At 63.1% G+C, this 55,503-nt stretch carries 58 protein-coding genes, 1 tRNA gene and 3 pseudogenes (1 of these 62 only partly in view); 36 read left to right on the plus strand and 26 right to left on the minus strand.

Annotated features, from left to right (window positions below):
• Window positions 1-57 precede the first annotated feature (57 nt).
• Window positions 58-864, minus strand: a complete 807-nt coding sequence (locus AC07FD_RS28590; protein ID WP_477227580.1) for a helix-turn-helix transcriptional regulator — start codon at window positions 862-864, stop codon at window positions 58-60.
• A 114-nt stretch (window positions 865-978) separates the two neighbouring features.
• Here AC07FD_RS28590 and AC07FD_RS28595 point away from each other — a divergent pair, with 114 nt between their 5' ends.
• From AC07FD_RS28595 to AC07FD_RS28615, 5 genes are all read left to right on the plus strand, one after another.
• On the plus strand, window positions 979-2,115 hold the full coding sequence (locus tag AC07FD_RS28595; RefSeq protein ID WP_478352569.1) for an ABC transporter ATP-binding protein: 1,137 nt from the start codon (window positions 979-981) through the stop codon (window positions 2,113-2,115).
• Complete coding sequence (locus tag AC07FD_RS28600) at window positions 2,096-3,259, plus strand: ABC transporter substrate-binding protein (RefSeq protein WP_184872526.1); 1,164 nt, start codon at window positions 2,096-2,098, stop codon at window positions 3,257-3,259. Before AC07FD_RS28595 ends, AC07FD_RS28600 begins: the two co-directional genes overlap by 20 nt.
• A gap of 64 nt (window positions 3,260-3,323) precedes the next feature.
• Window positions 3,324-4,187, plus strand: a complete 864-nt coding sequence (locus AC07FD_RS28605) for an ABC transporter permease (protein ID WP_478352570.1) — start codon at window positions 3,324-3,326, stop codon at window positions 4,185-4,187.
• Window positions 4,187-4,999, plus strand: a complete 813-nt coding sequence (locus tag AC07FD_RS28610) for an ABC transporter permease (protein WP_478352571.1) — start codon at window positions 4,187-4,189, stop codon at window positions 4,997-4,999. Before AC07FD_RS28605 ends, AC07FD_RS28610 begins: the two co-directional genes overlap by 1 nt.
• Before the next feature lie 10 nt (window positions 5,000-5,009).
• Entirely contained in the window at window positions 5,010-5,771 is a 762-nt protein-coding gene (locus AC07FD_RS28615) for an SDR family NAD(P)-dependent oxidoreductase (RefSeq protein ID WP_478352572.1), read from the plus strand.
• 38 nt (window positions 5,772-5,809) lie between these two features.
• Here the strand turns inward: AC07FD_RS28615 and AC07FD_RS28620 are convergent.
• Window positions 5,810-6,696: pseudogene (locus AC07FD_RS28620) on the minus strand (LysR family transcriptional regulator).
• Between the two features lie 104 nt (window positions 6,697-6,800).
• Here AC07FD_RS28620 and bla point away from each other — a divergent pair.
• Entirely contained in the window at window positions 6,801-7,688 is an 888-nt protein-coding gene (gene bla, locus AC07FD_RS28625) for a class A beta-lactamase (protein WP_478352573.1), read from the plus strand.
• Window positions 7,689-7,729: 41 nt separating this feature from the next.
• On the opposite strand, the gene AC07FD_RS28630 is transcribed toward bla, so the two are convergent.
• From AC07FD_RS28630 to AC07FD_RS28670, 9 genes are all read right to left on the minus strand, one after another.
• Window positions 7,730-9,238: an aldehyde dehydrogenase family protein gene (locus AC07FD_RS28630; protein WP_478352574.1), complete on the minus strand. Its 1,509-nt coding sequence runs from the start codon at window positions 9,236-9,238 to the stop codon at window positions 7,730-7,732.
• A gap of 20 nt (window positions 9,239-9,258) precedes the next feature.
• Window positions 9,259-9,603: a cupin domain-containing protein gene (locus tag AC07FD_RS28635; protein ID WP_478352575.1), complete on the minus strand. Its 345-nt coding sequence runs from the start codon at window positions 9,601-9,603 to the stop codon at window positions 9,259-9,261.
• Between the two features lie 28 nt (window positions 9,604-9,631).
• Window positions 9,632-9,973: a cupin domain-containing protein gene (locus AC07FD_RS28640; protein WP_478352576.1), complete on the minus strand. Its 342-nt coding sequence runs from the start codon at window positions 9,971-9,973 to the stop codon at window positions 9,632-9,634.
• A gap of 18 nt (window positions 9,974-9,991) precedes the next feature.
• Window positions 9,992-10,342, minus strand: a complete 351-nt coding sequence (locus AC07FD_RS28645; RefSeq protein ID WP_478352577.1) for a cupin domain-containing protein — start codon at window positions 10,340-10,342, stop codon at window positions 9,992-9,994.
• Window positions 10,339-11,613 (minus strand): glycosyltransferase, encoded by a 1,275-nt coding sequence (locus AC07FD_RS28650; protein ID WP_478352578.1) that lies wholly within the window; start codon window positions 11,611-11,613, stop codon window positions 10,339-10,341. The genes AC07FD_RS28645 and AC07FD_RS28650 overlap by 4 nt, the downstream gene beginning before the upstream one ends.
• Window positions 11,614-11,625: 12 nt before the next feature.
• Window positions 11,626-12,699: an ABC transporter ATP-binding protein gene (locus AC07FD_RS28655; protein WP_478352579.1), complete on the minus strand. Its 1,074-nt coding sequence runs from the start codon at window positions 12,697-12,699 to the stop codon at window positions 11,626-11,628.
• On the minus strand, window positions 12,696-13,490 hold the full coding sequence (locus AC07FD_RS28660) for an ABC transporter permease (RefSeq protein WP_478352580.1): 795 nt from the start codon (window positions 13,488-13,490) through the stop codon (window positions 12,696-12,698). Before AC07FD_RS28660 ends, AC07FD_RS28655 begins: the two co-directional genes overlap by 4 nt.
• Window positions 13,483-14,325, minus strand: coding sequence for an ABC transporter permease (locus AC07FD_RS28665; RefSeq protein WP_478352636.1), 843 nt, complete (start codon window positions 14,323-14,325; stop codon window positions 13,483-13,485). Before AC07FD_RS28665 ends, AC07FD_RS28660 begins: the two co-directional genes overlap by 8 nt.
• A gap of 246 nt (window positions 14,326-14,571) precedes the next feature.
• Entirely contained in the window at window positions 14,572-15,639 is a 1,068-nt protein-coding gene (locus AC07FD_RS28670; protein ID WP_478352581.1) for a polyamine ABC transporter substrate-binding protein, read from the minus strand.
• 230 nt (window positions 15,640-15,869) lie between these two features.
• On the opposite strand from AC07FD_RS28670, the gene AC07FD_RS28675 reads away from it, so the two are divergent.
• From AC07FD_RS28675 to AC07FD_RS28690, 4 genes are read left to right on the plus strand one after another with little or no spacing between them, the layout of a single operon-like run.
• Window positions 15,870-16,808, plus strand: coding sequence for a GntR family transcriptional regulator (locus AC07FD_RS28675; RefSeq protein ID WP_478352582.1), 939 nt, complete (start codon window positions 15,870-15,872; stop codon window positions 16,806-16,808).
• Window positions 16,809-16,818: 10 nt separating this feature from the next.
• The gene (locus AC07FD_RS28680; RefSeq protein ID WP_478352583.1) at window positions 16,819-18,102 is read left to right on the plus strand and encodes a nucleotide disphospho-sugar-binding domain-containing protein; all 1,284 of its coding nucleotides are present in this window, start codon (window positions 16,819-16,821) and stop codon (window positions 18,100-18,102) included.
• 5 nt (window positions 18,103-18,107) lie between these two features.
• A complete protein-coding gene (locus AC07FD_RS28685; RefSeq protein WP_478352637.1) occupies window positions 18,108-19,487 on the plus strand; it encodes a glutamine synthetase family protein in 1,380 nt (459 codons plus the stop codon).
• Window positions 19,487-20,776, plus strand: coding sequence for an NAD(P)/FAD-dependent oxidoreductase (locus AC07FD_RS28690; protein ID WP_478352584.1), 1,290 nt, complete (start codon window positions 19,487-19,489; stop codon window positions 20,774-20,776). The genes AC07FD_RS28685 and AC07FD_RS28690 overlap by 1 nt, the downstream gene beginning before the upstream one ends.
• A 66-nt stretch (window positions 20,777-20,842) precedes the next feature.
• On the opposite strand, the gene AC07FD_RS28695 is transcribed toward AC07FD_RS28690, so the two are convergent.
• Window positions 20,843-21,613: an IclR family transcriptional regulator domain-containing protein gene (locus AC07FD_RS28695; protein WP_478352585.1), complete on the minus strand. Its 771-nt coding sequence runs from the start codon at window positions 21,611-21,613 to the stop codon at window positions 20,843-20,845.
• Between the two features lie 121 nt (window positions 21,614-21,734).
• Between AC07FD_RS28695 and AC07FD_RS28700 the strand changes: the two genes are divergently transcribed.
• From AC07FD_RS28700 to AC07FD_RS28730, 7 genes are all read left to right on the plus strand, one after another.
• Window positions 21,735-22,592: a CoA transferase subunit A gene (locus tag AC07FD_RS28700; protein ID WP_478352586.1), complete on the plus strand. Its 858-nt coding sequence runs from the start codon at window positions 21,735-21,737 to the stop codon at window positions 22,590-22,592.
• Window positions 22,589-23,386, plus strand: coding sequence for a CoA-transferase subunit beta (locus AC07FD_RS28705; RefSeq protein ID WP_478352587.1), 798 nt, complete (start codon window positions 22,589-22,591; stop codon window positions 23,384-23,386). Before AC07FD_RS28700 ends, AC07FD_RS28705 begins: the two co-directional genes overlap by 4 nt.
• 1 nt (window position 23,387) lies before the next feature.
• Window positions 23,388-24,593 carry a 3-oxoadipyl-CoA thiolase gene (gene pcaF / locus AC07FD_RS28710; protein WP_478352588.1) on the plus strand — a complete coding sequence of 402 codons (1,206 nt, stop codon included), beginning with the start codon at window positions 23,388-23,390 and terminating at the stop codon, window positions 24,591-24,593.
• 155 nt (window positions 24,594-24,748) lie between these two features.
• Complete coding sequence (locus AC07FD_RS28715) at window positions 24,749-25,780, plus strand: BMP family protein (protein WP_478352589.1); 1,032 nt, start codon at window positions 24,749-24,751, stop codon at window positions 25,778-25,780.
• A gap of 174 nt (window positions 25,781-25,954) precedes the next feature.
• Entirely contained in the window at window positions 25,955-27,466 is a 1,512-nt protein-coding gene (locus AC07FD_RS28720) for an ABC transporter ATP-binding protein (RefSeq protein ID WP_478352590.1), read from the plus strand.
• Window positions 27,466-28,521: an ABC transporter permease gene (locus AC07FD_RS28725; protein ID WP_478352591.1), complete on the plus strand. Its 1,056-nt coding sequence runs from the start codon at window positions 27,466-27,468 to the stop codon at window positions 28,519-28,521. Before AC07FD_RS28720 ends, AC07FD_RS28725 begins: the two co-directional genes overlap by 1 nt.
• Window positions 28,518-29,462, plus strand: a complete 945-nt coding sequence (locus AC07FD_RS28730) for an ABC transporter permease (protein WP_478352592.1) — start codon at window positions 28,518-28,520, stop codon at window positions 29,460-29,462. Before AC07FD_RS28725 ends, AC07FD_RS28730 begins: the two co-directional genes overlap by 4 nt.
• 28 nt (window positions 29,463-29,490) lie before the next feature.
• Here the strand turns inward: AC07FD_RS28730 and AC07FD_RS28735 are convergent, their stop codons facing one another.
• Window positions 29,491-30,258: an SDR family NAD(P)-dependent oxidoreductase gene (locus AC07FD_RS28735; protein WP_478352593.1), complete on the minus strand. Its 768-nt coding sequence runs from the start codon at window positions 30,256-30,258 to the stop codon at window positions 29,491-29,493.
• A gap of 291 nt (window positions 30,259-30,549) precedes the next feature.
• On the opposite strand from AC07FD_RS28735, the gene AC07FD_RS28740 reads away from it, so the two are divergent.
• Together AC07FD_RS28740 and AC07FD_RS28745 are read left to right on the plus strand one after the other, a co-directional pair.
• Window positions 30,550-30,705 carry a hypothetical protein gene (locus AC07FD_RS28740; RefSeq protein ID WP_095084108.1) on the plus strand — a complete coding sequence of 52 codons (156 nt, stop codon included), beginning with the start codon at window positions 30,550-30,552 and terminating at the stop codon, window positions 30,703-30,705.
• A 137-nt stretch (window positions 30,706-30,842) separates the two neighbouring features.
• Entirely contained in the window at window positions 30,843-31,790 is a 948-nt protein-coding gene (locus tag AC07FD_RS28745) for an LLM class flavin-dependent oxidoreductase (protein WP_478352638.1), read from the plus strand.
• A 16-nt stretch (window positions 31,791-31,806) separates the two neighbouring features.
• Here AC07FD_RS28745 and AC07FD_RS28750 read toward each other — a convergent pair whose 3' ends face one another.
• Entirely contained in the window at window positions 31,807-32,481 is a 675-nt protein-coding gene (locus AC07FD_RS28750; RefSeq protein WP_478352594.1) for a cysteine hydrolase family protein, read from the minus strand.
• Complete coding sequence (locus AC07FD_RS28755) at window positions 32,447-32,638, minus strand: hypothetical protein (RefSeq protein WP_478352595.1); 192 nt, start codon at window positions 32,636-32,638, stop codon at window positions 32,447-32,449. Before AC07FD_RS28755 ends, AC07FD_RS28750 begins: the two co-directional genes overlap by 35 nt.
• A gap of 75 nt (window positions 32,639-32,713) precedes the next feature.
• Here AC07FD_RS28755 and AC07FD_RS28760 point away from each other — a divergent pair, with 75 nt between their 5' ends.
• The 4 genes from AC07FD_RS28760 to AC07FD_RS28775 are packed head-to-tail and all read left to right on the plus strand — an operon-like array spanning window position 32,714 to window position 34,936.
• Window positions 32,714-32,842, plus strand: coding sequence for a hypothetical protein (locus tag AC07FD_RS28760; RefSeq protein ID WP_478352596.1), 129 nt, complete (start codon window positions 32,714-32,716; stop codon window positions 32,840-32,842).
• The gene (exbB, locus tag AC07FD_RS28765; RefSeq protein WP_478352597.1) at window positions 32,833-33,549 is read left to right on the plus strand and encodes a tonB-system energizer ExbB; all 717 of its coding nucleotides are present in this window, start codon (window positions 32,833-32,835) and stop codon (window positions 33,547-33,549) included. Before AC07FD_RS28760 ends, exbB begins: the two co-directional genes overlap by 10 nt.
• 26 nt (window positions 33,550-33,575) lie before the next feature.
• A complete protein-coding gene (exbD, locus tag AC07FD_RS28770; protein ID WP_478352598.1) occupies window positions 33,576-34,043 on the plus strand; it encodes a TonB system transport protein ExbD in 468 nt (155 codons plus the stop codon).
• Window positions 34,040-34,936 (plus strand): energy transducer TonB family protein, encoded by an 897-nt coding sequence (locus AC07FD_RS28775; RefSeq protein WP_478352599.1) that lies wholly within the window; start codon window positions 34,040-34,042, stop codon window positions 34,934-34,936. The genes exbD and AC07FD_RS28775 overlap by 4 nt, the downstream gene beginning before the upstream one ends.
• Window positions 34,937-34,976: 40 nt before the next feature.
• On the opposite strand, the gene AC07FD_RS28780 is transcribed toward AC07FD_RS28775, so the two are convergent.
• The 4 genes and pseudogenes from AC07FD_RS28780 to AC07FD_RS28795 form a co-directional block, all read right to left on the minus strand.
• Complete coding sequence (locus tag AC07FD_RS28780) at window positions 34,977-35,126, minus strand: hypothetical protein (protein WP_478352600.1); 150 nt, start codon at window positions 35,124-35,126, stop codon at window positions 34,977-34,979.
• Window positions 35,127-35,194: 68 nt separating this feature from the next.
• A complete protein-coding gene (locus AC07FD_RS28785; RefSeq protein ID WP_477284617.1) occupies window positions 35,195-35,446 on the minus strand; it encodes a hypothetical protein in 252 nt (83 codons plus the stop codon).
• Window positions 35,447-36,001: 555 nt separating this feature from the next.
• Window positions 36,002-36,726, minus strand: a pseudogene (locus AC07FD_RS28790) (XRE family transcriptional regulator).
• Window positions 36,680-36,868, minus strand: a pseudogene (locus tag AC07FD_RS28795) (adenylate/guanylate cyclase domain-containing protein); the annotation flags it as partial. The pseudogenes AC07FD_RS28795 and AC07FD_RS28790, both read right to left, overlap by 47 nt.
• Window positions 36,869-37,146: 278 nt before the next feature.
• Here AC07FD_RS28795 and AC07FD_RS28800 point away from each other — a divergent pair.
• Window positions 37,147-37,611, plus strand: a complete 465-nt coding sequence (locus tag AC07FD_RS28800) for a histidine kinase (protein ID WP_478352601.1) — start codon at window positions 37,147-37,149, stop codon at window positions 37,609-37,611.
• A gap of 29 nt (window positions 37,612-37,640) precedes the next feature.
• Here the strand turns inward: AC07FD_RS28800 and ppk2 are convergent, their stop codons facing one another.
• Both ppk2 and AC07FD_RS28810 read right to left on the minus strand, forming a co-directional pair.
• On the minus strand, window positions 37,641-38,465 hold the full coding sequence (gene ppk2, locus AC07FD_RS28805) for a polyphosphate kinase 2 (RefSeq protein WP_478352602.1): 825 nt from the start codon (window positions 38,463-38,465) through the stop codon (window positions 37,641-37,643).
• A gap of 48 nt (window positions 38,466-38,513) precedes the next feature.
• Entirely contained in the window at window positions 38,514-40,175 is a 1,662-nt protein-coding gene (locus AC07FD_RS28810) for a SulP family inorganic anion transporter (RefSeq protein ID WP_478352639.1), read from the minus strand.
• Window positions 40,176-40,278: 103 nt separating this feature from the next.
• Between AC07FD_RS28810 and AC07FD_RS28815 the strand changes: the two genes are divergently transcribed.
• Complete coding sequence (locus AC07FD_RS28815; protein ID WP_478352603.1) at window positions 40,279-41,829, plus strand: CYTH and CHAD domain-containing protein; 1,551 nt, start codon at window positions 40,279-40,281, stop codon at window positions 41,827-41,829.
• 49 nt (window positions 41,830-41,878) lie between these two features.
• Here AC07FD_RS28815 and AC07FD_RS28820 read toward each other — a convergent pair whose 3' ends face one another.
• A complete protein-coding gene (locus tag AC07FD_RS28820) occupies window positions 41,879-43,522 on the minus strand; it encodes a SulP family inorganic anion transporter (protein WP_478352604.1) in 1,644 nt (547 codons plus the stop codon).
• 295 nt (window positions 43,523-43,817) lie between these two features.
• Here AC07FD_RS28820 and ccoN point away from each other — a divergent pair, with 295 nt between their 5' ends.
• Genes ccoN through ccoS form a run of 8 tightly spaced genes read left to right on the plus strand, consistent with a single transcriptional unit; the run spans window position 43,818 to window position 50,779 of the window.
• On the plus strand, window positions 43,818-45,461 hold the full coding sequence (gene ccoN / locus AC07FD_RS28825; protein ID WP_478352605.1) for a cytochrome-c oxidase, cbb3-type subunit I: 1,644 nt from the start codon (window positions 43,818-43,820) through the stop codon (window positions 45,459-45,461).
• 3 nt (window positions 45,462-45,464) lie between these two features.
• Window positions 45,465-46,202, plus strand: coding sequence for a cytochrome-c oxidase, cbb3-type subunit II (ccoO, locus tag AC07FD_RS28830; RefSeq protein ID WP_478352606.1), 738 nt, complete (start codon window positions 45,465-45,467; stop codon window positions 46,200-46,202).
• Window positions 46,199-46,366: a cbb3-type cytochrome c oxidase subunit 3 gene (locus AC07FD_RS28835; RefSeq protein WP_478352607.1), complete on the plus strand. Its 168-nt coding sequence runs from the start codon at window positions 46,199-46,201 to the stop codon at window positions 46,364-46,366. Before ccoO ends, AC07FD_RS28835 begins: the two co-directional genes overlap by 4 nt.
• Window positions 46,357-47,238 carry a cytochrome-c oxidase, cbb3-type subunit III gene (gene ccoP / locus AC07FD_RS28840; RefSeq protein ID WP_478352608.1) on the plus strand — a complete coding sequence of 294 codons (882 nt, stop codon included), beginning with the start codon at window positions 46,357-46,359 and terminating at the stop codon, window positions 47,236-47,238. The genes AC07FD_RS28835 and ccoP overlap by 10 nt, the downstream gene beginning before the upstream one ends.
• Window positions 47,235-47,465, plus strand: coding sequence for a hypothetical protein (locus AC07FD_RS28845; protein WP_478352609.1), 231 nt, complete (start codon window positions 47,235-47,237; stop codon window positions 47,463-47,465). Before ccoP ends, AC07FD_RS28845 begins: the two co-directional genes overlap by 4 nt.
• A 53-nt stretch (window positions 47,466-47,518) precedes the next feature.
• Complete coding sequence (locus AC07FD_RS28850; protein WP_478352610.1) at window positions 47,519-48,301, plus strand: DUF2189 domain-containing protein; 783 nt, start codon at window positions 47,519-47,521, stop codon at window positions 48,299-48,301.
• Window positions 48,302-48,338: 37 nt separating this feature from the next.
• Window positions 48,339-50,636, plus strand: a complete 2,298-nt coding sequence (locus tag AC07FD_RS28855; RefSeq protein ID WP_478352611.1) for a cation-translocating P-type ATPase — start codon at window positions 48,339-48,341, stop codon at window positions 50,634-50,636.
• On the plus strand, window positions 50,633-50,779 hold the full coding sequence (gene ccoS / locus AC07FD_RS28860; RefSeq protein ID WP_095084125.1) for a cbb3-type cytochrome oxidase assembly protein CcoS: 147 nt from the start codon (window positions 50,633-50,635) through the stop codon (window positions 50,777-50,779). Before AC07FD_RS28855 ends, ccoS begins: the two co-directional genes overlap by 4 nt.
• A 309-nt stretch (window positions 50,780-51,088) precedes the next feature.
• Here the strand turns inward: ccoS and AC07FD_RS28865 are convergent.
• Window positions 51,089-51,164: transfer RNA gene (locus AC07FD_RS28865), tRNA-Ala, on the minus strand.
• 160 nt (window positions 51,165-51,324) lie between these two features.
• Between AC07FD_RS28865 and AC07FD_RS28870 the strand changes: the two genes are divergently transcribed.
• Both AC07FD_RS28870 and AC07FD_RS28875 read left to right on the plus strand, forming a co-directional pair.
• Window positions 51,325-51,615, plus strand: coding sequence for a YggT family protein (locus tag AC07FD_RS28870; protein WP_478352612.1), 291 nt, complete (start codon window positions 51,325-51,327; stop codon window positions 51,613-51,615).
• A 13-nt stretch (window positions 51,616-51,628) separates the two neighbouring features.
• A complete protein-coding gene (locus AC07FD_RS28875; RefSeq protein ID WP_478352613.1) occupies window positions 51,629-51,943 on the plus strand; it encodes a DUF167 family protein in 315 nt (104 codons plus the stop codon).
• A 16-nt stretch (window positions 51,944-51,959) separates the two neighbouring features.
• Here AC07FD_RS28875 and AC07FD_RS28880 read toward each other — a convergent pair whose 3' ends face one another.
• Genes AC07FD_RS28880 through AC07FD_RS28890 form a run of 3 tightly spaced genes read right to left on the minus strand, consistent with a single transcriptional unit; the run spans window position 51,960 to window position 54,728 of the window.
• Complete coding sequence (locus AC07FD_RS28880; RefSeq protein WP_477284625.1) at window positions 51,960-52,841, minus strand: MurR/RpiR family transcriptional regulator; 882 nt, start codon at window positions 52,839-52,841, stop codon at window positions 51,960-51,962.
• A 10-nt stretch (window positions 52,842-52,851) separates the two neighbouring features.
• The gene (locus tag AC07FD_RS28885; RefSeq protein WP_478352614.1) at window positions 52,852-53,919 is read right to left on the minus strand and encodes an ABC transporter ATP-binding protein; all 1,068 of its coding nucleotides are present in this window, start codon (window positions 53,917-53,919) and stop codon (window positions 52,852-52,854) included.
• Window positions 53,916-54,728 carry an SDR family NAD(P)-dependent oxidoreductase gene (locus AC07FD_RS28890; protein WP_478352615.1) on the minus strand — a complete coding sequence of 271 codons (813 nt, stop codon included), beginning with the start codon at window positions 54,726-54,728 and terminating at the stop codon, window positions 53,916-53,918. Before AC07FD_RS28890 ends, AC07FD_RS28885 begins: the two co-directional genes overlap by 4 nt.
• A gap of 181 nt (window positions 54,729-54,909) precedes the next feature.
• On the opposite strand from AC07FD_RS28890, the gene AC07FD_RS28895 reads away from it, so the two are divergent.
• Window positions 54,910-55,503, plus strand: the beginning of a protein-coding gene (locus AC07FD_RS28895; protein ID WP_478352616.1) for an ABC transporter substrate-binding protein. Its footprint extends 642 nt past the window's final position; only the first 594 of its 1,236 coding nucleotides appear in the window; its start codon is at window positions 54,910-54,912; the stop codon falls past the right edge of the window.

A 55,503-nucleotide genomic window follows, 5' to 3' on the forward strand; every position in this document is an offset into this window, starting at 1 on the left:
CTATCAGTCGCCTCGCCATAACCGGGGACAACCTGTTGAGGCTCCACACCTAGGCAACTACCGAACCCGTGCGTCGATGATCTCGACGAAGCGCGCGAACAGGCCGGCCTGCGACTTGATCTTGAGCTTGCGGTAGATGTTGCGGCGATGGACCTTCACGGTTCCCGGCACGATACGCATCGCCCTGGCGATCGATTCGGTTGAATGCCCCTGCAGCACCAGGTCGACGACATGCTTTTCGCGCGGCGTCAGCGACAGGCTCTGCCAGATATGGGCGCGATCGAACTCGTTGACCGGAGCAATCGTCTCGTCCTGCTTTGTCTCGGGAGGTTCGTCGGCCGGGAGGGCAGGCCAGCGCAATCTGGCGAAGCTGATCACCGCCGGAGCCATGTCGCGCAGAAGCCTGGCATCGGCGGTGCCGAACGGACCCGACGCACGCAGCCGCATCAGCGACAACACAAGCGCGTCCTTTCCCGGCAATGGCACGAAGAAGCCGACCTCCTCGGCCAGCCTGGTCTGGCTGTAGTAGGAGCGAAAATATTCGCTGGCATAGAAGCGGTCCGGCGCGAGTTCGCGCATGCGCCAGAACCCTTCCTTGCGCTCCACCGCCGCATGGTGGAACGGGTCGAGCAGATACGGCCCTTCCTGGTAGAGCGCGACGAAGACATGGCTTTCGGCCGGCGAAAAGGTCTCGAACAGCAGCGGCGGGCGTGCGGCACCCCGATAGCCGAAGATCACGCAGTGGTCGAAGCTGACATGCTGGCGCAGCCAATCGACCATCGCCTTGCCGAAGAGGTCACCGCTCGTCTCCCGCGTCGCGGTGACAAGCGTTGCAAGCTGGCCGTATTCGTCGCTGCGGGACAATCCATACCCCCTTAAACGAGAAAATAGATCAGATATACCACCTGCGAGGTATATACTAGCCGCCATTGGCTCTGGTAGCGTCCTGAAATTGCCCTGTTGCTGGAGCCCGCAGCCTTGACCGCAGTGCCCGACATCGAGTTTCGCGGCGTCACCAAACGCTATGGCGCGGTGACCGCGGTCAGCGGCATCGATCTTGCCGTCCCGCCTTCCGCCTTTGTCGCCCTGCTCGGACCGTCCGGCTGCGGCAAGACGACCTGCCTGCGCATGATAGGCGGCTTCGAGCAGCCGAGCGAAGGCCAGGTGTTCATTCGCGGCCAGGACATGGCCGGCACGCCGCCCTACCGGCGGCCTGTCAACATGGTGTTCCAGCAATACGCGCTGTTTCCGCATCTCGATGTCGAGGACAACGTCGCCTACGGGCTGCGCCAGGCACGGCCGCGGCTGTCGTCGCGCGAGATCACCTCAAGGGCAGGCGAGGCGCTGGCCATGGTGCGGCTCGCCGGCTATGGCCGTCGCAAGATCCACGAACTGTCCGGCGGCCAGCAGCAGCGTGTCGCGCTGGCGCGCGCACTGGTCAACAAGCCGGCGGTGCTGCTGCTCGACGAGCCGCTGGCCGCGCTCGACAAGAAGCTGCGCACCGACATGCAGATCGAGCTGCAGAACCTGCAGCGCGAGATCGGCATCACCTTCGTATTGGTCACCCACGACCAGGAGGAGGCGCTGTCGATGAGCGATTTTGTCTGCGTCATGAATGGTGGCCGCATCGTCCAGCTCGGACAGCCGAGCGAGATCTATGACGAGCCGGCCGATCTGTTCGTCGCCGACTTCGTCGGCAAGACCAATTTGCTGAGCGGCAAGGTCGCCGGGCAGTCGGGCGAGCTGGTAGATATCGCGCTTGCCGACGGCACCGTCATTGCGGCGCGCAAGCGGACGGCCTTGCAGCAGGGCGAGACCGTCTCGGTCAGCCTGCGTCCTGAATCGCTCAGTCTCGGCGCGCCCGAAAGCGGCCGGTTCAAGGGCATTGTCCGGAACCGGATTTTCCTCGGCTCGACCGCCGAATACGCGATCGAGGTCCAGGGCATCGGAACGCTGCTCGCCAAGGCTGATCACCTGATCGGCCACGGCAATCTCTTCAAGCCGGGTGAACCCGTCGCCATCGGCTTTGCCGCCGGAACGCCGCTGGCGTTTCCGGACCCCAAGAACAACGGGACCAACCAGAGGGTAACCAAAAATGTCGAAATCATATCGTGATGGACTGCCGATAAGCCCTGAAAACTTCGTCGACCAGCTGATGCGCCTCAAGCGCGGCTCGATCGGTCGCCGCGATTTCCTCGGCCTCACCGGCCTCGGCATTGCGACGGCGGTGATGGCGCGCGAGATCGGCATCATGCCGACGCCGGCCTTTGCCGCCGAGAGCCTCGGCGACCGTATGTCGATCGCGACCTGGCCGAACTATCATGACCCGGCGACGTTCGAGAATTTCAAGAAGGACACTGGCGTTGCCGTGGAGGTCAACGTGTTCGGCTCCAACGAGGAGATGCTGGCCAAGCTGCAGGCCGGCGCGTCGGGCTGGAGCCTGTTCGTGCCGACCAACTATACGATCTCGACCTACAAGAAGCTCGGCATCATCGAGGCGCTCGATATGGCGAAACTGCCGAATTTCGACGGCACGCAGGAGGATCCGCGCTTCACCTCGGAAGGCACGATCGACGGGACGACCTACGCTGTGCCGAAGAACTGGGGCACCACCGGCTTTGCCGTCAACACCAAGAAGCTGACCAAGCCGATGACCAGCTGGAAGGAGTTCTGGGACACAGCGATGGCGGAGGGCGACGGCCGCACCATGGTGCACGACTACCAGCTGACCACGATCGGCAATGCGCTGAAATATTACGGCTATTCGTTCAACTCGCTGAAACAGGACGAACTCGCCAAGGCGGAGGAATTGCTGCTGAAGGTCAAGCCGCATCTGTTCGCGGTCTCATCCGACTACCAGCCGGGAATGCGCGCGGGTGATGCCTGGATGACCATGTGCTGGACCAATGACGGTGCGCAGCTGCATCGCGACATTCCCGAGATCGCCTATGTGCTTGGCAAGGAAGGCGGCGAGATCTGGACCGATTTCTATGCCATTCCAAAGGACGCTCCGAACAAGCCCGCCGGCTATGCGCTGCTCAACTACCTGATGAACCCGCAGGTCGCGGTCAAGGAGCACCTGGCTAATGGTGCGCCGTCGACCGATGCGCGGGTCAACAAGCTGTTGCCCAAGGAGGTGCTCGACAATCCGATCCTCTATCCGGCTGCGGACCTGTTGACGCCGCTCGAGTTCGGCGCAGCGGCAACACTGACCGATCCCGGCCGGGCCGAATTGATGGCCCGCTTCAAGTCGGCCTGAGCTACCGGCCTGATGCAAACAATTGACCGGCGGGCACATGTCCGCCGGCACCGGGGCGGTTTCAATGCACGGCAATAAATTTCGTCATAATCTGCTGACCGCCTTGCTGCTCGGCCCGGCGGCGGCGTGGCTGGTGGTCTTCCTGGTGCTGCCGTTCATCGCCATCGCCGTGTTCAGCGTCGGCGAGCGGGCGCCGGAGGGCGGCTACCAGGCTGCCTTTACGCTGGCGCAGTATGCCAACCTTCCGGCGCGGGCGACCGCTTTCTGGAACACCATGATGCTGGCGCCGGTGGGCGCGCTTGCCTGTCTTCTCGTCGCCTATCCGGTCGCCTATTACCTCGCCCTGCAAGCGCCGCAGCGCTGGCGGCTGATCCTGCTCGCGCTCGTCGTCATTCCGTTCTGGACCAGCCTTCTGATGCGGACCTATGCCTGGATGTATGTGCTGGGCGGGCGCGGCATTCCGGCTCTGCTCGCCGCTGTCGGCTTCGAGGATATAAGGCTGATCAACACGCCGGGCGCCGTGCTGCTCGGCATCGTCTATGGCTATCTGCCGCTGATGATCCTGCCGATCTATGTCAGCCTCGCGCGGCTCGACCGCCGGCTGCTGGAAGCCTCCGCCGATCTCGGTGCGACGCCACTCTCCACGTTCATTGGCGTGACGCTGAAACTGTCGCTGCCGGGGGTGATGACCGGCTTCTCGCTGGTGATGATCCTGCTGCTCGGCGAATACCTGATCCCGACGCTGCTTGGCGGCGGCAAGGTGTTCTTCATCGGCAATGCGCTGGTCGACCTGTTCCTGCAGTCGCGCAACTGGCCGTTCGGATCGGCCATCGCGATCACGCTGGTGCTGGTCTCGGTGGTGGTGCTGATAGCCGCCAACCGCATTTCGACCCGAGTCTCGGGCGCCCGCCGGGTGGATCTGATCTGATGCGCGCCTTCGTCATTGCCGTCTTCGCCTTCCTCTATCTGCCGATCGCGCTGGTGGTGCTGTTCTCCTTCAACGCCGGGCACCATGCGAGCGAGTTCACCGGCTTTTCGGTGCAATGGTACGGCAAGGCGCTGGCGAACCCGTTCCTGGTCGAAGCGTTGAAGAACAGCCTGTTCATCGCCACCACCAGCGCCTTGCTGGCGGCGCTGTGCGGCACCGCGGCCGCGCTTGGCCTGGCGCGCGTCAGCGTCCGGACCCGCGCTGTTTTCGATGCGCTTCTGGGTGCCGCGATCGTCGTTCCCGGCGTCGTCATCGGCATCTCGACGCTAGTCGCGCTCGTCCAGCTGTTCGCCGTCGTCAACCCGTTCCTCGCCTCGATCTGGCCCGACGACCAGCCGCCGCGCCTGTCGCTCGGCTATGGCTCGATCATCGCGGCACACGGCCTGTTTTCGATGGCGCTGGTGACGATGATTGTCGGCACGCGTCTCGGCAGCCTCGACCGCAACCTGGTCGAGGCCTCGAGCGATCTCTACGCGACGCCGTTGACGACGTTCCGCAGCATCGTCCTTCCGCAGATCATGCCGGCGGTGGTTGCCGGTTTCCTGCTCGCCTTCACCTTTTCCTTCGACGATTTCATCGTCGCCTTCTTCGTCGCCGGTGCGCAGACGACGCTGCCGATCTATGTCTTCGCGTCGATCCGGCGCGGCGTGACGCCGGAAATCAATGCCATCGCGACGATCGTGCTCGTCGCCTCCGTGCTGCTTGTGGTGCTTGCCCAATGGCAGCTGCGCCAACGCAAACCATCCAACTGAAAGTCGCGCCATGATCCTCAAAGACCGCATCGCCGTGGTGACGGGTGCCGGCTCCGGCATCGGGCGCGCCGGCGCCATGATCATGGCCAGGGAAGGCGCGCTGGTCGTCATCGCCGACAGGGACCGGGCCAGCGGCGAGGCAACGGCTTCGGACATCCGCGCGGCGGGTGGCCGGGCCGAGGCGCTTCCCACAGATGTCGCGGCGGACGCGGCGGTCGAGCAGCTCATTGCCGGCACGCTCGACAGGCATGGGCGTATCGACATCCTGCACAACCATGCCGGCATCCAGGTCGGCGGTACGCTGACCGAAGTCGAGGTCGGCGGCATGGATGCCTCGTGGCGGGTCAATGTCCGGGCGCAGTTCCTCGCGGCCAGGTTGGTCATGCCGTCGATGATTGCGCAGGGCGGTGGCGTCATCCTCAACACCGCCTCGAATTCGGGCGTGTTCTACGACCGCGAGATGATCGCCTACGCCACGTCGAAACATGCGGTGGTGGCGATGACCAGGCAGATGTCGCTCGACTATGCCAGCCATAATGTCCGCGTCAATGCGCTCTGCCCAGGCTGGGTCGATACGCCGTTCAACGAGCCGTTCATCGCCCAGATGGGCGGGCGCGAGGCGATCGAAAACTATGTCCGCACCAAGATCCCGATGGGACGCTGGGCCAGCGCCGAAGAGATCGCCGAGGCAATCCTGTTCCTCGTCTCCGACCGTTCATCCTTCATGACCGGCCAGGCGCTGGTGATCGACGGTGGCGAAAGCATCGGCTGACATGCCTACTTGCTGGTGCAACTCCGGACGGAAAATCGCTACACGCTTTTCCTGGAATTGCACCCCGTCTCGGCCTTCAACCAGTCGGCAAATATCGTCATTGCCTGCGAGTTCTGGCGCCTGCGCCGCGCCGACAGCCAATACCGGCCGACATCGACCGTGCAGTCGAAAGGCTGCACCAGCTCAGCCGAACAGAGCTCGCGGCTGAACATCGAAACCGGCAGCAGCGCCACGCCGGCACCCTGGACGGCAGCGTTCGCCATTGTGACCGATGAGTCGAAGACGATGCCCTTGATCGGCGGGCAATGGCAGCCTGCCGTCTCGAACCAGCGTAGCCATTCGTCTTCCCGGTAGGAGCACAGCAGCGTTTCGCGCGCGAGGTCGGACGGGTCGCGCAGACGCGCGGCGATGTCGGGCGTGCAGGCTGGCGAGAAGCCGCCGGGCAGCAGCGGCGTGTTGTCGGTTCCCTGCCAGGAGCCCTCGCCGAAGCGGATGGCAAAGTCGAGACCGTCGGCGGCGAGATTGACCCGGTTGTTGTTGGTCGAGATGCGCAGCTCGATGTCCGGATAGGCCTGGTGAAATGCCGGCAATCTGGGGATCAGCCATCCCGAGGCGAAAGTACCGACGACACCAATGGTGACGATGTCGTTGAAGCGGCCGCCCTCGAAGCGATCGAGCGTGACGCTGATCCTGTTGAAGGCATCGCTCAGCACGGGCAGCAGGGCTTCGCCTTCCTCGCTCAAAGCGAGGCCGTGCGGCAATCGGCGAAAAAGCCTTATGCCGAGGACCTCTTCGAGGCCCTTGATCTGATGGCTGACGGCAGCCTGGGTGACGCGCAGTTCGAGACCGGCGCCGGTGAACTGAGATGCCTTGCGGAGGCCTCGAAGGCGCGCAAGCCATTCAACGGGAGGTGCGATCGCTTCATCATCCCAGCCCTAATTTTTCTTATGGCGGGGGCGATGTTTACTCGTTTGCGATGGCGCCGGATCCGGTCCAGTTCTGCTGCGCGGGGCGACAGAGAGTGTGGACATGACAAGCAGACGCAGTTTCATCAGTGGTCTCGCGGTGATTTTGACGGCCCCGGTTGGGGCCATTGCGAAGGCGGCAACGAGCCCGACAAAATTTGATGGGGTCTTGCCGAAAATAAGGCGGATCGAGGCGAAAAGCGGCGGCCGGCTCGGCGTGTCCTGCCGGATCTCCGGAACGACCGCGCAATTCGGCTATCGTGAGGACGAGCTGTTCCCCATGTGCAGCACCTTCAAGGCACTCGCGGCGGCGTTCATCCTGCAGCGGGTCGATGGCGGCATCGAGCAGCTCGACCGCAGCATCAAGATCCCGCACGACGCCGTCATCGCGAACTCTCCGACGACCAAGAAACATGCCGGCGGCGAGATGACGGTGGCGCAGCTTTGCGAGGCCGCCGTGACAGTCAGCGACAATGGGGCGGCCAATCTGTTGCTGGAGTCCTTTGGCGGGCCGGCGCAGTTGACGGCCTATCTGCGTTCGATCGGAGACAAGGTGACCAGGCTGGACCGGATCGAGCCGGAGCTGAACGAGTCGCTGCCGGGTGACGCGCGCGACACGACCTCGCCACTGGCTATGGCCGACAATTTCGAACGGCTGACGATCGGCAACAGCCTGTCGAAGAAGGGCCGGGCGCAGCTTGTCGATTGGCTGGTGGCGAACAAGACCGGCGACGAGCGCATAAGGGCGGCACTGCCGAAAGGCTGGACATGCGGCGACAAAACCGGAACCGGCGCGCGCGGCAGCACCAATGACGCGGCCGTCATCTGGCCGGCTTCCGGCAACCCGGTGCTGATGTCCATCTATCTGACGGGCACGAAACAGAGCCTGGCCAAGCGCAATACGGTCGTTGCCTCGGTCTCGCGGACATTGGTAGAAGCTATCGAGGCGTAGATCTTTGTATCGGGCGGCGCGGTGTTGCCGCGCCGCTGCCTTCATACATGTTTGCGGCCACCGGTCTCGCGGAACCAGCTGTCGGGGTAGGGATACCACCAGTCCTGGATCGTCGGTTTGTGGTCGATGATCACCATCTTCGAGCGGCGGAAGGCGTCGAGGCCCTGGCGGCCAAGTTCGCGGCCGAGGCCCGAGGCCTTCCAGCCGCCGAAGGGCAATGCGTCATTGTCGATCAGCGGGTTGTTGACCCAGACCATGCCGGCCTCGAGCCGCTCGGCGGCCTCATGCGCCTCGGCCAGATCGGTGGTGAACACCGAGGCGCCGAGCCCGAACGGGCTGTCATTGGCAAGCCGGATCGCCTCGTCGAAATCCCGGACCCGGCAGATCGCGGCGACCGGCCCGAAACACTCTTCGCGCACGATCGCCATATCAGGGGTGACACCGGTCAGGATCGTTGGCTCGTAGAACCAGCCTGTGTTGTGTGCGGGCGGGATGCGGCCGCCGGTGACGGCCGTGGCGCCGTTACGAATAGCATCGTCAACAAGGCGCATCACTTTCGCCCGCGCGCCTTCGCTGACCAGCGGGCCGATCTCGGTCTTGTCCATGCCGTTGCCGATGCGCAGCGCGCGTGTCCTTTCGGCGAACAGGTCGACAAAGCGGTCATGCACCGAGTCGACGACGAAGAAGCGCTCGGCCGAGGTGCAGACCTGGCCGGTGAGGTGGAAGGCGGCGGTGACGCTGCCGGCCGCGGCGACATCGAGCGGGGCGTGTTGGCTGATGATCAGCGGATCGCTGCCGCCAGCTTCGATGACGCACGGCTTCATGCGCTCGGCACAAGCCACCGCCACCGCCTTGCCGGCGGCGACCGAGCCGGTGAAGGCGACGGCGTGGGTGCGGTCGGAAACGATCAGCGCTTGCGCGGTGGCAGTGCCGCCGGGCAGGCAGGAGACCATCCCCTCCGGCAGCGAGCGGAACACGGTCATGTAATCGAGCGTCGACAGCGTCGTCGCCTCGGCCGGCTTGATGACGCAGGCGTTGCCGGCGGCGAGCGATGCCGCGACTGTCCAGCACATCAGCAGGATCGGGAAATTGTAAGGCATGATGTGGACGGAGACGCCATAGGGCTCGTAGCGCGCATACTGGAACGACCCGGCCTGCGTCGTGCCGGCGATCTTGCCGGCATCGTCGCGCCCCATCTCGGCATAATAGCGGAAGATCGGCGCGCAGTTGGCGATCTCGCCGATGGCTTCCGGATAGGGCTTGCCCATCTCGCGCACCATCAGCTCGGCGCAATGCGTGAAGTCGGCCGCTTCGATGGCATTGGCGACGGCATGGAGGTGCTTGGCGCGGCACTTGGCGTCGAGCCTTTTCCAGGCGGCCTGCGCCTTGGTCGCGGCGGTCAGCGCGGCGTCGATCTCGCCATCTGTCACAGCGGCGATCGCGCCGACCGTTTCCAGCGTCGCCGGGTCGATCACCGGTTTCATCGCGCTGGCCATCGGCCGGTAATCGGGATTGACGAAGAAGGTCGGCCGGTCTGGGGAGAAATGCATGGATATCCTCTCGGACCCGCTCAGCGGATCATGTAGACCTTCTTGATCGTCTCATGGACGGTGCAGACGCCTTTCCAGTCCTGCGGAAAGAACGCCGCCGTGTCCGGCTCGATCTCGATGATCTCGCCGGATTCATGGACATAGGTGCAGCGACCCTCGAGGAAGTGGCAGAACTCGTCGCGGGTGACGTGGCACTGCCATTTGCCTGGAGTGCAGACCCACAGGCCGCATTCGGAACGGCCTTCAGACCCCTTGTACAGCAGCTTGCCCGAAGTGTGGGATTCGCCCTCGATCATGGTCGGGATGACGCCCCAGTCGACGAGGTCGGTAATAGTGAGCGGGGACTTCATGATCGGTGTTGTCATATCGATTTTCCCTAGGTGGCATTGGTGCTCACCGGCACATGAAGGCCTTGGTCAGCGTTTCGGTGATGATGGAGATGCCGGTCCAGCCGGCGGGGAAGAAAACAAGCGTGCCTGCCTCGACCGGAACCTCTTCGCCGTTCTCATGGACATAGCTGCCGCGTCCCGACAGGAAATGGCAGAACTCGTCGGCAGGAAAGGTGACCTTCCGTGTGCCCGATGTGCATGACCACAGGCCGCATTCGCTCGATCCGTCCGGGTTCTGCGACAGGATCTTGCCCGAGGTACGCGGCGCGCCGGCGAGCGTGTTGCTTCCTGCGCCCCAATCCTCCAGGTCCACTGTCGAGGCGTTTTGCCAGTGCGGTGTCGGCATATCGTGAAGCTCCGAGGGTCAGGCCAGCATGTAGACGTTGCGCATGGTCTCATGCACGGTGCATTCGCCCGCCCAGCCGGCCGGGAACATGACCACGGTTCCAGCACTGACTTCTATCACTTCGCCGACATTCGACCTGTAGGTCGCGCGGCCGGCGACGAAATGGCACAATTCATCGCGCGGGATCGCCAGCCGCCATTGGCCGGGCGTGCAGACCCAGATGCCGGATTCCGGCTGGTTGTTCGGGCCCTTGTGCACCAGCCTGCCGGTGGAATGGGACGCGCCGTCCAGTGCATCCGGCTGGGCGCCCCAGTCGACGAGATCGGTGCGGGTCGAGGCCTGATGGAGGTGTGGTGCGGAGGAGGTCACAGCAGCGCCTCCAGCAACCCAGCCGCCTTTTCCGGGCCGTTCTGCGCGTGCATCTGCGCCGAGGTCTTCGCCAGCCTGGCCTTCATCGCCGGATCTGTCAGACAGGCTTCGATCTTGGCGACCAGCTCGGCATCGTTCCAGTCGTAGCGCGGCATGCCGAAGCCGTGGCCGGTTTCCTCGACGCGGGTGGCGTTGTCGTGGCCGTCCCAGACATAGGGCATGATGATGGCCGGCTTGCCGAAATAGAGGCACTCGGTAAATGAGTTGTTGCCGCCATGGTGGATCACCGCATCGACCTGCGGGATGACCGAGGGCTGCGGGAACCAGCTCTCGACGATGACGTTGCCGGGCACGTCCGTGTACTGGTCCTTGTAGCCGCCGACATTGACCAACGCCCGGTAGCGCGTCTTGCCCAGCGTCGCGATGATGCGCTTCAACAGGTCGACATCGCCGGCGCCGAGGCTGCCGAAGGAAACATAAAGCTGCGGTCCGTCATTGTTCTCGGCGAAGGTCGGCACCGTGTAGGGTTTTTCCTGTCGCACGCAGCCTTCGAGATACTGGAATTTTGCTGGATCGAGCGGATGGCGGCGCTTGAACTTTGCCGCCTCGGGATAAAGCAGCAGGTTCAGGTAGGGCGAGGCTTCGAAGAACTGGCCGATCGGATAGGGCGTCTCGTTGTTGGCGGTGAGGAAGGCGTTGAAGTCGTCATGGATCGGCCTGATCACCGCGTTGAAATGGTCGCGGTAGCGCTGGTGGCCGGCATGGTCGTTCTCGCCGCAGCCGGAAAGATGTGGCGGGATGTCCTCATCCTCGATCTCGTTTTCTGAGCAGGAGATGACGCGCACCCACGGCTTGCCGAACTGCTTGATTGCCGGGAACAGGATGACGTTGTCGACGCAGATGACGTCCGGCTTGATGTCAGCCAGAACGCGCGGCAGATCCTTCTGCGCCCATTTGGCGCTGTCGACGATCGCCGTCCAGCAATCCTTGACGTAATTGTCGACCTGGTCATAAGGCGATTTGCGGAAATTCGGGATGTGGCCATTGATGAAGTCCTCCCAGAACTTGGCCATCTGCTCCGGCGGCATCGGTTCGGACAGGTTCACCGGATGGGCTTCGAAGCCGTAGTCCTTGTAGACGTCGACGAAGCCGGGATCGGAGAGGAACACGGCCTTGTGTCCACGCGCTTCGACGGCCTGGGCGATGCCGACGGAATTGAGCGCCGGGCCATAGGCCGCTTCTGGAAAAAACGCGATCGTCTTCTGCGCCATCAAGCTTCTCCTTCACTCTGCGAAAATTCTGACATCGGCGGCATCCCAGCCGAGTTCGACCTGGTCGCCCGACGAGACCGGCCGGCGGTCCGCGGCATCGGCGGTGACGCGCACCAGGAACGGTTTTGGCGACAGGGGGGTGCGGACATGCAGTTGCAGGTCGAGCCCCTGATAGGCCAATGCCTCGACCGTGCCGGTGGTGCGGTTGGCAGTTTCCACTGACGGGAAAAGCCGGATGCGCTCGGGCCGCACCGAAGCCACCGCCGATGTGCCTGATGTGAGCGTGGCGGGAACCTTGCCGGCAATCCGTGCGCCATTGGCGGCCAGTACGCCATCGGCGACGGCTTTGCCCGGCACGAAATTCATCACGCCGATGAAGTCGGCAACAAAACGGTCAGCGGGATGTTCATAGATCGCATGCGGGGTGTCGCATTGCAGCAGCCTGCCGTCCTTGAGCACGGCCATGCGGTCGGCCATGACAAGCGATTCTTCCTGATCGTGGGTGACGATGACGAAGGTGATGCCGACCTCGTGCTGCAGGCGCTTCAATTCCAATTGCATGGCGCCGCGCAGTTTCTTGTCGAGCGCGTCGAGCGGCTCGTCGAGCAGCAGCAGCCGGGGCCGCTTGACCAGCGCCCGGGCAAGCGCGACACGCTGCTTCTGGCCGCCCGACAGTTGCTCCGGCTTGCGGTCGGCAAAGGGAACGAGCTCGGTCGTCGCCAGGATGGCATCGACGCGGGAGCGGATTTCGTTAGCCGGCAAACGTTCCATCTCCAGGCCGTAGGACACATTGGCCCTGACGCTCATATGCGGAAACAGCGCGTAGGACTGGAACATCAGATTGACCGGCCTCTTGTTGGGCGGGATCCTGGCGATGTCGCGGCCGTCGAGCAGGATGCGGCCGTTATTGGGCGTCTCGAAGCCGGCCAGCATGCGCAGCAGTGTGGTCTTGCCGCAGCCCGAAGGCCCGAGCAGGGCGAAGAACTCGTTCTCGCGGATGTCGAGCGAGATGCCGTCGACAGCGGTCACTCGGCCGAAATTCTTCGACACATGGTCGATGGCCAGCAGCGTGCGCGGTTCGCTCATTGGCCTGTCATCCCACGGTTGAGCCGCTGCGACAGGGTCAGCGCGGTGATCGAGACCGCCATGACGATGGTCGCCAGCGCGTTGATCTCCGGCGTGATGCCGAAGCGGATCATCGCGTAGATCTGCATAGGCAGCGTCGTCGAGGCGCGCCCGGCGCTGGCGGTAAAGAAAGCGATGATGAACTCGTCGACCGACAGCGTGAAGGCAAGCAGCGCCCCGGCGATCACCGCCGGCAGGATGACCGGCAATGTCACCCGCCGGAAGGTGGTGGCGGCGGAGGCGCCAAGGTCGGCGGAAGCCTCGACGATCGACCAGTCGAAACTTTTCAGCCGGGCACGCACCACCGAACAGACGAAGGCGAGGTTGAAGACGACGTGGGCAAGGATGATGGTGTGCAGCCCCATGGTCAGGTTGAGCATGGAGAAGAACGACAGCAGCGCGATCGCCAGCACGATGTCCGGAATTATCATCGGCGCGAAGATCAGCGCCTCGAGGCCCTTGCCATAATGTCGGCGCATCTCGACGCCGATCGCCAGCAGCGTGCCAAGCAGCGTGGCGACGGCCGTCGAAACCAGTGCCACGATCAGCGTGTTGAGCGCGGCGGACAGGATCGCGGAATTGCTGGCCAGCGAGACATACCATTTCAGCGAAATGCCCGACCATGCCGTCGGCAGCCCACCCTCGTTGAAGGACAGCGCCACCAGCACGGCAATCGGGATGTAGAGAAAGGCAAAGACGAGGCTCAGCACGAGCCAGAGCGTGCGCCGGGTGGCGGGAGAGCGCTCAGCCATCGGCGCCTCCGCTCCCTTGCGCGGCGTGGCCCGAGGCGCGATCGGCGGCCAGCGCCTGCGCCATCAGCACCAGCAGCATGATGGCGATCAGAACCATGGCGAGTGCCGCGCCGAACGGCCAGTCATTGGCGGTCAGGAACTGGTCGTAGACGAGGTTGCCGATCATCTGGAAGCGGCCGCCGCCAAGCAGCGCAGGCGTGACGAAATTGCCGATCGACAGCACGAAGACGAACACGGCGCCGGCGGCGATGCCCGGCACGGTCAGCGGCAGGACGACACGGCGAAAGGTGGTGATGGCCGAAGCGCCGAGGTCGCGCGAAGCTTCGGCGAGTTCGGGGTTGAGGCGCGACAGCGGCGCGTAGCAGGCGAGGATGACGAAGGGCAGGTAGTTGTAGACCAGGCCGGCGATGACGGCGCCTTCGGTGTAGAGCATCGATGGCGGCTCGCCGGCGTAGCCGAACCAGCGCAACAGCTGGGTGATCAGGCCCTCGCGGTTGAGCAGCACGATCCACGCATAGGTGCGGATCAGATAGTTGGACCAGAACGGCAGCACGGCGAAGAACAGCAACACCGGCTGCAGCCGGCGCGGTGCCGCGGCGATTGCATAGGCAGCGGCATAGCCGATCACCACAGCGATCAGCGTCGCCGTGCCGGCGATGCGCGCCGATTTGAGGAAGATACCGGCATAGAGCGGGTCGAAGACCAGCCCGAAATTCTCCAGCGTGAAGGTGTATTCGATGCCGCCATAGATGCCGCGTCGGAAGAAGGCGAGCGCCAGCACCAGCGCGCACGGCACCACCATCAGCGCGGTCAGCCAGACCAGCGCCGGGGCCATCAGCAAGGTGGAGCGAGAGGGGACGAAAGATCTCACCGAGGCGTACCCCCCTCTGGCCTGCCGGCCATCTCCCCCTCGACGGGGGAGATCGGCAGCTCCATTCGCCGCGCCTCGATCCGAGGGTTTGGAGATTCGCGAAAGGCTGCAAGCCAGCGAATCTCCCCCCTTGAGGGGGGAGATGGCCGGCAGGCCAGAGGGGGGCGCGAAGGAATGCAAGCTTGCTTCCAGTAATCGAATGTCGGGAGCTTACTGCGCGGCCTTGATCTCGCTGACGATCTTCGAATAGTCGCGCTGGGCGTCGCCGACATCACGCAGCTGCTCGAACTTGACGAGATCGGCCACCGGCATCGCCATGTTGGGGAATTTCGCCAGGAAATCGGCTGGCAGGCTTTCCATAGCCGGCTTGTTCGGCACCTTGTAATCGATGTTCTGCGCCGCCCAGGCATGGTTCTTGGCGTCGAGCATGAAGTTGATGAACTGGAAGGCCGCGTCCTTGTTGGCGGAAGCCTTCATCACCACCATCGTGTCGACCCACAGATCCGACCCTTCCTTGGGGATGACGTATTTGATCTCGGGCTTCTCGGCGATGCCGTAATTGCACCAGCCGTCCCATGCCTGCACCATCAGCGCCTCCCCGGAAACCAGCTTCGAATAGAAGGTGGTATCGTCATAGGCGAGCAGGGTCTTCTTGGCCGAGATCAGCAGGTCCTTGACCTCGGCCATCTTGGCCGGATCGGTCTCGTTGACCGAAAAACCCTTGTCGAGCTGGCCAGCGGCCAGCAGCCAGCGGTCGGTCGCCAGCATGGTGGTCTTGCCCTTTAGGTCGTCGGAGGGGACGAGAAGGTCGCTCCAGCTGGTCGGCGCCACCTTCACCAGGTCGGAGCGGTAGCAGAGGCCTGTCGTGCCCCAGGTGTAGGGAACTGAAAAGGCGTTGCCGACATCATGCGGCAGCTTGGTCGCTTCAGGGTAGAGGTTGGCGAGGTTGGGCACCTTGGCGTGGTCGATCGGCTCGGTCAGGCCGAGCTTGTTCAGCACCTCGGCGAAGGGCGAGGAGACGAAGACCACGTCATAGCCCTTGCCGCCGGCGGCGATGAGTTTGCCCATGATCTCTTCATTGGTGGCATGAACAACCACTTCGCCGGCGACGCCGGTGGCGGTCTTGAAGGCAGCCATGGCGTCGGGCGCCATGTAGCCGTCCCAGTTGGAAATGACCAGGTCGGCCGCAGCCGCGGGTGCGGCCATCGCCAAGGCCAGGCCAAGTGCGATTGACGGCATCTTCAGCGAACGGTGCCGCAAGAGAGTGGTGGCGGTCATGACAGGTTCCCCATTCTGGTTGATCGTCGAATTCATTCGCCGGCGGCGACCCATGCCGCCGCCTCGATCCTGTTCCCTCGGTCTTTTTTGTGCCGATTGTCCTGACAGTACTATTGCAGAAAAAAGTACGTCAATCCATAATTTGCCAAGCGACCGTGGAATCTGGCCGATTGCGTCCGTGAGGCCGATCGGTCAAAGCATATAGGTCATGTCCGTTCACGAGCATTGTCATGCAAGCCGCCGCCCGACGACCCCGCACCAACCACCTCGACCTGGCGCAGCGCATCCTGGATGTGGCCCGGCAGCGCGGCTTCGAACCCGGCGCGCGCCTGCCGGAACAGCAGATCGCCTCGCTGTGCAATGTGTCCCGCACGCCGGTACGGGCGGCGCTTAGCCTGCTTGTGGAACAGGGCGTTGTGCGTTGGGAGGCGGATTCCGGCTATCACCTTGCCGTCGACCTCACGAGCCAGCCGACCGTTGCCGCTGAATTGCCGCTTACCGAGGAGGACGAACTCGCCGAGGCGATCCTGCGCGACCGGTCGGCGCGGCGGCTGGACCAGACGGTGACCGTCGCCGGGTTGATGCGGCGGTATAATGCTGAACGCAAGACGGTACTAAAATCACTTAACAGACTAACGGAAGAGAATCTGCTCGACCGTGCGCCCGGCCAGTCCTGGCTCTTCCGCCGCGCGCCTGACGACCCGGAAGCGCAAGGCGAAAGCTATGAGTACCGCTTGCTGCTGGAGCCCGCCGCCATCCTGACCCCCGGCTTCCGGCTTGACGGCGCACGCGCCGTGGCCTTGCGCCAAGGCATGGAAGCGCTATCAGCGCTGCCGGACGCCGCATTCGACACACGCGAGTTCCAGCGGCTGGACATCGATTTTCACAGCATGCTGGCGGATGGCTCCGCCAATCGCTTCGTGGCCGACGCGCTGGCCGATCATCTCAGGCTGCGCCGGCTGCCGGGCATCTATGCCGGCGTCAACGTCTTCCGGTTGCGGCAATCGCTGCGTGAGCACCTGAGCATACTCGACCATCTTGAAAGCCGGCAGTATGAGGTGGCGGCAGATCTGCTTCGCATTCACCTGCGGCTCTCCCGCAACCAGCGACCGCAAGCGGCCAGTCGCGGGGCGCCCGCCCTGTTCGGCATGATCAGCCGGCCGGAATGACGAGGATTAATTGACGCGCAGAGCCAGCCCGACCATCGCGCTGTTTCCCGAAGCGAGTTTCGGCGCGGCGTTGAATTGCGTCGGCATCGCGCAGGCGCTGCGGGCGAAAGGCGCACGGCCTGTCTTTATCTGTCATGCCGGGTTCTCCGGTGTCTTTGCCGACTATGGTTTTCAGGAATACCAGCTGCCGACCGACGAGCCGCTGAGCGACAGCGAGCGGCAGAGCTACTGGCAGGCCTTCGTGCGCAGGCATCTGCCGCATTTCAGGCTGAGCCCGATCGACCAGCTGGAAACCTATGTCGCGCCGACCTGGCAGGCGATCGTCGACACCGCGGTCAACGCCGAAGCGCCGCTGCGCCAATTGCTGGCGCGGCTGAAGCCGGAAGCGGTGGTGCTCGACAATGTCATCATGTTCCCGGCGATCGCTGCCGCCGGCTGCCCGTGGGTGCGGGTGGTCTCCTGCGCCGAGACCGAGCTTCCGGACGCTCGGGTGCCCCCCTATCTGTCGGGGCTTGGCGCCGACGACCCGCAACGCGCGGCGTTCGAGGCCCGCTATCTCAGAGCCTCGGCGCCGGCGCATGACCGCTTCAACCGTTTTCGGACCGATGCCGGCCTGGCGCCGCTGCCGAAGGGCCTGTTTCTCGAAGCCTCGCCAGACCTCAACCTTTTGCTGACGCCGACGATCGTGCGCCACGATCGCGCCGAGCCGCTCGACCCGGCCCGCTTCGTCTATCTCGAAGGCTGCGTGCGTTCGGAAGGGCCGTTCGCAGTGCCTGTGTTCCCGCGCAATGGCGGGCCGCTGGTCTATCTCAGCTTCGGCAGTCTCGGCGCCATGGATGTCGGCCTGATCGAGCGCATGCTGGCCGTGTTCGACAGGCTGCCGGCCCGCTTCATCGTCAATGCCGGAGGCCTGCGCGACGCCTATCGCGCTGTGCCCGACAATGTCTACCTCGACGCCTGGTTTCCGCAGCCATCGGTGGTGGCGAAATCAGACCTGTTCATCCACCACGGCGGCAATAACAGCTTTTGCGAAGCGCTGCGCTTCGGCGTGCCGTCGCTGATCATGCCCTATTGCTGGGACGGGCACGACAATGCCCGACGCGCCGAGGAAACCGGCGTCGGCAACCATATCGGCCGTGACGGCTGGACCGAAGGAGTATTGGAGAAAGCCATTCTCGGCCTGCTGGCCGATGACGCAATGCGCGCCCGCCTCAGGGACAATGCAGCCCATATGGCGCTGAAACCTGGAACGGATGTGGCCGCGCAAGCCATACTCTCTGTGATACGGACATGAACGAAATGCCTGACATGAACACGAATACTTCCCTCTCCAGCGGCAACGATCCCAAGGCCTGGCTGGCCCAGCACGGCATCAACGAAGTCGAATGCCTGGTGCCTGATGTGAATGGCGTCCTGCGTGGCAAGGCCTTGCCGGCGGCCAAGTTCCTCAAGGCGCTGGAGGATCGCGCGCTCTATCTGCCGAGCAGCGCCTTCCTGGTCAGCATTGACGGCCGCTATACCGGTTCGATCGACGAGGGTTTTGCCTATTCGGACCCGGACATGCGCATGGTGCCGGATGTTTCGACGCTTACCCTGGCGCCCGGCGCTGGGGCAGGCAAGGCCTATGTCTTCGCCGATGCCTTCCACATGGACGACCGGCCATGGATGGCCTCGCCACGCCATGTGCTGAGAGCCGTGCTCGACCTCTACCGTCAGCGCGGTTGGCGGGCGGTGGTGGCGCCGGAGCTCGAATTCTACCTGACCGCGCCCAATCCCGATCCCGACCGGCCGCTGACGGCACCGGTCGGCGGCAATGGCCGCGCCGAGAGCGTGCAGCATCCCTACGATATGGCGGCACTGGACGAGTTCGAGCCGGTGGTCCGCCGCATCTATGACTATGCGGCGGCATCCGGACTGCCGCTCGACACGCTGATCCATGAATCGGGCACGGCGCAGCTGGAGATCAACTTCCTGCATGGCGACGCGCTGCCGCTGGCCGACAAGGTGCTGCTGTTCAAGCGGTTGACGCGCCAGGCCGCCCAGCAAAGCGGCATGCACGCCACCTTCATGGCCAAGCCGATCGCGTCACAGGCGGGGAGCTCCATGCATCTGCACATGTCGGTCATCGACGAAGCCGGCAAGACGCTGTTTGCCGGCAAGGATGATGCCGATACTGAAATGTTCGGCCATTTCATCGGCGGCCTGCAGAAATATGTCCCGGAGATCATGCCGCTGTTTGCACCCAACGTGAACTCGTTCCGCCGCATCCGGCCGAACCACAGCGCGCCGGCCAACATCGAATGGTCGCACGACAACCGCTCCTGTGGCCTGCGGGTGCCGGCCGGCGGCCGCGCCGCGCGGCGGGTGGAGAACCGCTTGCCCGGTGCGGATTCCAATCCCTATCTGGCGATCGCCGGTTCGCTCCTCGCGGGTTATCTCGGTGTCGAGCAGAAGCTGGCGCGGTCGGTCGAGGCGTCGGGCAATGCCTACAAGATCAAAAGCACGCTGCCGAAAACCATGGAGGAGGCGCTGGATCGTTTCACCGCTTGCGAGCCGGTGCGGGAACTGCTCAGCGAGGATTTCTTCCAGACCTATCTGCGCGTCAAGAGCGTCGAACTCGACCTGTTCCAGGGCGTGGTGACGAGCTGGGAACGCGACCACCTGCTGCTGAAGGTGTAATGATGGGTTTCAATTCCGGTTTGGATATCGGCAAATCCTACTATGTCGCGACGGCAAATCCGTCGCCGGACCATCCCGCCCTGCAGGGCGATGTCGACGCCGACCTGGTTGTTGTCGGCGGCGGCTGCACTGGCCTGTCGGCGGCCCTTCACGCTGCCGAGCGCGGCCTGAAGGTGGTGCTGCTCGAAGGCGGCAAGATCGGCTGGGGCGCGTCCGGCCGCAATGGCGGCCAGATGATCCCCGGCCTGCGCAAGGGCGCCAAGGGCCTGGTCAAGCTCTACGGGCCCGAGCGGGCAAAGGCGCTGTTCGACCTCGCCTTCGAGGCGCGCGGGCTGGTGCTCGACATCATCGAGCGCCACGCCATCGATTGCGACCTCAGGCTGACCGGCCATCTGGTCGGGGCGGTCAACGGTTCCGACCTCAGGGATCTCGAGGAAGAGGCGGAGTGCCTGGCCACGGTGATGAAGTTCCCGCATGCCGAAATCCTGTCGGCGGCGGAAGCCCGCCGCAAGGTCGACACGCCCTATCATGGCGCGATGTGCGAGCCGCTTGGCGGCCACATGCATCCGCTGAACTACACCCTTGGCCTTGCCCGCGCGGCGGTCGCGGCCGGTGTTACCATTCATGAGAATTCGGTCGCCGTGCGCCTTGAGCGCGAGCCATCGATCCGCGTCTCGACGGCCAAGGGTTCGGTCCGTGCAAGACATGTCGTGCTGGCGGGCGATGCGCTGCTCAATGGGCTGGAGCCGCGCGTCAACAGCCGCATCATGCCGGTCGGCAACTACATCGTCGCCACCGAGCCGCTGGGGGGCAAACGCAATGTCATCCCGGCCAATGTCGCGGTGTCCGACACCCGCTTCGTCGTCAACTACTACCGCATGTCGGCGGACGGGCGCCTGCTGTTCGGTGGCGGCGAGCGCTACACGCCGTCGCCGCCGGCCGACATTGCCGGCTTTGTGCGGCCGCATATGGAAAAGACCTTTCCGCAACTTCAAGGCTGCCGCATCGATCATGCCTGGGGCGGGCTGGTGTCGGTGACGACGTCGCGGTTGCCGCATGTCGGGCACTATGGCGAGGTCTATTTCGCGCATGGCTATTCCGGCAAGGGCGTCATCCTGTCAACGCTGTCGGGCAAGCTTTTGGCCGAGGCGATCACCGGTGACGCTTCGCGGCTCGACCTGTTCTCGACGCTCACGCCCATGCCGTTCCCCGGCGGCACGGCGTTGCGCGGTCCACTCTATGTGCTCGGCATGCTGTGGTACGCGATGCGCGACCGCATCAAGCATTGAGGAGACGGCGGCGCGGCGACCGAACGCTGGCGCTGTCCGTCGTGTTGGGAAGGGTGGACGAGGCCCTTAGACGACGAAAAAATCCTCGATGCGCTGCTTGGCCTCAAGCAGCGCCGGCAGGATTTCCCGTTCCATCTCCGCGACGGTGAAACGCGCGGACTGGGTCGAGACGTTGATGGCTGCGACCGTGCGGTCCGCGCGGTCGCGGATCGGCACGGCGATCGAGCGCAGGCCGAGCTCCAGCTCTTCGTCGACGACGGCAAAGCCATCCGCTTTGGCTTTGCCAATGGCATATGCCAGCAGCCGCGTGTCGGTGATTGTCTTCGGCGTCCGTTTCTCGATCGTCGCCTGGCCGAGAAATGCGTCCAATTCCTGGGGCGTCAGGCCGGCAAGCAGGACGCGCCCCATCGAGGTGCAATAGGCGGGCAGCCTGGTGCCGACGTCGAGCGAGACGCTGAGGATGCGGCGGCCGGGAATGCGGGCGACATAGACGACATCCTGGCCCGACAGGATCGCTGCCGAGCAGGCCTCGTTCAACTCAGCCGCCACTGCCCGCATGGTCGGGGCTGCGAAGCTCCATAGCGAGGCGCCACCGAGCCAGGTGCGGGCAACCGTCAGCAGGCGCGGCGACAGCGAAAAGACGCGGCCGGCCTGGGTGGCGTAGTCTGTGGCGACAAGCGTCAATAGAAAGCGGCGGGCGCCGGCGCGGGTCAGGCCCGCTTCCTCGGCCATTTCCGTCAGCGTCATGCCAGAGGGACGCCGGGCCAGGATCTCCATGACGGCAAGGCCACGCTCGAGCGAGCCGACATGATCACGGGAAGCGGCCTCTTCGTCCATCTCACCTCCCAGAACGATACCCTTGCCAGGATTGACTCAACCTCTCACCCAACGTAAAAAGTATCGCATACAGAACATATGTTCGCAATACGAACTTTTTTGAACCCGAGAGCCCGATGCGATGGTCAAGTTCCTGCCGCTCAAACAGGCTGTGGCCGAGAACCTGAACAATGGCGACTCCGTCGCCTTCGAAGGCTTCACCCATCTGATCCCGACGGCGGCGGCGCATGAGGCGATCCGCCAGGGGTTTCGCGCCCTGACCCTGATCCGCATGACACCGGACCTGATCTACGACCAGATGATCGGCATGGGCATGGCGAAGAAGATCATCTTCTCCTATGTCGGTAATCCCGGCGTCGGCCTGCTGCGGCGCGCCCGCGACGCCATCGAGAACGGTTTTCCCAGATCGATCGAGATCGAGGAACACAGCCATGCCGGCATGGCCAACGCCTATGAGGCGGGTGCTGCCGGCCTGCCCTGCGCGGTGTTTCGCGGCTATCGCGGCGCCGGGCTGGCAGCAGTCAATCCGAACATCAAGTCGGTGACCTGTCCGTTCACCGGCGAGGTGCTGGCGGCCGTTCCCTCGATCCGGCCCGATGTCACCTTCATCCATGCGCAGAAGGCCGACCGGAAAGGCAATGTGCTGGTTGAAGGCATCGTCGGCATCCAGAAGGAAGCGGTGCTGGCGGCTAGCCGAGCGGTGGTGACGGTCGAGGAAGTGGTCGACAATTTCGACGATCTGCACCCCAATCTGACCGTGCTGCCGCGCTGGACGATCGCGGCGATCTCCGTCGTGCCCGGCGGTTCGCACCCGTCCTACGCGCATGGCTATTACGCGCGAGACAATGCGGCCTATCTGGAATGGGACGAGATCGCCGCCGACCGGGACAAATTCCAGGCGTGGATGCAGGCGAACGTCATCGAGAAGAGCGCCGACGATTTCGCGGCCCGTGTCGAGCATCTGAGGAAAGCGGCATGAGCGACAATCCGGACTTCACCCCCAACGAGATGATGACGATCGCCGCCAGCCGCGCGCTGCGGAATGACGATGTCTGCTTCGTCGGCATCGGCGCGCCGTCCGCCGCCTGCAATGTGGCGCGGCTGACGCATGCACCCGACATCACCTTGATTTATGAGAGCGGCACGATCGGCACCGCGCCAGACGTGCTGCCGCTGTCGATCGGCGATGGCGAATTGTGCGAAACCGCCGTCACCACGGTCGCGGTGCCGGAGATGTTCCGCTACTGGCTGCAGGGCGGCCGCATCTCGATCGGTTTTTTGGGTGCGGCCCAACTCGACAAGTTCGGCAACATCAACACCACCGTCATCGGCGACTATTTCCACCCCAAGACCCGGCTGCCCGGCGGCGGCGGCGCGCCGGAAATCGCGACGTCGTCGAAGGAGATCTACATCACCATGGCGCAGACCAGGCGCGGCATGGTCGAAAAGATCGATTTCTTCACCTCCTTCGGCCATGGCGAGGGCGGCGATCATCGAAAGCGGGTTGGCATCGACACTGCGGGCCCGACCTTGCTGATCACCGATCTCGCCATCTGGAAGCCGGACCCGGTGACCAAGGAATTCACGGTCGTGTCGTTGCATCCCGGTGTCACGCGCCAGCAGGTGCAGGAGACCTGTGGCTGGATGGTAAAGTTCGCGGAGGCGCTTGACGAAACGCCGGCGCCAAGCGAACTCGAACTGACGACACTGCGCGACCTGCAGGCCCGCACCAAGGCGGCGCATGAGGGAAGCGGAAAAGCAAAGGCTGCATGACATGGCCGAGGCCTATATCTGCGACTACATCCGCACGCCGATCGGCCGCTTCGGCGGCTCGCTGTCCTCGGTGCGCGCCGACGACCTTGGCGCCATACCCCTGAAAGCACTGGTCGAGCGCAATCCCGGTGTCGACTGGCAGGCCGTCGACGACGTCATCTATGGCTGCGCAAACCAGGCCGGCGAGGACAACCGCAACGTGGCGCGCATGGCGCTGCTGCTGGCCGGTCTACCAAAGGAGATCCCGGGCTCCACCGTCAACCGGCTGTGCGGCTCCGGTATGGATGCGCTGACCATCGCCGCGCGGGCGATCAAGGCCGGCGAGGCCGAACTGATGATCGCAGGCGGCGTCGAATCGATGAGCCGCGCGCCCTTCGTCATGCCCAAGGCCGACACGGCGTTTTCGCGCAACGCCGAGATCTATGACACCACCATCGGCTGGCGCTTCGTCAACCCGGTGATGAAAAAGCAGTATGGCGTCGATTCGATGCCTGAAACCGGCGAGAACGTGGCAGAAGAGTTCGCCATCTCCCGCGCGGCCCAGGACGCCTTTGCCGTGCGCAGCCAGGACAAGGCTGTCGCCGCACAGGCCAATGGCCGGCTGGCGAAGGAAATCGCCCTGGTGGCCATCCCGCAGCGCAAGGGCGATGCGGTGGTCGTCTCGAAGGACGAGCATCCCCGTGCCGGCACGACGGTCGAGGCGCTGGCCAAATTGCCGACGCCGTTCCGGCAGGGCGGCATGGTGACGGCCGGCAATGCCTCCGGCGTCAATGACGGGGCGGCTGCGTTGATCGTTGCCTCGGAAGCAGCCGTCAAGAAATATGGCCTGACGCCGATCGCCCGTATCCTTGGCGGTGCCGCCGCCGGTGTGGCGCCGCGCATCATGGGCATCGGCCCGGCGCCGGCGACGCAAAAACTGTGCGCGCGGCTTGGGCTTTCGCCGCAGCAATTCGACGTTATCGAGCTCAACGAAGCCTTTGCCTCGCAAGGCATCGCCGTGCTGCGCCAGCTCGGCATTGCCGAGGATGCACAGCACGTCAACCCGAATGGCGGTGCCATCGCGCTTGGCCATCCGCTCGGCATGTCCGGCGCCCGTATATCCGGCACGGCGGCGCTGGAGCTTCGCGAACGCGGCGGCCGCTATGCGCTGGCAACCATGTGCATCGGTGTCGGCCAGGGCATCGCGATCGCGCTCGAACGGGCTTGATCTGCAGCCTCTTCTTGGCCGGCTAAGATCGAGGCTGGTTCAGGCGCGGTCAAATTTGACCATGTGGACAAAAGTCCGGACCCGTTCCATAGTTCCCTGTCTGACATTTTCACGAACGGCCGGCTCGACACGGCTGTCGAACAGAGGGGAATGCAATGGAAAACCTGAAGAATAGAATCCAGATAAAACGCGAAGGGCTTTCGCGACGCAATGTGCTGGAATTGGGCGCGCTTGGCCTGGCTGCGGCCATGCTGCCAGGCGCCGCTTTCGGCAAGGACAAGAAGCTGAAGGTGGCGGCGATCTTCGCCACGCCGATCGAGGAGCCATGGGACAACCAGATCCATGTCGCCTTGCAGAAGGCCGAGAAGGAACTCGGCATCGAGTATAAATGGTCGGAGAAGGTGCAGACAGCCGATTTCAGCCGCGTCATGCGCGAATATGCGCAAGGCGGCTACCAGCTGGTGCTGGGCGATGCCTTCGCAGCCGAGCGTGAATCGCGCCGTACCGCCAAGCAGTTCCCGAAGACCGCCTTCCTTTTCGGCTCCGGAGCCGGACCGGCGGAACCCAATTTCGGCGTCTTCGACAACTGGATCCACGAGCCAGCCTATCTGTCCGGCATGATCGCCGGCAAGATGTCGAAGTCGGGCACGATCGGCGCTGTCGCCGCGATGGGCATTCCGGAAGTGAACCGGCTGGTCAACGCCTTCTTCGCCGGCGCCAAGGAGGTCAATCCCAACATCAAGAAGAAGGTCGCCTTCATCGGTTCCTTCTTCGATCCGCCGAAGGCCAAGGAAGCGGCGGTCGCGCAGATCGACGCCGGTGTCGACGTCATCTATGCCGAGCGTTTCGGTGTCATCGAAGCGGCGGTGGACAAGAAGATCCTCGCCATCTCCAACATGTCCGACCAGTCGAGCCTCGGCCCCGACACGGTCATCACCGGCCCGGTCTGGGACATGTATCCGACCGTCCAGCAGGCGATCAAACTGGTCAAGGCCGGCGTCTTCACCGCGCAGGACTACGGCGATTTCTCGCGCATGGCCAAGGGCGGTTCGCAGCTCGCGCCCTACCACAAGTTCGACAAGACGCTGCCGGCGGACGTGAAGGAGTTGGTCGAGAAGAAGAAGGCCGAAATCCTCGAAGGCAATTTCCGCGTCGACGTGGATGAGAACACGCCGGTTTCGGACTGATTTTTCTCACCCTCCCCCTTGTGGGAGGGTCGATCCGCGAAGCGGGGTGGGGAGTCTCGTAGGGCACACCCCCACCCCGTCTTACGATCTTCGCTTCGCTGCGACCGCAAGCCGACCCTCCCCACAAGGGGGAGGGTGAAGAACTGCGCCAACGCCATCTCACCGGGAGCCATCTTGCCCGTCCCACTCATCGAAATGCGCGGCATTACCAAGAGCTTCGGCGCGGTCAAGGCAAACGAGGCCGTTGATCTAAGCGTCGCTCAGGGAGAGATCCTTGGCCTGCTGGGCGAAAACGGCGCCGGCAAGACGACGCTTATGAACGTGCTGTTCGGCGCCTATGCGCCCGATGCAGGTGAGATCCTCATCCAGGGCCAGCCGGTGCGGATCACCAGTTCGGCCGATGCGCTGGCCGCCGGCATCGGCATGGTGCACCAGCATTTTCACCTGGCGCCGAGGCTGACGGTGCTGGAAAACCTGCTCATCGGCATATCAGGCCGATCAGGGCGGATCGACCGCGCCGGCGGGATGGCGCGGCTGGCAGAGATCGGCCGCCAGCATGGGCTGACGCTTGATCCCGACCTTCCGGTGTCGGCGCTGTCGGTCGGCGAGCAGCAGCGGCTCGAAATCGTCAAGGCGCTGTTTCGCGGTGCCAGGCTGTTGATCCTCGACGAGCCGACAGCGGTACTGGCGCCAACGGAGGTCGACGGGCTGTTTTCGGCGCTACGGTCGATGGCGGCGCAGGGCCTCGGCATCATCTTCATCTCGCACAAGCTCAATGAAGTGCGGGCGCTGACCCATCGCTGCACGGTGCTTCGGCATGGCCGCGTCGCCGGCCGCGTCGACGACCCCGCCAACACGACATCGGCCGCAATGGCGCAACTGATGTGTGGCCACGAGATCGTGCCGCCGGCGAGGGGGCCATCAACCCCCGGTGCAGCGGTGCTGACGCTCGACGGTATTTCGACATCGCGGCATTCGGGCACGGCATTACGCGACGTGTCGCTTGCCGTCCGCGCTGGCGAGATCCTCGGCATTGCCGGTGTCTCGGGCAACGGCCAGCGCGCCCTGGCGGAAGTGATCTCCGGCGTGCGCGTGCCCGATGCAGGCCAGATGACCATTGCCGGCCAGAAAGTGTCTGGGTATTCGCCGCGCGAGGTGCAGGCGCTCGGTCTCGGCCGCATCCCGGAAGACCGCATGACGACCGGCCTGGTCACCAACCTGCCGCTCGCCGATTCGATGGTGCTGCCGCGCATCGGGACGGCGGCGTTCAGCAGCAGGGGCCTGCTCAAGCCGGATGCGATCCGTGCCTTCGCCGAGGCGCAGATCAAGGCCTATGACATTCGCTGCCCCGGGCCGATGACCCGCGCCGGGGCGCTGTCGGGCGGCAATCTGCAGAAGGCGCTGCTGGCGCGCGAACTCGCCTTCGATCCGAAGGTGCTGATCGTCTCGCAGCCGACGCGCGGCCTTGATATCGGTGCCGCCCGCTTCATCCACGAGAAGTTCCTCGACATGCGGGCCAAGGGCTGCGGCATTGTCGTCATCGGCGAGGATCTCGAGGAACTGCTGGCGCTCTGCGACCGCATCGCGGTGATGTATGAGGGCCGAATCGCCGGCACGCTCGACAGCGCCGATGCGACGGTGGCCCGGCTTGGGCTGATGATGACCGGCGCGGAGGGGCACAGTTGATGTTTCGCCTGGAAGTCCGCACCTCGACGCCCGCCTGGTTCAATTTGGCCCTGCCGCTGCTGGCGATCGCAGCCACGCTTGTCCTGTGCAGCGGCCTGATCGCGTTGGCCGGCGCCGGCGTCATCGAAGCCTATGGCGTGATGTTCACGGCCTCGCTGGGCGACAGCTACGCGATCACCGAAACGATGGTGCGTGCCGCGCCGATGATCTTCACCGGGCTGGCGGTGGCGGTCGCCTTCCGGGCAAAATTCTGGAACATCGGCGCCGAGGGGCAATTGCTGGCCGGCGCGGTGGCAAGCTGCTTTGTCGGCGCGATCCCGATGCCGGGACCGCTCGCCATGCTGTTGATGGCGGTGGCCGGTGCCGCCGCCGGCGCGGCGGTTGCCTTGGTGCCGGCGACACTGCGGGTCAAATTCAAGGTCGATGACGTGGTCAGCTCGCTGCTCCTCAATTCGGTCATCTACTATGCGCTGATGGCGCTGATCGAAGGGCCGTGGAAAGACAGTTTCAGTGGCTATCCGATTTCGCCGCCGATCGAGGATTCGGCCAACTTTCCGGTGCTGCTCGAAGGCACGCGGCTGCATCTCGGCGTTGTCGTGGCGCTGCTGGCGGCGCCATTGATCTGGTTCCTGATCGTGCGCACGACGCTCGGCTTCCGGATCAGGGTCACCGGCGAGAACCCGGAAGCCGCACGCTATGGCGGCATCCATGTCGAGCGGGTGCTGATCTCGACCGCGCTGCTGTCCGGGGCTCTGGCCGGGCTCGCTGGGGTCGGCGAGGTCGGCGGCGTGCATTTCCAGGTGATGAGCGACATCTCGCCGGGCTACGGCTATTCCGGCATCGTCGTTGCCATGCTGGCGCGGCTCAATCCGCTCGGCGTGGTGCCGGCGGCAATCTTCCTGGCCGCCGTGATGACCGGCGCCGAGGCGATGTCGCGCGCGACCGGAGTGCCGGCCTTCCTCAGCGATGTCATCCAAGGCACCGCATTGCTTGCCATGCTGGTGGCGCTGCTGTTCACCGCCTACCGCATCCGCCGCGTCGGAGTGGCCCGATGAGCGCGGTGTTCGAACAGATCTTTCAGGTCGGCTTCCTGGCCGCGATCATCCGCATCGCCACGCCGCTTGCTTTCGCGACGCTTGGCGAAATGTTCTCCGAGCGCGCCGGCGTGCTCAATCTCGGCATCGAAGGCATCATGCTGTTGTCGGCGATGACCGGCTTCACCGCCACCAGCCTCAGCGGCAGCCTGTGGCTCGGCGTGCTCGTCGCCGTGCTGACCGGCATGCTGATGGGTGCGCTGCATGCGCTGTTCACGGTGGCGCTGGGCCTCAGCCAGCATGTCTGCGGCATTGGTGTCACGCTGTTCTCTTCGGGCCTCGCCTATTTCCTCTATCGGCTGATCTTCGGCCAGCAATCGGTGCCGCCAAGCATCAAGGGGTTCGAGACGCTGCCTATCCCGGTCCTCTCCAGCCTTCCGGTGCTCGGACCGGCGGTGTTCAACCAGTTTGCGCTGGTCTACATGGCGATCCTTGCCATTCCGCTGGCCGCCTTCGTCCTCTACCGCACGCCCTGGGGCCTGTCGGTGCGCATGGTCGGCGAAAATCCGCGCGCCGCCGACTCGGCCGGTGTCAGCGTCATCGCAACGCGCTTCCAGGCGGTCATCCTCGGCGGTGCGCTGATGGGGCTGGCCGGCGCCTTCCTGTCGATGGCGCAGTTCAACGCCTTCACCTTCGGCGTGGTGTCGGGGCGCGGCTGGGTGGCGATCGCGCTCGTCGTGTTCGGCCGCTGGGATCCGTGGCGTTCGGCAGGGGCTGCGCTGCTGTTCGCCTTTGTCGATGCCTTGCAACTGCGTATGCAGGCGAGCGGGCTGGGGCATATCCCCTACGAGGCATTCCTGATGCTGCCCTTCATCTTCACCATTGTCGCCATGGCTGTCATGTCGCGCAACGCGGTGGCGCCGTCAGCCCTGCTCAAGCCGTTTCGTCGCGAGGAGCGCTGACAGCCAAGGGCTGTCAGCGTCCCGCTGGTCACATCGCCGTAAACCCATTGTCGACGAACAGATGCGTGCCGTTGACGAAGCTGGATTCGTCGCTGGCCAGGTAAAGCGCGGCCCTGGCCACCTCTTCCGGCTCGCCGATACGGCCCTGCTGCGCGGCCAGTGCGGCGTCTGAGACATCGATGCCGAGCCGACCGAGATCGGCAACCTCGCGCAGGCCGTGCGGCGTGCGGATGAAGCCGGGGCAGACCGCGTTGCAGCGGATGTTGCGGTCGCGGAACTCGACGGCGATGGCGCGCGCGAACATGTGGCAGGCGCCCTTGGTGGTGTCGTAGAGCACCTCCATCGGCGTCGCCGCCACCGCCGAGATCGACGAGGTGCAGACGATCGAGCCGCCACCGGTCGATATCATGCCGGGCAGCACGGCGCGCGTCATCAGGAACATCGAGCGCACGTTGACGGCATGCAGCCAGTCCCACTCCTGCACCGTCGTCTCCAGGAACGGCTTTATGACGATGGTGCCGGCATGGTTGAACAGGACGGTGATCGGGCCGAGTTTTTCGGTCGCGCCCTTCACTGCCGCCTCGACCTGAGTTTCATCGGACACGTCGGCGACCCAGTGTTCGGCGATGTACCCCCGCGCGCGGATCGCCGCCGCGGTTGCGGCGGCTGCTTCGCCATTGCGGTCGATGATCGCCACCTTGGCACCTTCCGCGGCGAACAGCTCCGAAGCCGCTCCGCCCATCCCCGTCGCGCCGCCCGAAATGATGGCGACCTTGCCGGCCAGTCTCGCGCCCATTTTTCTGCTCCCCTGTCAGACGATTTCGTGTTTGCCGATCGGGCGATGCTATCGCGCGCGCTCCGGGCGGCCAATGCATGATTTGGGTGCGGCGAGGACAAGGCCACAGGTCCATTCAGGGCGAGAGCAATGCACGGCGTGCCGTGTCGAGCTGTGGCCAAAGCACGCCATCCCAGCAACTTGGTACCAATTCTTGATCAGATATCAGAGAATTATTCTGCCCATGCTCGAAAAATAGCAATCGACAAAGTCTACAAGTTTTATAGATTAACCGGCGAGACGGAGGTCGATATGTCCTATATCCAGAACGCTCAGACGGATCGCAGCAGCCAGAGGCTGGTCAATGCCCAGGCCTTTCGCCCGGCCTATGCCGGTGCTTTCGCCTACATCGTCTTTGCCCTTGCGTTCGTGTTCACCGGGGCAGTCGTTCTGGGCCTTATTCCCTGAGTCGTCGGATCGACGGGATTAGCTGCCCACCGCTTTCAGGCAATCGGAGTTGAATGAACCGGGTCCTCGGCGCGCTTTCGCGCGGCTGGGATTCGAATTTCACCGCATCAGTGATTCCAGAGATGGAGGAGATGGCAATGCCGATCGAGTTCACGCATGTTCCCGGGAAGAGCCATCCCGCTAGTGGCGCCGTTCCCTTTTTCTACGACTTTGCCGAGACCGCGACCAAGCTCGGGCTGATCGAGGACGGCGGCTTCCGCAAGATCGTCGTCGACGATTCGGCCGGGCTGCTGACCAATATGGATCTTGCAGGCCAGGTGCTGGACCGGACGTCTTCGCTGGAGGTCGTGCTCACCCATTGGGCGGGCGTGGTCGAACCGACGGTGGCGGCGCGCCAGCTGGCGTCGATCGACAGGAAAAGCGGCGGACGGCTGGCGCTCAGGATGATCAGCGAACCACTGAGCGACGACGACGCCGAAACGCGGCCGGTCGGGCACACCGTAATCTGGCAGCGCATCGACGAATATCTGGTCCTGCTGAAGCGCTTATGGTCGAACGACCGGCCGTTCGACCATGAGGGCGCGTTCTACAGCATCAAGGGCGGCTATGTGCCGCGCAAGGGTCCGCACGGTGCCGACCTGGTCATCCGCATGGGTGGGCAGTCCGGAACGGCGCTTAAGGTGGCCGGCCGGCATGCCGATGTCTTCGAACTGGCGCCGGGTTCGATCGACGAGGTCCGGCAGTTGATGGAGCGGGTACGCGCCGCCGCCGCCGAACATGGCCGGGCCGGCAGACTGCGCTTTGCGCTTCCGGTCAGGATTCACCGGGGCGCTGCCGCCGCCGGCCACAAGGCGGTCGATGTTGCCGGGCCGCCGGCGCAGGCCGCCCTGTCGCTGCTTGCCTATGCGGCTCTCGGGATCGATGAATTCATGATTATCGGCGTCGACACGCCGCGAGAGATCGCAACGGCCGGCCGTGAAACGATCGCCCTGCTGCGCAATTCGCTGGCGCGTCGTGAGGCGGAGGTGCCGCAGCCCGGGGCATATGCGCCGCGCGTCCCGCAAGTGGTGCGCGCAGCGGGCTGAGCAGGCGCCCTTGCAATCAACCTGTCGCGCCACTCAGCCGCGACAGGCCTTCGATGACGGCGGCAGACTCCGCTAGCGCGCCGAAGACGCCGTCCTCGACCGTCACCATATGAAGCGCTGCCTCATGGGCCTTTTGATCTCCGCTGGCACAGGCATCGGAAATCGTCAGGCACTGAAAGTTGCGGTCGCAGGCCTCGCGCAGCGTGGTGTGGACGCAGACATCCGTCGTGCAGCCGGTGAACATCAGATGCGTGATGCCTTGCGCGCGCAGCACAAGCTCGAAATCCGTATAGGTGAAGGCGCTGTTGCAGGTCTTGTCGACGACGACGTCCTGCGGCGCGACATCGATCTCCGGAACGATCTGAAACCCCGGGCCTGAACGGAGCAGGATTTCGGTGCCTTCGAGACCGGCGCGCTTGCGGCGCCATTTCTCGTAAGGTGTCATGTCGGCCATGTCTGCCCGATAGCCCTGCCTCGTGTGGATGATCCTGACACCGGCCTTGCGGGCGGCGGCGATCAGCCGGCCCACGGTCGGCAGGATCGCCCTCAGTGGCGAGGGGTCATATCCCTGCCTGGCAAAATAGCCCGTCGTCGACAGGAAATCCTGCTGCAGGTCGATGACGACGAGCGCGGTGTTTTCGGCGACCAGCCTGCCGTCATAAGGGAAGTCGAAGGGCGTCGCCTTGATCATCTTTGGCTCCCGTTTTTTGGACCGGCACCATAGCACTTTGCAACAACGCGACGACACCAGATGCCGGCGGCGCGGATCCGAATTTCGCGCCGATATTGACGGTCGCAACCAATTGTTGATCGTTACACTCACCTTCAATGTTGACTAGCAATGTCATGTTTTATAATCAACCTGGCATCGGCCTGCCGACAACCAGTATCTGGAATTGCGGCGGCCGTACTGGAGAAGAGCCATGACCGTGGCTGGAATTGATGCCCAGACGGCCTTCCACATCGACGCGGTGCGCTTTGCTGTCGGCGAGCGGACGCTGCTCGGTCCGGTTTCGCTCGATCTGGAGGGCCTTCGACAGCAATGGAACTGACTTTGCCGCACGATCTGTCGCCATGGGGCATGTTCATGGCGGCCGATATCATCGTCAAGGCGGTGATGATCGGGCTGGCCTTCGCCTCCCTCGTCACCTGGACGGTATGGCTGGCCAAATCGCTGGAGATTTTCGCCGGTAAGCTGCGCATCCGTCATGCCGTACGGGCGATCAGCGATGCCGCCACCTTGAAGCAGGCCAGCCGTGCGCTCGACCGCAGCGTCGGCCCCGGCGCGCTTCTGGTGCGGGCCGCGGCGGCGGAGGTCGCACTCTCGGCCGGAGCGCTCGAACATGTCTCGGGAGACGGGCTGAAGGAACGGGTCACCTCGCGCCTGTCGCGCATCGAGGCGGCGGCGTCACGGCGCATGTCGCGTGGCACCGGCCTGCTGGCGACGATCGGCTCGACCGCGCCTTTCGTCGGGTTGTTCGGTACCGTCTGGGGCATCATGAACGCCTTTATCGGCATCTCGCAGGCGCAGACCACCAATCTCGCCGTGGTCGCGCCTGGCATCGCCGAAGCGCTGCTGGCCACGGCGATGGGTCTTGTCGCTGCCATACCGGCTGTCGTCATCTACAACGTCTTTGCGCGCTCGATAGCCGGCTACCGGCAGATCCTCGCCGATGCCTCGGCGGGTGTCGAACGGCTGGTCAGCCGTGACCTCGACTTCCGCAGTGTCGCGCCGGCAACGGCGATGGCCGCGGAATGATGGTGGCGGACTAGCGGAGCAAGGCCATGGCAAGGAGAATCCGACAGACCATGGACGACGATCTCGAGGAAAGCCACGAGATCAACGTCACCCCGTTCATCGATGTCATCCTGGTGCTGTTGATCATCTTCATGGTCGCCGCACCGCTGGCGACGGTGGATGTCAATGTCGATCTTCCGGGCTCGACCGCTATGCCCGCGCCGCGGCCGGAAACACCGTTGTTCCTGACGCTGAAGGACGATCTGACGCTGGCGATCGGCAACGACAGTGTCCCGCGCCCGGCTTTCGCCGCCACGTTGGACAGCAGGACGAAGGGCGACAAGCAAACGCGCATCTTCCTGCGCGCCGACAAGGCGGTGGCCTATGGCGACCTGATGGAGGCGATGAACCTGCTGCGCCGGGCGGGCTATCTGAAGATCGCGCTGGTCGGCCTGGAAACGGGTCCCGCGGCCGATGCCCCGGCGCCCGCCACCACGAGAGCAGCAGTGCCATGACGCAAGCGGCCGCCTTGCCCTTGGTCGAGTTGTCGCGCTTCAGCCGCCGCGACCTTGGCTTGTGGGCGGGTGCGGCCGCGCTGGTGCTTGGAGCGCATGTCGCGGTCGCTTATGCCGTGCAGAACTTCAGCATGGTCGACGAAGCCGATGGTGGCCCGCCACCGGCCCAGGTGATCGAGATGGCCCCGATGGTGGTGATGCCGGCGGTCGAGGAACAGGTGGCCGTGCTGGACGCGGTGACACCCGATCAGACCGAGCCGACGCCCGAACTGGTCGAGAAGGCACAGCCGGTTGTCGAACAGCGGCAAGTCGTCCCGCCCGATGAGACCGAACCCACCCAGACCGAGGTGGCTGAACAGGTCGACCAGCCGTCGCCGGATGAGGTCGTCCCCGATATTGTCGAGGCCGTCGCACCCGACGTGGCTATTCCATTGCCACAACCCAAGCCGGTCGAGGCCAAGGCGAAAAAGCCTGTCGACAGACCAAAACCGCGGCCGAGGAAGGAGACAGCGGCGCCGCCGAACACGGCGAGCATCGCCAGCGCCGATGCGAGGCCGGCCGCCAGGACGGCCGCGCCGAAGTCGGCGGAATCGGCATCGCGGTCCGGCGATTCCAGCAAATGGGACTCCCGCCTGGGGGCCTGGATCAAGCGGCACACGCGCTATCCCAGTTCAGCCAAGGCCCGAGGCGTGGAAGGCAAGCCGTATGTCGCCTTCACGGTCGACTCGTCCGGCCGGGTCCTGTCTGCCAGGCTCACCCGTTCCTCCGGGGATGCCGATCTGGACCGTGCTGCGCTCGCCGTGCTGCAAGGCGCCACCGTGCCGGCACCGCCGCCGGAACTTGGCGCGCCCCAAAGCCGCACGGCACCGTTCGTGTTCAGCCTGCGCAACTAAGGTCTGTTGATATTCAGATGAGGCCGGCCTGCAAATGCAATCAAGGCCGCAATGGCGGCCGCATCGGACGGCCTGCCTTGATGATGTTGGCGACCTCGGTATCGGCCTGTTCGAACCAGTAGATCATGTCGGCTCGCCAATATCGGCGGCGGCTCTTTTCAGCAGCGGCAGCAGGCCTTGCAACGCGCACAGTGTCTCCCAGCGGTTCGGCCGGAAGGTCGACCTGCTCCCGCGCACGCGGCCGACGATCGCATGTGGCTACGCTCTCCTTGCGTGAGCGCGATTGTCCTTTGGCTGCGCCTTGGGATGTAGCGGGTTGCCGCTGAGCTGCGGATGCCTGGCCGGCCGTGCGCCGCGAAGGACGTCGAAGGCTTCGGCATAGGCCATGCCCAGCAGATAGGAGATCATGGGAAAACGGCTTGCCTCGGCCATCTGCACGAGCTCGTTGGTCATCGACGAGATATATTGAAGACTATCGATCTCCGACTGACGTAAGGATTGGTTTGGCACGTGCTTCTCCTGTCATCTGGTGGAACTCAGGGAACGCGTCACTCGCATGATAAGCCGACTAATTGATGGACTGACCGGCCGTAGGTGGCATGCTTGCGGGGTCGAGATGGTCAAGGCAAAGATCGGGGCATCGGTAAGGCGAGCGAGACCAGGCAGGCGCTTGATCGCCGAATGACTGAGCGGCGGTGGGGCATGCCGACAGGCCATGATTGGTCGCCGCAAGCATCATATTCTGGCCGATACGGTCGGTCCTGCGAAAAGAAGACAGTCTGCGTGCCGGCGGCAATCGTCAGCTTTCGAGCGGGGGTCACTTTCCTGGCCATTTTCATCCTTCCTGACCCTCATGGGACCCGTTGAAAGACCCTAAAAACGAGGATCCACGACAAGAAAGGTAAGGTCGAAAGAGTTAATGGTTTGTTAAAATTGCAATAAAGCAGCGCGCAAAAGGCGTTCGTGCGACGTATCTTTCCTGACGGTTAAGTGTAAAATATCGATTTTGTTCAGATGCAGAGTTTGACAATCGTTGGTATGCGCTCTTTTGGTGCATTTTTATTCTTATTTAGCGTAAACAGCGTGGCCGGGAGGGCTTAGCCCGTGCCGGGTGAGGCTGACCACCAGTTGGTCGACGCTCGGATCGTCGAGCCTGACGACATGTGCCATGCTGATGGCGTGCCTCGGGCGGATGTTGGATATGTCGCGCCGCATGATGACGGACACGAATGCCGGCCAAGCCTCGGTCAGAAGCATGGCCTTGCCCGTCAGCGTCGGTTCGGAGATGGGGGCCTATTGCACGGAGATCAGCGACGGCTCGCCAGTCTGGCGGCGGTTGATGCCGCTGAAATAGATCCAGTTCAGACGCGAGGTCGCCTCCCCATGGTGGTTGCCGCGCGCCTGTGCCCATGCCGATCCCCGCCGTTCCGACCATCCGGTGACCCTTCTGAAGGTGACCAGTTTCGGCTTCGCGCCGCACGAAGGTCACCGATCGCATCAACGGGTCGGGGTGGTGCGGAATCGAAAAAATAGGCGAAATAGGTGCCTCCCGCGATCGATGGACTGGGAGGGCGGATCATCTGAGGGAATAGGCTCTCGGAAATTGGCGGCAGGCCACGCCCCCTGGGCTCGGGGACACCGGGATCCCGGTACAGTTCAGCTTCATCGACCCGGAAGTAGTGGCATATCAGCTTGGCGGTGGCCTTGTTAGGAACGGTCTGTGCTTGCAGGTAGCGTTCGAACTGCGGTAACGACGCCTTCCAGGCCCGCCGCGATGTTGACGCCGTCACCCATGAGGTCGCCGTCGCTCTCCTCAACGACGTCTCCTGTGTGGATTCCGATGCGAAACTCAATAGGGCGCTCGATCGTAACACCTGCATTGCGTTCGAGCATGGCGGCCTGCACCTCGATGGCACCGCGTCGACGATCAAGCGACCGGTCGTAGCGGCAACGCTGTCGAGGCACAGTCTGCCGCCTGTCGCGAATTGACCTTGATGTCCCCAGATGCCATTATGGAATGGTAGCTGATTGCGAAGACAAGACTTCTTGCTGCGGCGTCCGATCCCCTTAAACGCGCGGCTGGCAGCCTGCCTTAGTCGACTACCCATGCTGATTTGCGTCTTGCGGTTGGGTGGCATGAATTGAGCCCAACGAACGAGACCGGCGACTGCTTTGGTGTTCAATTCTCGGACGGTTCGGTGGAGGAGCAAATGGCCAAAGACGTAGACACAAGTGCAGCCCCGCCAAGTGCTGAGCAACTGCGACTGGCTCTTCTGAAGGAGCAGATGGTAGAGGCAGACAAGCAGGAAAAACTGCGAGCGAGAGAGAATGAGGAACTCACGAAGTTTACAAACAGTTTCCTGAAGGACCAAGTGAACGACGATGAAATCGCAATGGTCCGCCGCCTGGTGATGAACGCTGTCAAGAATGGCAAGTACGAAGCACTAGTATACAGCTTCCCTTCGGACCTGTGTACCGATAGCGGCCGAGCCATCAACAGCTCCGATCCGCAATGGACCGAAACCCTCCAGGGTAAAGCCAAGCAATTCTACCAGCGCTACCTGGACATTGGGAAGCCGCAAGGTTACAAGCTCAAAGCCATGGTTATTAACTTCCCGGGCGGAGTTCCTGGTGACATCGGCCTCTTCCTCAATTGGGCGCCGGAACGCAAATAAAAACCGGTGGTGGTTTCTGAAGTGGCTGGTCAGAACACGTCCGGAACCACGTTGCGCGGAGTCGCATCGTCCACGAAGTCGTCGGGTCGCTTTTGGCGTTTGCTGAAGTTCGGTTTTTCGTACTCGACGCGCTCATAGGGGATTGAGCTCAGAATGTGGGAGATGCAGTTGATGCGCGCGCTCTTCTTGTCGTTCGACGGCACGATCCACCAGGGCGCATGCCTTGTGTCTGTTGCACGGATCATTTCGTTGTAGGCGTGGGTGTACTCCCACCAACGATTGTATGACTCAACATCCATCGGGCTCAGTTTCCACTGCCGAAGGGGGTCGTCGGCGCGCTGCCGGAAACGCCGTTCCTGCTCTTCCTCACTCACATCGAGGAAGTATTTGAGCAACGTTACGCCGCCTTCTACAATGGCGGCCTCAAGAGTCGGTAACTGTTCGAGAAAGCGTCGCGCCTGCTTGTCGCTGCAGAAACCCATGACGCGTTCGACGCCGGGACGGTTGTACCAGGAGCGGTCGAATATGACGACCTCGCCTGCCGCAGGAAAGTGCGCGAAGTAGCGCTGCATATAGAGTTGGGTCTTCTCCCGATCGGTCGGCGCCGGCAGCGCGACGACCCGGAACACCCGCGGGCTGACCCGCTCGGTCAGGCGCTTGATCACTCCCCCTTTCCCGGCGGCGTCACGGCCCTCGAAAACGATCGCGATGCGGGCGCCAGTCTTCTTCACCCAAGCCTGAAGGTGAGCAAGCTCAATATGCAACCGGGCGAGTTCTTTCGCATAATTTTTCCCTTCCGATTTTTCCTCCACATGCTCAGATACGACGGCCGACTTGTTCTTCTTCTTACCCATGGGTTCCTCCCTTCAACACAACTCACACGGTGCAAATTCCTTGAACTGTCATGCGCGGGCCTCGAACGCATGATACGCGTCTTCGAGAATGTCGAAAACCATGTCGGAGCCGATGTGCTCGATCACGCCGGCCCGAACAAGGATGTCCCGCGCTTCGGCATGAAGGTCCGCTAGGCCAAACCTGATCCCGCGATTGCGCAATTCGTCAAATAGCTCCTCCAGCATTGCCGCTGCCGAGCTGTCGATCTGGGAAATTGCACTTGCATCGATCAGCAGCCAGCGGGTGTCGATCGGCAATTCCTCGGCAATGGACCGCAGCCGCGATGCGACGTAATCGGTGTTGAAGAACAGCAGGCTGCCCTGGACAAGGCAAACAGCAAGGCCGGGCACCTGACGGGCCTCGGGCGTTCGATGCAGTTTGTAGAAGCCGTCATGGCCTGGAACACGGCCGAGCATGGCGTCGCGGGGAAACATCAGCTTGCGCAGAACATAGACGAGCGTCGCACCGATCGCGATGACGACCCCGTTGAGCACGCCCAGACCGATCGGACCCCACATCGCGATGAGCGCGAAGACGAACTCCATGCGGCTGATGCGCCAAATCTGCCTAAGGGCCGCGAGATCGATCAGGCTGATTGCAGTAGCCGCAAGAATCGCCCCGAGCGCAGGGATCGGGATAATCCTTAGGGTCTGCCCGAGAAACAGCAGTGTCGCGATCAGGGCCGCGGCAGCCACGATGCTCGAAACTTGCGAGCGTCCGCCAACGGACAAGTTAACCGCCGTGCGCGAGTCGGAGGCCGTAACCGGGAAGGCGCCGAAAAGGCTCGCGCCTATGTTCGCAGCGCCAAATCCGATGAGTTCGCGATTTGGATCGACCGGGTAGCCGCCTATTGCCCCAAAGCTGCGGGCCGTAATGATGCCGGCGCCGTAGCTCACGACGAAGATCGCCGCAGCGCCGAGGACCAGCGTCTGGATCGGAAGGCCAGCAATCGCTGGCAACGACAACGAGGGCAACCCTGTCGGAATATCGCCGACTACGGCAATGCCGCGTCCTTCAAAGTCGAAGACGGCTGAAAGCACTACGGCGAGGACCACAACCAGCACTGGCCCGGGAACCGGAAAACGCATGATCCGTACGATCTGCAACAAACCGAACATCCCCATGGCCAGCAGGAGAGACTGCCAATGTATCGATCCGGCCTTGCGCAGAAGTTCGAGGACCGGTCCGAGCAGGCCTTCCGCCTCGATCTTGACTCCGGTGAAGCGACCGATTTGCCCGATCAGGATCGAAAACGAGATACCGATGAAGAACCCCGTCAGAATGGGGCGCGAGAGGAAGGTCGCAAGAACGCCGAGCCGAAGCACCCACGCCGCCAGGCACAACAGCCCAACGCCAAGCGCAAGGACTGCTGCGACCGCTGTTCGGTCCACTTCGAGCCCGACTGGCACGCTCGCTGTAACGGCAACTAAAACCGCCGCGAGCACCGTCATCGTAGCCGCGTCCGGGCCGACTATGAGCTGACGCGAGGGGCCAAAGATCGCGTAGGCCACCAGCGGCGCGATACTCGCGTAGATGCCGGTCTCTGGCGGCAGGCCCGCTATCGCGGGGTAGGCGATGGCACTGGGAAGCCCAACCGCGGCAACTGCAAGCCCGGCGGAAACATCGCTTCGCACCCAGCCCAGTTGATAACCGGAAAGGCTTGTAGGCATGGGAAGGCGCACGCCCACCGGGTTGAATCCTTAGCTGGCATAGCAATTTTATTATGCGTAAACTAAGTCTACAGATTTGTAAAAGGCCTGACAACAATCAGTCATGAGCGAGATCGAGTTAAAATTTCTCCTCGACGAACCGACGTCGACCCAACTGAGCGCGCGCGTGAAGGCGCTTAAGCTGGCTACTGGCCACCCGAAAACCAGGACGCTCAGAAGCATCTATCTCGACACCCCTGGTCATGCGCTGAAGAAGGCAGGAGTCGCGCTCAGACTCCGGCGCGACGGGCGACGTTGGATACAGACCGTCAAGACCAAGCCAGAGCTGCATGGCGGCTTGTCGGAGGTTGGCGAGGTGGAGAATCCGGCTCCGGGCGGACGGCCATGTCTCGAAGCGATTCCCGACGCAGCGGTCCGGGAGGAGGTCATTCGCCGCGTGAACGGCGCGCCGCTTGAGCCCGTCTGCGAGACCGTGATCAGGCGTTCCGTCAGCGAGCTGTCCCTTGAGGACGGCACGCGTGCGGAACTGGCAATAGACATCGGCGAAATCCACGCGGGGGAGCGCTCGGCCGAGTTGCGTGAACTCGAGATCGAACTCATCGAGGGCAGCCTGGGCGGACTGTTCGACATCGCGCATCTACTGTTTCCAGACGGGGGCCTGAGGTTCTCCTGCCTTTCCAAGGCGGCGCGCGGCTATCTCCTCGCGGAACAGGGATGGATCGACCCGCCGCTCGCGCCCCGCAATGCCGAGGACGTTGCGCTCGATCGGGCTCAGATCGCCGAGCAGGCGGCACGCGACGTCCTTCGCGAGTGCCTCGAGCAGATCGCCACGAATGTCGTGGTCATCCGAAAGCTGGACGATCCCGAAGGGCCGCATCAGTTGCGGATCGGCCTGCGTCGATTGCGAAGCGCGTTCTCTGCCTGCGTTTCCGTTCTGAAGAGCCCGGAAATGACGCGGCTCAACATGGAAGCCCGCTGGCTTGGTCAGGAGGTCGGGCGTCTCAGGGATATCGACGTGGTGGCGAACGACATCGTGCGACGGGAGGCCGAGGCCCACGTGGATGAACCGGGTTTGCCGCCCCTGGCCGATGCTCTCTCGCGGCAGGCGGGGCGGCAGCGTGATCACCTTCGCAAGCTTCTCCCCGAGGCGCGCGTGCAGGCGTTCCTGATCGACCTAGCGCGGTTCGTGGAGGCGCGAGGCTGGCTCGTTCCTCAGGATTTTGGCCAGACCGAGCGGCTTGCAGCGCCGGTCGTCGAGTTGGCCGGCAAGGCACTCAGCAAGCGCTGGAAAAAGGTTAGCAAGCGCGCGCACGGACTTGAGACCTTGACGGTTGAGCAACGCCACGACCTGCGGAAAGAGCTGAAGACGCTGCGCTATGCGGTTGAGTTCTTCTCTCCCTTGTACCCGGCGAAACGTGTTGAACAGTTCCTGAAGCAATTGAAGAAACTTCAGGCGGTCTTCGGCGACCTGAACGACGCGGCGATGGTCAGAGCCATGTTGACGGGGGCGGAAGCGCACGGCGCCGGCGATCCGACCGCGCAACGCGCCATCGGATGGGTGATCGGGGCGAGCCAGGCGCGTGCCGAATTCGGCTGGGCTGGCGCAAAAACCTTGTGGGAAAACCTGGATGAGATCCGCCCCTTCTGGAAGTAACTCGGCACCGCGACCGACATGTCTGACACAAGCGCCAATGGGTGCCTAATTAGTCTTGGTTGAAACGCGTCGTATAATGCTGAATGGCCGCCCGAACATTGGAAAATAGGCGCTCGGGTCCCAGCCGATTGGCGAAGCCTGAGGCCCGGATGTATTCAAGTACGCTGGGGTTCAGCCCTACCAGCCAACACGTCAAGCCTTGCGCAGTCATGCGGCGTTCACCCTCCATCAACATCTGGAGGGCTGAATACTCGATGTCGAAAACCCGGCTCATGTCGAGCGCGAGGACACGCGGTTTATGCTCGGCGACCAGGGTCTGGATCCGATCCGCGACCCGTTGAGCATTGGCGAAGAAGAGCCGTCCCTCAGGCCGAAGGATCAACAGGCCCTCGAATGTCTCGTCGTCCGGGTGCTCGGACGACAACGGCCGGAGTAGGTCGGCTCCCCGTTTGCGGCCGATAACGTAGACGTTTGGGTTCGCCGCCTGACTGGTCAAGCCCGCCAGCGACAGGACAATCGCCACGACGATGCCCTGGAGCGTGCCGAAGGCAAGCACGCCAAGGAAGGCCGCCAGCGCCCATCGAAACTCCATTCGCCGGACCTTGCGGATGGAGATGAACTCGGCCGGCTGAATTAGTCCAATCGAGTAGACGATCACGATTGCCGCCAGCACGGACTGCGGCAACAGGCTGAGCAGAGGGGCAAGTAGCAGCATGGTGGCCGCTGCGGCGGCGGCCGTGACGAGCGACGCCATCTGCGTGTGTCCGCCGACCGCGCGGACCACGGCGGTCTGGGAGGTACCACCCCCCGCCGGCATGGCGCCGAACAAAGCGCCTGCCAGGTTGGCGGCGCCAGTTGCAAGAAGCTCGCGGTCGGGCTTGATGGGTGGCTCGGCGGGGTCGGCAAAGGCTCGGCCGGCGGCGATCGTTTCGGTGAAGCTCATCAATGCGATGCCGAGAGCGCCGGGCAAGAGTTGCTGGACAAGGCTGAGACTGGGCAAGGTGACCGACGGGAGCGACTGTGGAATGAACCCCACGGTGGCAACACCCAAGGAATCCAAGCCAAGGAACCACGAAAGCACGATCCCGGCACTCACCACGACCAGGGGAGCTGGCGAATGGGGCCAGAGCCGCTCCATGGCCAACAGCGCGAGTATTGCCGCGATGGCAATGATCAGAGTGAGCACCGACATGTCGGGCAAATGGTGCGCCACACTCAAAATGTCGCGGAGGAAGCCTTCCTTCGCAATGTGCACGCCAAGCAGCTTCGGCACCTGATCGAGTACGATCACAAGGCCGATGCCGGCCTTGAAGCCGGTTAGAACGGGAGACGAGATGAAATTGGCGATGAACCCGAGGCGAAGCACGGAGGCCCCGATCAGCAGGGCTCCGGTCAGCGCGGTGAGCGTCGCAGTCGCGGTGATCAGCCTGCCCGGGTCACCGTCCGGAACTGCGAGCCCGAGCTGTGTCCCGGCGAGGATCGCAAGGGTGGTCGTAGAGCTTACACTCAGGACACGCGATGTGCCTAGCAGCGCATAGACGATCATCGGCACGAACGCCGTGTAAAGCCCGATACTTACCGGCAGGCCCGCAACCGTCGCGTAGGCCATCGCCTTAGGCAGGACGACGGCTGCGGCCGTCAGACCTGCGACCACATCGAGGCGTTGGACTGCAACGACCGAGGGAGTTCTCACGCCGCTTTGCCAGCGCTCGTTAATCGAGCGACCTTGTTGATGTCAGTTATGGGTTCTCAACATAGCGCGTAACTCCTCGGCAAGGAAGGGCGCTCAATTACGCACCGTCCTGGGCTCTAATCAGTTGGCAGTGCGGTCCGCCTTCAAATGAAAGCGGATGAGGCAGCGGCAGCTTGACGGGCGGGCGATCCAGTGGTGCCGGGCAGCCGAAACTATTCTGGACAATGCGGTAACAAGGGGATCATATAAATGCGCGTAGGCGTATTTGTGTTCAACTAAGTGGGGGACACTTGATATGGTTGCACAGCTCACAACAGGCGAACGCCAGCTTGCGATCGTTGTTCTCTCGCTTGTCGCCCTCCTAGGGCTGGCCATGGCTGCCGCCGGGCGCGCAGACCCAATCGGCGTGCATGGCTTCATCGTTTTGGCAATTTGCTGTGGTCTCATTTTTGTGGTGCTCGGCGCGTATTACGCACCGGAGCCGTCTCCAGAACGGCTGGAGCATTACTATGACGACCCCAGCAAGGTCGGCATTGTGCTCACCATGGCCTGGGCGGTGGTCGGCATGTTCCTCGGCGTCTGGGTCGCAAGCTTGCTCGCATGGCCGGACCTGACCTTCGATGCCGCATGGGCGAGCTTCGGCCGCCTGCGCCCCGCCCATACCAGCGCCGTCATCTTCGGCTTTGGCGGCAACGCCCTGATCGCTACCTCCTTCCACGTTCTCCAGCGCACATCCCGGGCGCGGCTGCCGGACCAGTTCAGCCCATGGTTCGTGCTCATCGGCTACAATCTGTTCTGCGTGGTCGCGGCGACGGGCTACTTCATGGGCGTGACACAATCCAAGGAATACGCCGAGCCCGAATGGTACGCCGATATCTGGCTGGTCATCGTCTGGGTGACGTATTTCGCCATCTACTTACGCACGCTCGCGCGGCGGAAGGAACCGCACATCTACGTCGCCAACTGGTACTATATGGCCTTCATCCTGGTCGTTGCGATCCTGCACATCGTCAACAATCTTGCCGTCCCGGTATCGTTCGGACACGCCAAGAGCTATTCCGCGTTTTCGGGCGTCCAGGATGCGATGATCCAATGGTGGTACGGCCACAACGCCGTCGCATTCTTCCTTACGGCCGGCTTCCTCGGCATGATGTATTACTACCTGCCGAAGCGGGCCGGGCGGCCGATCTATTCGTACCGGCTTTCGATCATCAGCTTTTGGGGCATCACCTTCATGTATATGTGGGCGGGCTCCCACCACTTGCACTACACGGCCCTGCCGCAATGGGTTCAGACTCTTGGCATGACGTTCTCGCTGGTGCTGCTCGTGCCTTCTTGGGCATCGGCCGGCAACGCACTCGCCACGCTTAACGGCGCCTGGTACAAGGTTCGCGACGACGCGACCCTGCGCTTCATGATGGCCGCGGCGGTTTTCTATGGACTGACCACGTTCGAGGGGTCGTTCCTGGCCATTCGCCCGGTCAACTCGCTATCCCACTACACTGACTGGACCGTCGGACACGTACACGCCGGCGCGCTTGGCTGGGTCGCGCTGATAACGTTCGGCTCGATCTACTGTATCGTTCCGTGGCTCTGGAAGCGCGAGCGCATGTATTCGGCGCGGCTGGTCGAAGTCCATTTCTGGTTGGCCATTATTGGAACGGTTATCTACGCCTTCGCGATGTGGAATTCCGGCATTCTGCAAGGCTTAATGTGGCGGACCTACAACGAGAACGGAACGCTGACCTACTCCTTTGTGGAGTCTATGGTCGCCATGCATCCCTACTACATCGCGCGCGCCTTTGGCGGCCTGCTGTTCCTGATGGGCGCCGTCGTCGGCTCCTACAACATCTGGATGACGATCCGTGGCGAGGCGGAGGTCGCCTCGGAGTCCGCAGACCTCCCCGAGCCCAGGCTCGCGTCCGCGCCGGGGGAGTAGGACATGGCCGAATTTCATCGCAAGATTGAACGCAACGCCATGGGCTTCGTTCTGGCCATCGTCGTCGTCGCCAGCATTGGCGGCTTTGTCGAGATCGCTCCACTGTTCACGATCGACGACACGGTCGAGAACGTGCCGGACATGCGGCTCTACACCCCGCTGGAGCAGGCTGGGCGCGACATCTACACGCGCGAAGGTTGCTACGCCTGCCATTCTCAAATGATCCGAACACTGCGCGACGAAGTCGAACGCTACGGTCCTTATTCGCTCGCCGTTGAATCAAAATACGATCATCCGATGTTGTGGGGATCAAAGCGCACGGGACCGGATCTGGCCCGCATCGGCGGAAAATATTCTGACGCCTGGCAGGTCGCCCACCTGATCAATCCCCGCGACGTCGTGCCGGAATCGGTCATGCCGAAATATGGCTGGCTGCAGCGCAATGCGCTCAGGATCGACGACCTCGGCGAGCATTTGGCCGCTCTCAGAGATGTCGGCGTTCCCTATACCGACGACATGATTGCCAATGCGACCCAGGATGCGCTCGGCCAAGCCGCAGCCGATGGTGATTTCGCCGCCGGCGTTGTCAAGCGCTACGGAGAAGCAACGCAGGTCAGGGCTTTTGACGGCGATCCGGCGACCATCACCGAAATGGATGCGCTGGTCGCCTATCTCCAGATCCTTGGCCACCTGACCGACGCTGCCCACAAGCAGGCGGCAGCCGCGGAGCCTGCAACATGATCCTCCATGACACCGTCGTCGCCTTCACGAAAAGCTGGGGGCTGTTCTACCTGATCGGCATGGCAGTTGGCGTCCTGATCTATGTTTTCTGGCCTTCGAACTTAGGGCGGTTCCACAAGGCAAAGAAGAGCATCCTCGATGAGGACGACAAGCCATGGAAGTAGGCGAACGCGATCCCGTCAGCGGCCAGCTAACGACGGGGCATGAATGGAACGGCATAAAGGAGCTCTATACCCCAGTCCCGCGGGTCGTGATTTTCTTTCTAGTCGTCACGACCCTGTTCGCGGTGGGATACTGGATTCTCATGCCGGCTTGGCCTTTGGGCCGGACCTACACGAAGGGCCTGCTCGGGATCGACCAGAAGACGACGGTCGAACGCCAGGTCGAAGAGGCCACCGCCGAACGCACGGTATGGACGAAGCGGATTGACGAGATGGATTTCGCGGCGATCAGGGCCGATCCGGCGCTGATGGAAACCGTGCATGAAGCCGGAGCGACGCTTTTTAAGGACAATTGCGGGGCATGCCACGGAGCTCGTGGCACGGGAGGTAAAGGGTTTCCCGACCTGACAGCAGCCGCATGGCTATGGGGCGGCAATCCAGAGACGATCGCCGAAACGCTACGCGTTGGGATCAATTCAGCGCATGACGAAACACGGGTCTCGCAGATGCTCGCCTTCGGCCGTGACGGAATCCTCAACCTACCACAGATCAACGATGTGCGTGCCTATGTTCAGTCTCTCGGCGGGTCGACCGAAACGACCGTCGCTTCGCCTGAAACCGTTTCTCGCGGAAAGGAAGTCTTTGTCGCGAACTGTGTCGCCTGTCATGGAGAGGATGCCAAAGGCAAACAAGACGTCGGCGCTCCTGATCTCACCGATGCCAGTTGGATCTATGGGGGAGACAGCGAGTCGATCCACACGTCGATCTATTCGGGGCATCAGGGACAGATGCCGTCCTGGGAGCAGCGCCTTTCGACGACCCAACGCAAGATCCTCACACTTTTTGTCCTGTCACTTTCGGAGAAAGGATCGTGACGGTCGCCGCTGAAAAAACAGAAACAGGGATCGCTCCAAGAGCATTCTGGCGCGGCAAAGCCCTGGCGATCGTCTTGGTTGTCGTTGGACTAGCCACATTCACCGCTGCTAACGGGCATTTCCTCTACATGGCAATCATGTCGCAGCCGGACTGCGTTCCACACAGCAAGGTGTCACGATCCGACATTCCAGGAGGCCTCTACCAAGCCGCCGATCCGGCTTGCTGAAGGCCTTGCGAAATAACGGCAATGAACAAGGCAGGGTAGGAAGGAACATCGCAATGAGCAATGTCGATTTGGCAGGCGATGGCGCCACCTTCGTGGGGGCCCGCAATCGCCATCTTCCAGCCGGCGCCCCCCTTGGCTGGCTGCGCGCCGGTTGGCGTGACCTCATGGCAGAGCCTGGTTCCAGCCTTGCCTATGGTCTCTCTGTGTTCATCGTTTCAGTCGCGATCGTCGCAGGCCTTTTCTTCCTCGGTCTGGACTACATCCTGTTTCCCGCCATCGCTGCCTTCATGGTCGTCGGTCCGCTTGTCGCCATTGGTCTCTACGAAAAGAGCCGGCTGATCGAGGCCGGCGAACCGGTTTCGCTGTGGCGCATGATCTTCGTCAGGCCAGCCTCCGGCGCCCAGGTCCTGTTCACCGGCGTCATCATGCTGGGGCTGGCCTTGCTGTGGATGCGCGCCGCCGTCATTCTTTTCGCGCTGTTCTTTGGTTTGCGGCCGTTTCCAGGCCTCGACCATGTTGCTTCGATGCTGTTCACCACGGGCATCGGTTGGGCCATGCTCGTAACGGGCACCGTCGTCGGCGGGGTTTTCGCGGCGTTTTCCTTTGCGATCAGCGTTTTCTCCGTCCCGATGCTCCTCGACGAGCGGACGGACGCTTTTACGGCAATGGGCATGAGCATCTCTCGCGTCTGGAACAATCGGCCTGTCATGATCGCTTGGGGCGCGATTGTGCTTGTGCTGACCGCGATCGGATTGCTGACGGCAATGATAGGCCTGATCGTCGTGTTTCCGCTGCTCGGGCACGCCACGTGGCACGCCTACAAGGCGATCAAATGACGTCGGCTGTGCTCAGGCGGCAAAAGGCTGATGGCTCATGAGCTGTTGCGCGCCCGGTGCGGAGGCGGCGTTGTCGATCGCCGGGATTGATCCTGGGTCGAACCCGGCGGAGGAAATCCGCCTGGCCAGCCGTGATCTCGGTAACGGCGCCCGCCAGATCGAACTTTCGGTCCCCGGTGTCCATTGCGCGGCCTGCATCGCCTCGGTCGAAAGAACCTTGTCGACATTGCCCGGTGTGGAATTTGCCCGCGTGAACCTCTCTATGAAGCGCGTCACGGTGAATTGGCGTGCGGCGGAAATCAGCTCGCCCGATCTGATCGGGGCTCTGCGCGCCGCCGGCTACGATGCACATGTATTCTCGACCGAATCCGATCCACGCAATCCTGAGTATTCGCGGCTCATCCGGGCCCTCGCGGTTGCCGGGTTCTCGGCGATGAACATCATGCTTCTGTCCGTATCTGTGTGGTCGGGCGCCGATGTGGGCACACGCCAAGCCTTCCACTTGATATCGGCGGTGCTTGCGTTACCTGCGTTGATCTACTCGGGGCGGATTTTCTATGCCTCTGCGTGGTCTGCGCTTCGCCACCGACGGACCAACATGGACGTGCCGATATCGGTCGGTGTTACACTTGCCTTCGCGCTTAGCCTTTACGACACCGTTCACAACGCACCTCATGCATATTTCGATGCTGCGACATCGCTTCTGTTCTTCCTGCTGATCGGCCGTACACTCGATCATGTGATGCGCGAAAAGGCGCGCTCGGCGGTGTCTGGCCTGGCCAGGCTGGCGCCCGCCGGCGCAACGGTCATCGAAGCTGATGGCCAACGGCGCTACGTGCCGGTTGGCGAGATCGAGCCCGGAGCGTCCTTACTCGTTGTCGCTGGCGATCGTATCCCTCTCGATGGGGTTGTGATGGAAGGCGCTTCCGAACTCGATTGCTCGCTGGTTTCGGGCGAGGCCTCACCAAAATACGCCGGACCAGGGACCACAATCCTGGCAGGGTTGATGAACCTTACGGGTCCGTTGACGGTCAGGACCACTGCGCGTGCGGATAACTCATTCATTGCCGAAATGGTCCGGATGATGGAGGCAGCCGAAGGCGGACGGGCGCGTTACCGCCGGCTGGCCGACCGGGCCTCCGCACTCTATTCTCCGGTGGTTCACGCAATCGCCGGGCTTTCGTTCCTCGGCTGGATATCGGCTACCGACGATTGGCACGCGTCGGTCACGATCGCGATAGCCGTCCTGATCATCACCTGCCCCTGCGCGCTGGGCCTTGCCGTGCCGATCGTCCAGGTCGTGGCCGCGCGCCGTCTCTTCGAGAAAGGTATCATGGTCAAGGACGGCTCGGCGCTGGAGCGGCTTGCGGAAGTCGACACGGTGCTTTTCGACAAGACGGGAACCCTGACACTTGGAAAGCCGCGGCTCGTCAATGCCAGCGACATCGAACCGTCTGCCCTGGGAACGGCGGCGGCGATCGCCGCCCGTTCCAGGCATCCAATTTCTGTGGCGATCGCGGACGCTGGACAAAACGGCCGTCAGGCATTTCCGGAGTTCGACCGCATTTCGGAACATCCGGGCTGTGGACTGGAAGCGCGAGCGGGAAACGATGTCTATCGTTTCGGCCGACCGGACTGGGCGCTTGGCCACGAGGTCGCAAATTCCGAGGGTCGCGCTTTCTCCGTCTCGCTTCTCGTGAAGGACGGAGCGCCGTTGGCCAGCTTCGTATTCGAGGACGGCAATCGTCCTGATGCTCGAGAGACGGTCAGTCGGTTGCAGCAGCAAGGCCTTGCTGTTGGAATGCTCTCCGGGGACCGACGACTCGTCGTTGAAGAACTGGCGTCATCTCTCCGGATCGACAGCTTCATGCCGGACCTGCTTCCATCCGAAAAAGTTGCGCGCATCGCCGAACTGCGCAAGGCCGGAAGCACGATTCTGATGGTCGGCGACGGCCTGAACGATGCTCCAGCGCTTGCGGCCGCGCACGTGTCTATGGCGCCCGCGACGGCAGCCGATGTCGGCCGCAACGCCGCGGACTTCGTGTTCCTGCACAAGAGTCTTTCGGCTGTGACGGACGCTCTCGAAATCTCGCGCAATGCAGGAATCCTGATTCGCCAGAATTTCACGCTGGCGATCGGCTACAACATCATCGCGGTACCGGTCGCCATCCTCGGTCACGTGACTCCACTTGTGGCAGCGGTCGCGATGTCGCTGTCTTCGATTGTTGTTGTGTCCAACGCTCTTCGTCTCAGCAATCGCCCATCTGGAAAACCGCCCCGCTGGCAAGCCGCATCGACTCACGCCAACATTCAAGCGATGGCTACAGGATCATGAGCTACCTGTCCGTTCTCGTGCCGATCGCAATTCTGATGGGCCTTGCAGGGCTCGCCGCCTTCATGTGGGCGCTGCGTTCAGGACAGTATGACGATCTCGACGGGGCGGCCGAGCGAATCCTTATGGATGACGACCAGGAATGAAACAGCGAGGAAGCAAACCTTCTTGCGGACGGTCGATCCACGATTCAAATTCAAAGGGCCAGTTTAGGAAAAGTTTCGACCGAGATGACCGGCAGCCTGCGGGGGGTTGTCGAAAGGTCTGCTTCGCATCTTCCTTGGAAAATTGTGGGCACGGAAATGGACCCGGGGAGACGGGAAGCAAATACACCTGCAGAAGGCCTCGAGATCTGGACTCAGTCACGGCCGAACCAAAGAGCAAAGGGTGTAAGCCTCGGACAACACGAGGCTTTTCCGAGCAGGTACTGTGGCCAAAGGTTCGTCAAAATCCGCTGGTGGAGCTGAGGAGGATCGAACTCCTGACCTCGTCATTGCGAACGACGCGCTCTCCCAGCTGAGCTACAGCCCCGTCCAGCGGATGGGCGCATTTATCGGGCGCCGCGCTTTCCTGTCAAGGCGGCGTTTTGCCGAAATCCGCGGCTGCCGGGCGTCAGGCAGCACGCGGAGGACGGCGGCCCTTGCCGGTTTCGCCTGCAATGGCTACATGTCGGCAACAATTGGAGACCGGCATGCTCGCCCTCATTCAAACAATCGTCATGGCGCTCGACCTCTATTGGTGGGTCATCATCGCCTCGGCGATCTTTTCCTGGCTCTATGCCTTCAACGTCGTCAACTCGCGCAACCAGTTCGTCGGCAGCATCGGCAACATGCTCTACCGGCTGACCGAGCCGGCGTTGCGGCCGATCCGCCGCTTCATGCCGGACCTTGGCGGCATCGACATCTCGCCGATCATCCTGCTTCTGGTCCTGTTTTTCCTCAGGCAGTTCATTCTCACCACGGTGGCGCCTCTGGTCCTGTGAGCCAGACGATTGCATGAGCGCCCCGTTCCGCCTGCGCGATGATGGCATCGATCTCTTCGTCCGGCTGACACCAAAGGCAGCACGGGACAGTCTCGAAGGCGTGGAAACGGCGGACGGGCGAAGCCACCTCAAGGCTCGCGTCCGTGCCGTGCCGGAAAACGGTGCTGCCAACAAAGCCCTCGAAAAGCTGATCGCCAGGGCGCTGGGCGTGCCGGGGTCCGCCGTCTCGGTTGTCGCCGGCGGCACGGCGCGACTGAAAACCCTGCGCATTTCAGGTGATCCGGCGATGTTGGCGAAAAGCATCGAGGCGCTCGGCCGCCAGTCCTGATGCCGCCGTCGGGAGGTCAATCGCCGAGCGGCAGACGTGGATCGTCGACTTTCAACGTGTTCACGCTCTGCTTGATGCGGCGCAGGTTTTCCAAAACCTTTGGTCCGCGTGTTTCGGCGACCGATGTGACGATCATGTCGACGATCGACAGCAGTGCGTAGCGCGACGATGTCGGCTTGTAGATGTTGCCGTCCTCGAGCGACTGGAAATGAATAACCGTGTCAGCGGCTTTGGCGAGTGCCGAGTCAGGCGGCGTGATGGCGATGGTGGTGGCGCCATATTGCTGGGCAACCTGCACCGCATCAATGACCGACCGGGCATAGCCGGAAACCGAAAAGGCGATCAGCGTGGTGTCAGGGGTGGCAACGGCGGCGTACATGCGCTGCAGCTGTCCGTCGATCTGCGCCAGAACCGAAACGCCCAGCCTAAACAGCCGGTTCTGCATCTCAGTCGCCATCATCGAGGAAATGCCGCCCGACCCGATGCACAGAACGTTGCCGGAGACGGCGATGCGCGCGGCGACGGCGACCAGCGTCGTCATGTCGAGGTTTTCACTGGCGCGCTGGATGGCGGCAATCGCCGCCTCAGTGATGGCGGAAGCGATGCGCTGTTCGCGGGCGTCGCGGCTCAACGGCTCCGGCGACAGATACTGGCCGCCAATGGCGATGGCTTGCGCCAGATAGAATTTGAAGTCGCGCAGGCCCTCGCAACCGAGGTTGCGGCAGAACCGGGTCACCGTCGGCTCGCTGACGCCAACGCGGGCGGCAATTTCCGAGATGGCCGCCTTGGAGACCAGATCGAGGTCGGCAAGCACGAAGGCGGCCAGCTTGCGATCCGACTTCGTGCCGTCCTGCAACATCAGTTGCAGGCGTGTGATGATGTCGGCCGGCGTCTTCATATTCGTGTTTTCATACGGGCAGACCCGTCGCCTTGTCGAACAGGTGGATGTTGCCGGGACCGACGCTCACCGGCAGCACGTCGCCCGGCCTGACCGGCACCCTGTCGCGGAACACGGCGCGCACCGTGTCGGTGCCGATGGCCCCATAGACATGGGTTTCGGAGCCGGTCGGCTCGACGACATCCACCTTGATCGCCATCGCGTCGGCGGCCGCGCTGATAACAAAATGTTCGGGCCGGATGCCAGCCTCCACCGCACTACCCGCTGACACCTGCTTGCCGGCAAGCGCGAGCCGCCCGCCGCCTGTCGACTCGAACCAGGTTTTCTCAGGCGTTGTTTTGAGAGAACCGGAAACGAAACTCATCGAAGGCGAGCCGAGGAAGCTGGCGACGAATTTGTTGGCCGGTCGGTCATAGAGCTCCAGCGGCGCGCCGACCTGCTGGATCCTGCCGCGGTCCATCACGACGATGCGGTCGGCCATGGTCATGGCCTCGATCTGGTCGTGGGTGACATAGACGATCGTCGATTTCAGCCTTTGGTGCAACGCCTTGATCTCGACGCGCATCTGCACGCGCAATTGCGCGTCGAGGTTGGACAAGGGCTCGTCGAACAGGAACACCGACGGTTCGCGCACGATGGCGCGGCCCATGGCGACGCGCTGGCGCTGGCCGCCGGATAGCTGGCGGGGATAGCGGTCGAGATAGGAGAACAGATTGAGGACGCCTGACGCCTTCTTGACCTTTGCGTCGACCGTGGCGCGCGCCTCGCCGCGGATCTTCGGGCCAAAGCCGATATTGTCCGACGCCTTCAGATGCGGAAACAGCGCATAGGACTGGAACACCATGGCGATGTTGCGCTGCTGCGGCGGCAGCGCGTTGGCGCGCACGCCGCCGATCAACAGATCGCCGGAGGTGATCGTCTCCAGCCCGGCCAGCATGCGCAGCAGGGTCGACTTGCCGCAGCCGGATGGCCCGACCAGCACGACGAACTCGCCGCTCTTGATGTCGAGGCTGACGTTTTCAAGGATCTTGTGCTGGCCGAAGGATTTCGACAGGTCGCGGAACTCGACATCGGTCATGGTGACGCTCCCAATATGTCGTCGATGAATGGCAGGCAACCGGCCGTCAGCCCAGCGTCCACCGGCATCACCACGCCTGTTACGCCCGATGCGCGGTCGGAGGCAAGGAAGGCCACCGCCTCAGCCACTTCGGAGGCGTTGACGATGCGGCCGAGCGGATAGAGCCGCTGCAGCTTGCCGAGGATTTCGGCGTCCTTGGCAAGGCGGTGATCCCAGGCGGCGGTGCGGATCGATCCGGGGCAGACGACATTGGCGCGCAGGCCGCTGCGGCCGAGTTCGACGGCGATCGCCTTGGCATAGGCATTGATGCCGGCCTTGGCCGCAGCATAGGCGGGATTGCCGAAATGCGCGATGGCATTGACCGAGGAGATGAAGACGACGCTGCCCGAGCCTCGGCCGGCCATCGCCCTGACCAGCGGATCGGCGAAAGTCATCACGCCGGTCAGGTTGAGGTCGAGTTCCCGCTCGATCTTGTCGGGGGTGAGCGCGGAAAGCGTCTCGGCGCGCGTCCAGCCGGCATTGTTGACGAGAATGTCGGGCACGCCATCCCGGTCGAGGATCGTGGCGATCGCCGCGTCTATCGACGCCCGGTCGAGAAGGTCGAAGACATGGCCGGAGGCAAGGTGCGGGCTGTTCAACGCTTCGCCGGACTGGTCGCAACCGATGACCCTGGCGCCCCGTTGCGCCATCAGTGCCACGATGGCGGTGCCGAGGCCGCCGCCAGCTCCGGTCACGACGACAGTCTTGCCTTCGAACTCGGCCCTGCTTTCGAACTTGGCCCTGCCTTCGAATTCGGCTTGCGAAACCACCGTGCATCATCCTTAGGGAGCTCTGACAATCGTATCCGGCCTAGTCCATGAAATGTAATTAAGCAACAGAATAATCCGCTTGCAAGGCCTGAAATCATCGATAATGTAGGAAAGTAACATAAATCTTCTGCGCCGGTCGCGAAGAGGCGCGCAGGCGCAAAATCAAAACGGGAGACATCAAATGAGCCTTGCAAAATGGACTGTCGGCCTGATGGCCGGAATGAGCATGCTGGCATTTGCGGCGCAGGCGAACGCGGGCGAGGTGCGCGTCACCGTTGCCGAGTACAGCGCCAAGACTGGCCCTTATTTCGACAGCGTCAAGAAGGAATTCGAGGCGGCAAACCCCGGCATCACCGTCAAGTTCGAAGTGGTGCCGTGGGAAGTGCTGCTGCAGAAGCTGACCACCGACATCACCGCCGGCACCAATGCGGATCTGTCGATCATCGGCACGCGCTGGCTGATCGACTTCGTCCAGCAGGATGTCGCCGCGCCGCTCGACAGCTACATCACGCCCGACTTCAAGGGCCGCTTCATCGACACCTTCCTGTCGCCGTCGATCATGGACGGCAAGACCTACGGCCTGCCGATCGCGGCCTCGGCGCGCGCGCTGTACTACAACAAGGAGCTGTTCGAGAAAGCCGGCATCGCCAATCCGCCGGCAACCTGGACCGAGTTGCAGGAAGACGCGCGCAAGATCAAGGCGCTCGGTTCCGGCACCTTCGGTTTCGGCCTGCAGGGCAAGGAGATCGAGACCGACGTCTATTACTACTATGCG

This window comes from Mesorhizobium waitakense (genome assembly GCF_056431085.1).

Coding starts and splice junctions, on each gene's coding strand:
- AC07FD_RS28850 (WP_478352610.1), top strand. CDS start 47,519: ATGAGCAATGTCGATTTGGCAGGCGATGGCGCCACCTTCGTGGGGGCC.
- ccoO (WP_478352606.1), top strand. CDS start 45,465: ATGGCCGAATTTCATCGCAAGATTGAACGCAACGCCATGGGCTTCGTT.
- AC07FD_RS28660 (WP_478352580.1), bottom strand. CDS start 13,490: ATGGCTGAGCGCTCTCCCGCCACCCGGCGCACGCTCTGGCTCGTGCTG.
- exbD (WP_478352598.1), top strand. CDS start 33,576: ATGGCAAGGAGAATCCGACAGACCATGGACGACGATCTCGAGGAAAGC.
- AC07FD_RS28815 (WP_478352603.1), top strand. CDS start 40,279: ATGAGCGAGATCGAGTTAAAATTTCTCCTCGACGAACCGACGTCGACC.
- AC07FD_RS28750 (WP_478352594.1), bottom strand. CDS start 32,481: ATGATCAAGGCGACGCCCTTCGACTTCCCTTATGACGGCAGGCTGGTC.
- AC07FD_RS28775 (WP_478352599.1), top strand. CDS start 34,040: ATGACGCAAGCGGCCGCCTTGCCCTTGGTCGAGTTGTCGCGCTTCAGC.
- AC07FD_RS28835 (WP_478352607.1), top strand. CDS start 46,199: ATGATCCTCCATGACACCGTCGTCGCCTTCACGAAAAGCTGGGGGCTG.
- AC07FD_RS28745 (WP_478352638.1), top strand. CDS start 30,843: ATGCCGATCGAGTTCACGCATGTTCCCGGGAAGAGCCATCCCGCTAGT.
- AC07FD_RS28740 (WP_095084108.1), top strand. CDS start 30,550: ATGTCCTATATCCAGAACGCTCAGACGGATCGCAGCAGCCAGAGGCTG.
- bla (WP_478352573.1), top strand. CDS start 6,801: ATGACAAGCAGACGCAGTTTCATCAGTGGTCTCGCGGTGATTTTGACG.
- AC07FD_RS28760 (WP_478352596.1), top strand. CDS start 32,714: ATGACCGTGGCTGGAATTGATGCCCAGACGGCCTTCCACATCGACGCG.
- AC07FD_RS28730 (WP_478352592.1), top strand. CDS start 28,518: ATGAGCGCGGTGTTCGAACAGATCTTTCAGGTCGGCTTCCTGGCCGCG.
- AC07FD_RS28700 (WP_478352586.1), top strand. CDS start 21,735: ATGGTCAAGTTCCTGCCGCTCAAACAGGCTGTGGCCGAGAACCTGAAC.
- ccoS (WP_095084125.1), top strand. CDS start 50,633: ATGAGCTACCTGTCCGTTCTCGTGCCGATCGCAATTCTGATGGGCCTT.
- AC07FD_RS28640 (WP_478352576.1), bottom strand. CDS start 9,973: ATGCCGACACCGCACTGGCAAAACGCCTCGACAGTGGACCTGGAGGAT.
- AC07FD_RS28735 (WP_478352593.1), bottom strand. CDS start 30,258: ATGGGCGCGAGACTGGCCGGCAAGGTCGCCATCATTTCGGGCGGCGCG.
- AC07FD_RS28800 (WP_478352601.1), top strand. CDS start 37,147: ATGGCCAAAGACGTAGACACAAGTGCAGCCCCGCCAAGTGCTGAGCAA.
- AC07FD_RS28695 (WP_478352585.1), bottom strand. CDS start 21,613: ATGGACGAAGAGGCCGCTTCCCGTGATCATGTCGGCTCGCTCGAGCGT.
- ppk2 (WP_478352602.1), bottom strand. CDS start 38,465: ATGGGTAAGAAGAAGAACAAGTCGGCCGTCGTATCTGAGCATGTGGAG.
- AC07FD_RS28675 (WP_478352582.1), top strand. CDS start 15,870: ATGCAAGCCGCCGCCCGACGACCCCGCACCAACCACCTCGACCTGGCG.
- AC07FD_RS28855 (WP_478352611.1), top strand. CDS start 48,339: ATGAGCTGTTGCGCGCCCGGTGCGGAGGCGGCGTTGTCGATCGCCGGG.
- AC07FD_RS28630 (WP_478352574.1), bottom strand. CDS start 9,238: ATGCATTTCTCCCCAGACCGGCCGACCTTCTTCGTCAATCCCGATTAC.
- AC07FD_RS28650 (WP_478352578.1), bottom strand. CDS start 11,613: ATGGCGCAGAAGACGATCGCGTTTTTTCCAGAAGCGGCCTATGGCCCG.
- AC07FD_RS28755 (WP_478352595.1), bottom strand. CDS start 32,638: ATGACATTGCTAGTCAACATTGAAGGTGAGTGTAACGATCAACAATTG.
- AC07FD_RS28810 (WP_478352639.1), bottom strand. CDS start 40,175: ATGCCTACAAGCCTTTCCGGTTATCAACTGGGCTGGGTGCGAAGCGAT.
- pcaF (WP_478352588.1), top strand. CDS start 23,388: ATGGCCGAGGCCTATATCTGCGACTACATCCGCACGCCGATCGGCCGC.
- AC07FD_RS28870 (WP_478352612.1), top strand. CDS start 51,325: ATGCTCGCCCTCATTCAAACAATCGTCATGGCGCTCGACCTCTATTGG.
- AC07FD_RS28655 (WP_478352579.1), bottom strand. CDS start 12,699: ATGAGCGAACCGCGCACGCTGCTGGCCATCGACCATGTGTCGAAGAAT.
- AC07FD_RS28605 (WP_478352570.1), top strand. CDS start 3,324: ATGCACGGCAATAAATTTCGTCATAATCTGCTGACCGCCTTGCTGCTC.
- AC07FD_RS28885 (WP_478352614.1), bottom strand. CDS start 53,919: ATGACCGATGTCGAGTTCCGCGACCTGTCGAAATCCTTCGGCCAGCAC.
- AC07FD_RS28705 (WP_478352587.1), top strand. CDS start 22,589: ATGAGCGACAATCCGGACTTCACCCCCAACGAGATGATGACGATCGCC.
- AC07FD_RS28685 (WP_478352637.1), top strand. CDS start 18,108: ATGCCTGACATGAACACGAATACTTCCCTCTCCAGCGGCAACGATCCC.
- AC07FD_RS28665 (WP_478352636.1), bottom strand. CDS start 14,325: ATGGCCCCGGCGCTGGTCTGGCTGACCGCGCTGATGGTGGTGCCGTGC.
- AC07FD_RS28610 (WP_478352571.1), top strand. CDS start 4,187: ATGCGCGCCTTCGTCATTGCCGTCTTCGCCTTCCTCTATCTGCCGATC.
- AC07FD_RS28690 (WP_478352584.1), top strand. CDS start 19,487: ATGATGGGTTTCAATTCCGGTTTGGATATCGGCAAATCCTACTATGTC.
- AC07FD_RS28615 (WP_478352572.1), top strand. CDS start 5,010: ATGATCCTCAAAGACCGCATCGCCGTGGTGACGGGTGCCGGCTCCGGC.
- AC07FD_RS28880 (WP_477284625.1), bottom strand. CDS start 52,841: ATGAAGACGCCGGCCGACATCATCACACGCCTGCAACTGATGTTGCAG.
- ccoN (WP_478352605.1), top strand. CDS start 43,818: ATGGTTGCACAGCTCACAACAGGCGAACGCCAGCTTGCGATCGTTGTT.
- AC07FD_RS28725 (WP_478352591.1), top strand. CDS start 27,466: ATGTTTCGCCTGGAAGTCCGCACCTCGACGCCCGCCTGGTTCAATTTG.
- AC07FD_RS28875 (WP_478352613.1), top strand. CDS start 51,629: ATGAGCGCCCCGTTCCGCCTGCGCGATGATGGCATCGATCTCTTCGTC.
- AC07FD_RS28635 (WP_478352575.1), bottom strand. CDS start 9,603: ATGACAACACCGATCATGAAGTCCCCGCTCACTATTACCGACCTCGTC.
- AC07FD_RS28715 (WP_478352589.1), top strand. CDS start 24,749: ATGGAAAACCTGAAGAATAGAATCCAGATAAAACGCGAAGGGCTTTCG.
- ccoP (WP_478352608.1), top strand. CDS start 46,357: ATGGAAGTAGGCGAACGCGATCCCGTCAGCGGCCAGCTAACGACGGGG.
- exbB (WP_478352597.1), top strand. CDS start 32,833: ATGGAACTGACTTTGCCGCACGATCTGTCGCCATGGGGCATGTTCATG.
- AC07FD_RS28670 (WP_478352581.1), bottom strand. CDS start 15,639: ATGACCGCCACCACTCTCTTGCGGCACCGTTCGCTGAAGATGCCGTCA.
- AC07FD_RS28600 (WP_184872526.1), top strand. CDS start 2,096: ATGTCGAAATCATATCGTGATGGACTGCCGATAAGCCCTGAAAACTTC.